This window comes from Brevibacillus sp. IT-7CA2, from assembly GCF_949767855.1.
GTDB lineage: Bacteria > Bacillota > Bacilli > Brevibacillales > Brevibacillaceae > Brevibacillus.
This window is the reverse complement of record NZ_CATKQT010000033.1, coordinates 576,370-634,040: the sequence shown is the minus strand read 5'-3', so window position 1 is coordinate 634,040 and position 57,671 is coordinate 576,370. Positions and strand designations below refer to the sequence as shown.

53 protein-coding genes (2 of these 53 only partly in view) are annotated in these 57,671 nt (G+C 47.8%); 20 read left to right on the top strand and 33 right to left on the bottom strand.

Features of this window, described 5'->3' with window-relative positions; genetic code table 11:
* The 3 genes from mqnC to ACM6JA_RS19590 form a co-directional block, all read right to left on the bottom strand.
* Positions 1 to 672: the 5' portion of a cyclic dehypoxanthinyl futalosine synthase gene (gene mqnC / locus ACM6JA_RS19600; RefSeq protein ID WP_048031917.1), read on the bottom strand. It extends 435 nt beyond the left edge of the window; 672 of the gene's 1,107 nt are visible here — the first part of the coding sequence; its start codon is at positions 670 to 672; its stop codon lies beyond the left edge, outside the window.
* A gap of 146 nt (positions 673 to 818) precedes the next feature.
* Positions 819 to 1,043: a hypothetical protein gene (locus ACM6JA_RS19595; protein ID WP_007728577.1), complete on the bottom strand. Its 225-nt coding sequence runs from the start codon at positions 1,041 to 1,043 to the stop codon at positions 819 to 821.
* A gap of 122 nt (positions 1,044 to 1,165) precedes the next feature.
* On the bottom strand, positions 1,166 to 1,597 hold the full coding sequence (locus tag ACM6JA_RS19590) for a hypothetical protein (RefSeq protein ID WP_414853679.1): 432 nt from the start codon (positions 1,595 to 1,597) through the stop codon (positions 1,166 to 1,168).
* 190 nt (positions 1,598 to 1,787) lie between these two features.
* Between ACM6JA_RS19590 and ACM6JA_RS19585 the strand changes: the two genes are divergently transcribed.
* Entirely contained in the window at positions 1,788 to 2,354 is a 567-nt protein-coding gene (locus tag ACM6JA_RS19585) for a YqaA family protein (protein ID WP_173619124.1), read from the top strand.
* A gap of 53 nt (positions 2,355 to 2,407) precedes the next feature.
* On the opposite strand, the gene ACM6JA_RS19580 is transcribed toward ACM6JA_RS19585, so the two are convergent.
* The 3 genes from ACM6JA_RS19580 to ACM6JA_RS19570 are packed head-to-tail and all read right to left on the bottom strand — an operon-like array spanning position 2,408 to position 6,200.
* Positions 2,408 to 4,219 carry an acyl-CoA dehydrogenase family protein gene (locus ACM6JA_RS19580; RefSeq protein ID WP_414853678.1) on the bottom strand — a complete coding sequence of 604 codons (1,812 nt, stop codon included), beginning with the start codon at positions 4,217 to 4,219 and terminating at the stop codon, positions 2,408 to 2,410.
* Positions 4,216 to 5,787 carry a class I adenylate-forming enzyme family protein gene (locus tag ACM6JA_RS19575; RefSeq protein ID WP_414853677.1) on the bottom strand — a complete coding sequence of 524 codons (1,572 nt, stop codon included), beginning with the start codon at positions 5,785 to 5,787 and terminating at the stop codon, positions 4,216 to 4,218. Before ACM6JA_RS19575 ends, ACM6JA_RS19580 begins: the two co-directional genes overlap by 4 nt.
* Positions 5,784 to 6,200: a MerR family transcriptional regulator gene (locus ACM6JA_RS19570; protein ID WP_007728588.1), complete on the bottom strand. Its 417-nt coding sequence runs from the start codon at positions 6,198 to 6,200 to the stop codon at positions 5,784 to 5,786. Before ACM6JA_RS19570 ends, ACM6JA_RS19575 begins: the two co-directional genes overlap by 4 nt.
* Before the next feature lie 168 nt (positions 6,201 to 6,368).
* Between ACM6JA_RS19570 and ACM6JA_RS19565 the strand changes: the two genes are divergently transcribed.
* The 3 genes from ACM6JA_RS19565 (at position 6,369) to ACM6JA_RS19555 (ending at position 7,720) form a co-directional block, all read left to right on the top strand.
* Complete coding sequence (locus ACM6JA_RS19565) at positions 6,369 to 6,791, top strand: cell wall hydrolase (RefSeq protein ID WP_414853676.1); 423 nt, start codon at positions 6,369 to 6,371, stop codon at positions 6,789 to 6,791.
* A 32-nt stretch (positions 6,792 to 6,823) separates the two neighbouring features.
* Positions 6,824 to 7,276 (top strand): spore coat protein GerQ, encoded by a 453-nt coding sequence (gene gerQ, locus ACM6JA_RS19560; protein WP_047070942.1) that lies wholly within the window; start codon positions 6,824 to 6,826, stop codon positions 7,274 to 7,276.
* Positions 7,277 to 7,402: 126 nt separating this feature from the next.
* Positions 7,403 to 7,720 (top strand): hypothetical protein, encoded by a 318-nt coding sequence (locus tag ACM6JA_RS19555; RefSeq protein ID WP_414853675.1) that lies wholly within the window; start codon positions 7,403 to 7,405, stop codon positions 7,718 to 7,720.
* Here the strand turns inward: ACM6JA_RS19555 and ACM6JA_RS19550 are convergent.
* The 14 genes from ACM6JA_RS19550 to ACM6JA_RS19485 all read right to left on the bottom strand — a co-directional run bounded on the left by ACM6JA_RS19550 (position 7,717) and on the right by ACM6JA_RS19485 (position 25,341).
* Positions 7,717 to 8,859 (bottom strand): DUF2087 domain-containing protein, encoded by a 1,143-nt coding sequence (locus ACM6JA_RS19550; protein WP_414853674.1) that lies wholly within the window; start codon positions 8,857 to 8,859, stop codon positions 7,717 to 7,719. The genes ACM6JA_RS19555 and ACM6JA_RS19550 overlap by 4 nt on opposite strands.
* A 116-nt stretch (positions 8,860 to 8,975) precedes the next feature.
* A complete protein-coding gene (locus ACM6JA_RS19545; protein WP_414853673.1) occupies positions 8,976 to 9,452 on the bottom strand; it encodes a PilZ domain-containing protein in 477 nt (158 codons plus the stop codon).
* A 77-nt stretch (positions 9,453 to 9,529) separates the two neighbouring features.
* The gene (locus tag ACM6JA_RS19540) at positions 9,530 to 9,703 is read right to left on the bottom strand and encodes a hypothetical protein (RefSeq protein ID WP_007728597.1); all 174 of its coding nucleotides are present in this window, start codon (positions 9,701 to 9,703) and stop codon (positions 9,530 to 9,532) included.
* A 90-nt stretch (positions 9,704 to 9,793) separates the two neighbouring features.
* Positions 9,794 to 11,044: an enhanced intracellular survival protein Eis gene (gene eis, locus ACM6JA_RS19535; RefSeq protein WP_414853672.1), complete on the bottom strand. Its 1,251-nt coding sequence runs from the start codon at positions 11,042 to 11,044 to the stop codon at positions 9,794 to 9,796.
* Between the two features lie 147 nt (positions 11,045 to 11,191).
* A complete protein-coding gene (locus ACM6JA_RS19530; RefSeq protein WP_414853671.1) occupies positions 11,192 to 12,628 on the bottom strand; it encodes an MDR family MFS transporter in 1,437 nt (478 codons plus the stop codon).
* A 143-nt stretch (positions 12,629 to 12,771) separates the two neighbouring features.
* Positions 12,772 to 13,401, bottom strand: coding sequence for an NUDIX hydrolase (locus ACM6JA_RS19525; RefSeq protein WP_414853696.1), 630 nt, complete (start codon positions 13,399 to 13,401; stop codon positions 12,772 to 12,774).
* A gap of 127 nt (positions 13,402 to 13,528) precedes the next feature.
* Entirely contained in the window at positions 13,529 to 15,103 is a 1,575-nt protein-coding gene (locus ACM6JA_RS19520; protein ID WP_414853670.1) for an ABC transporter substrate-binding protein, read from the bottom strand.
* Between the two features lie 685 nt (positions 15,104 to 15,788).
* Entirely contained in the window at positions 15,789 to 17,012 is a 1,224-nt protein-coding gene (locus ACM6JA_RS19515; RefSeq protein ID WP_414853669.1) for an amidohydrolase family protein, read from the bottom strand.
* Positions 17,013 to 17,048: 36 nt separating this feature from the next.
* Positions 17,049 to 18,620 (bottom strand): glutathione ABC transporter substrate-binding protein, encoded by a 1,572-nt coding sequence (locus ACM6JA_RS19510; RefSeq protein ID WP_414853668.1) that lies wholly within the window; start codon positions 18,618 to 18,620, stop codon positions 17,049 to 17,051.
* Positions 18,621 to 18,719: 99 nt separating this feature from the next.
* Positions 18,720 to 20,306 carry a glutathione ABC transporter substrate-binding protein gene (locus tag ACM6JA_RS19505; RefSeq protein WP_007728623.1) on the bottom strand — a complete coding sequence of 529 codons (1,587 nt, stop codon included), beginning with the start codon at positions 20,304 to 20,306 and terminating at the stop codon, positions 18,720 to 18,722.
* Positions 20,307 to 20,597: 291 nt separating this feature from the next.
* On the bottom strand, positions 20,598 to 22,202 hold the full coding sequence (locus tag ACM6JA_RS19500) for a glutathione ABC transporter substrate-binding protein (RefSeq protein ID WP_007728624.1): 1,605 nt from the start codon (positions 22,200 to 22,202) through the stop codon (positions 20,598 to 20,600).
* 524 nt (positions 22,203 to 22,726) lie between these two features.
* Entirely contained in the window at positions 22,727 to 23,359 is a 633-nt protein-coding gene (locus ACM6JA_RS19495) for a sterol desaturase family protein (protein WP_414853667.1), read from the bottom strand.
* Positions 23,360 to 23,384: 25 nt separating this feature from the next.
* On the bottom strand, positions 23,385 to 24,101 hold the full coding sequence (locus ACM6JA_RS19490; RefSeq protein WP_414853666.1) for a GntR family transcriptional regulator: 717 nt from the start codon (positions 24,099 to 24,101) through the stop codon (positions 23,385 to 23,387).
* A gap of 166 nt (positions 24,102 to 24,267) precedes the next feature.
* Positions 24,268 to 25,341 (bottom strand): branched-chain amino acid aminotransferase, encoded by a 1,074-nt coding sequence (locus ACM6JA_RS19485; RefSeq protein WP_414853665.1) that lies wholly within the window; start codon positions 25,339 to 25,341, stop codon positions 24,268 to 24,270.
* Between the two features lie 231 nt (positions 25,342 to 25,572).
* Here ACM6JA_RS19485 and ACM6JA_RS19480 point away from each other — a divergent pair, with 231 nt between their 5' ends.
* Positions 25,573 to 26,355, top strand: a complete 783-nt coding sequence (locus ACM6JA_RS19480) for an SDR family oxidoreductase (RefSeq protein WP_414853664.1) — start codon at positions 25,573 to 25,575, stop codon at positions 26,353 to 26,355.
* Positions 26,356 to 26,412: 57 nt separating this feature from the next.
* On the opposite strand, the gene ACM6JA_RS19475 is transcribed toward ACM6JA_RS19480, so the two are convergent.
* Positions 26,413 to 27,882 (bottom strand): amidohydrolase family protein, encoded by a 1,470-nt coding sequence (locus ACM6JA_RS19475; RefSeq protein ID WP_414853663.1) that lies wholly within the window; start codon positions 27,880 to 27,882, stop codon positions 26,413 to 26,415.
* A gap of 283 nt (positions 27,883 to 28,165) precedes the next feature.
* Between ACM6JA_RS19475 and ACM6JA_RS19470 the strand changes: the two genes are divergently transcribed.
* Entirely contained in the window at positions 28,166 to 29,407 is a 1,242-nt protein-coding gene (locus ACM6JA_RS19470; protein ID WP_414853662.1) for an amidohydrolase family protein, read from the top strand.
* Positions 29,408 to 29,461: 54 nt separating this feature from the next.
* On the opposite strand, the gene ACM6JA_RS19465 is transcribed toward ACM6JA_RS19470, so the two are convergent.
* Positions 29,462 to 30,238 carry a TerC family protein gene (locus ACM6JA_RS19465; RefSeq protein ID WP_414853661.1) on the bottom strand — a complete coding sequence of 259 codons (777 nt, stop codon included), beginning with the start codon at positions 30,236 to 30,238 and terminating at the stop codon, positions 29,462 to 29,464.
* A 121-nt stretch (positions 30,239 to 30,359) separates the two neighbouring features.
* Positions 30,360 to 31,739: a PLP-dependent aminotransferase family protein gene (locus ACM6JA_RS19460; RefSeq protein WP_414853695.1), complete on the bottom strand. Its 1,380-nt coding sequence runs from the start codon at positions 31,737 to 31,739 to the stop codon at positions 30,360 to 30,362.
* A 102-nt stretch (positions 31,740 to 31,841) separates the two neighbouring features.
* Here ACM6JA_RS19460 and ACM6JA_RS19455 point away from each other — a divergent pair, with 102 nt between their 5' ends.
* From ACM6JA_RS19455 to ACM6JA_RS19445, 3 genes are read left to right on the top strand one after another with little or no spacing between them, the layout of a single operon-like run.
* On the top strand, positions 31,842 to 32,465 hold the full coding sequence (locus ACM6JA_RS19455; RefSeq protein WP_007722355.1) for an FMN-binding negative transcriptional regulator: 624 nt from the start codon (positions 31,842 to 31,844) through the stop codon (positions 32,463 to 32,465).
* A gap of 33 nt (positions 32,466 to 32,498) precedes the next feature.
* Positions 32,499 to 33,137 carry a LysE family translocator gene (locus tag ACM6JA_RS19450; protein ID WP_414853660.1) on the top strand — a complete coding sequence of 213 codons (639 nt, stop codon included), beginning with the start codon at positions 32,499 to 32,501 and terminating at the stop codon, positions 33,135 to 33,137.
* Positions 33,138 to 33,188: 51 nt separating this feature from the next.
* Entirely contained in the window at positions 33,189 to 33,899 is a 711-nt protein-coding gene (locus ACM6JA_RS19445) for a B3/4 domain-containing protein (protein ID WP_414853659.1), read from the top strand.
* An 86-nt stretch (positions 33,900 to 33,985) separates the two neighbouring features.
* On the opposite strand, the gene ACM6JA_RS19440 is transcribed toward ACM6JA_RS19445, so the two are convergent.
* Positions 33,986 to 34,360 (bottom strand): nuclear transport factor 2 family protein, encoded by a 375-nt coding sequence (locus tag ACM6JA_RS19440; protein WP_414853658.1) that lies wholly within the window; start codon positions 34,358 to 34,360, stop codon positions 33,986 to 33,988.
* A gap of 233 nt (positions 34,361 to 34,593) precedes the next feature.
* Between ACM6JA_RS19440 and ACM6JA_RS19435 the strand changes: the two genes are divergently transcribed.
* Entirely contained in the window at positions 34,594 to 35,436 is an 843-nt protein-coding gene (locus tag ACM6JA_RS19435) for a DUF92 domain-containing protein (RefSeq protein ID WP_414853657.1), read from the top strand.
* 69 nt (positions 35,437 to 35,505) lie between these two features.
* On the opposite strand, the gene ACM6JA_RS19430 is transcribed toward ACM6JA_RS19435, so the two are convergent.
* Positions 35,506 to 36,708: an MFS transporter gene (locus ACM6JA_RS19430; protein WP_414853656.1), complete on the bottom strand. Its 1,203-nt coding sequence runs from the start codon at positions 36,706 to 36,708 to the stop codon at positions 35,506 to 35,508.
* A 133-nt stretch (positions 36,709 to 36,841) separates the two neighbouring features.
* Between ACM6JA_RS19430 and ACM6JA_RS19425 the strand changes: the two genes are divergently transcribed.
* On the top strand, positions 36,842 to 37,726 hold the full coding sequence (locus ACM6JA_RS19425) for a LysR family transcriptional regulator (protein WP_414853655.1): 885 nt from the start codon (positions 36,842 to 36,844) through the stop codon (positions 37,724 to 37,726).
* 12 nt (positions 37,727 to 37,738) lie between these two features.
* On the opposite strand, the gene ACM6JA_RS19420 is transcribed toward ACM6JA_RS19425, so the two are convergent.
* The gene (locus tag ACM6JA_RS19420; protein ID WP_414853654.1) at positions 37,739 to 39,121 is read right to left on the bottom strand and encodes an MFS transporter; all 1,383 of its coding nucleotides are present in this window, start codon (positions 39,119 to 39,121) and stop codon (positions 37,739 to 37,741) included.
* Positions 39,122 to 39,233: 112 nt separating this feature from the next.
* On the opposite strand from ACM6JA_RS19420, the gene ACM6JA_RS19415 reads away from it, so the two are divergent.
* A complete protein-coding gene (locus ACM6JA_RS19415; protein WP_414853653.1) occupies positions 39,234 to 40,121 on the top strand; it encodes a LysR family transcriptional regulator in 888 nt (295 codons plus the stop codon).
* Between the two features lie 333 nt (positions 40,122 to 40,454).
* Here ACM6JA_RS19415 and ACM6JA_RS19410 read toward each other — a convergent pair whose 3' ends face one another.
* The 7 genes from ACM6JA_RS19410 to ACM6JA_RS19380 all read right to left on the bottom strand — a co-directional run bounded on the left by ACM6JA_RS19410 (position 40,455) and on the right by ACM6JA_RS19380 (position 49,986).
* Positions 40,455 to 41,342, bottom strand: a complete 888-nt coding sequence (locus tag ACM6JA_RS19410; protein ID WP_414853652.1) for an ABC transporter ATP-binding protein — start codon at positions 41,340 to 41,342, stop codon at positions 40,455 to 40,457.
* Positions 41,343 to 41,346: 4 nt separating this feature from the next.
* Positions 41,347 to 44,229 carry an FtsX-like permease family protein gene (locus ACM6JA_RS19405; RefSeq protein ID WP_414853694.1) on the bottom strand — a complete coding sequence of 961 codons (2,883 nt, stop codon included), beginning with the start codon at positions 44,227 to 44,229 and terminating at the stop codon, positions 41,347 to 41,349.
* A gap of 18 nt (positions 44,230 to 44,247) precedes the next feature.
* On the bottom strand, positions 44,248 to 45,426 hold the full coding sequence (locus ACM6JA_RS19400; RefSeq protein WP_414853651.1) for an efflux RND transporter periplasmic adaptor subunit: 1,179 nt from the start codon (positions 45,424 to 45,426) through the stop codon (positions 44,248 to 44,250).
* A complete protein-coding gene (locus ACM6JA_RS19395) occupies positions 45,389 to 46,063 on the bottom strand; it encodes an ABC transporter ATP-binding protein (RefSeq protein ID WP_414853650.1) in 675 nt (224 codons plus the stop codon). The genes ACM6JA_RS19400 and ACM6JA_RS19395 overlap by 38 nt, the downstream gene beginning before the upstream one ends.
* 195 nt (positions 46,064 to 46,258) lie before the next feature.
* A complete protein-coding gene (locus ACM6JA_RS19390; RefSeq protein ID WP_414853649.1) occupies positions 46,259 to 47,476 on the bottom strand; it encodes an amidohydrolase family protein in 1,218 nt (405 codons plus the stop codon).
* A gap of 34 nt (positions 47,477 to 47,510) precedes the next feature.
* Positions 47,511 to 48,734, bottom strand: a complete 1,224-nt coding sequence (locus ACM6JA_RS19385) for an amidohydrolase (protein WP_414853648.1) — start codon at positions 48,732 to 48,734, stop codon at positions 47,511 to 47,513.
* Between the two features lie 16 nt (positions 48,735 to 48,750).
* On the bottom strand, positions 48,751 to 49,986 hold the full coding sequence (locus tag ACM6JA_RS19380) for an amidohydrolase (RefSeq protein WP_414853647.1): 1,236 nt from the start codon (positions 49,984 to 49,986) through the stop codon (positions 48,751 to 48,753).
* 180 nt (positions 49,987 to 50,166) lie between these two features.
* Here ACM6JA_RS19380 and nikC point away from each other — a divergent pair, with 180 nt between their 5' ends.
* The 8 genes from nikC to ACM6JA_RS19340 form a co-directional block, all read left to right on the top strand.
* Entirely contained in the window at positions 50,167 to 51,066 is a 900-nt protein-coding gene (nikC, locus tag ACM6JA_RS19375; protein WP_414853646.1) for a nickel transporter permease, read from the top strand.
* Positions 51,067 to 51,079: 13 nt separating this feature from the next.
* Positions 51,080 to 52,000 (top strand): nickel ABC transporter permease, encoded by a 921-nt coding sequence (nikB, locus tag ACM6JA_RS19370; protein WP_007716047.1) that lies wholly within the window; start codon positions 51,080 to 51,082, stop codon positions 51,998 to 52,000.
* Between the two features lie 12 nt (positions 52,001 to 52,012).
* Positions 52,013 to 53,035, top strand: a complete 1,023-nt coding sequence (locus ACM6JA_RS19365) for an ABC transporter ATP-binding protein (RefSeq protein WP_414853645.1) — start codon at positions 52,013 to 52,015, stop codon at positions 53,033 to 53,035.
* A gap of 2 nt (positions 53,036 to 53,037) precedes the next feature.
* A complete protein-coding gene (locus ACM6JA_RS19360) occupies positions 53,038 to 54,030 on the top strand; it encodes an ABC transporter ATP-binding protein (protein ID WP_414853644.1) in 993 nt (330 codons plus the stop codon).
* Positions 54,031 to 54,119: 89 nt separating this feature from the next.
* The gene (locus ACM6JA_RS19355; protein WP_409177877.1) at positions 54,120 to 54,908 is read left to right on the top strand and encodes a sensor histidine kinase; all 789 of its coding nucleotides are present in this window, start codon (positions 54,120 to 54,122) and stop codon (positions 54,906 to 54,908) included.
* A gap of 4 nt (positions 54,909 to 54,912) precedes the next feature.
* Positions 54,913 to 55,617 (top strand): response regulator transcription factor, encoded by a 705-nt coding sequence (locus tag ACM6JA_RS19350; protein ID WP_012685281.1) that lies wholly within the window; start codon positions 54,913 to 54,915, stop codon positions 55,615 to 55,617.
* Positions 55,614 to 56,942, top strand: coding sequence for a sodium:solute symporter family transporter (locus tag ACM6JA_RS19345; protein WP_414853643.1), 1,329 nt, complete (start codon positions 55,614 to 55,616; stop codon positions 56,940 to 56,942). Before ACM6JA_RS19350 ends, ACM6JA_RS19345 begins: the two co-directional genes overlap by 4 nt.
* 22 nt (positions 56,943 to 56,964) lie before the next feature.
* Positions 56,965 to 57,671, top strand: partial view of a DMT family transporter gene (locus tag ACM6JA_RS19340; RefSeq protein WP_414853642.1) — the 5' portion only. 187 nt of this gene lie beyond the right edge of the window; only the first 707 of its 894 coding nucleotides appear in the window; the start codon lies at positions 56,965 to 56,967; the stop codon falls past the right edge of the window.

The window sequence follows — 57,671 nt, the reverse complement described above, 5'->3', positions numbered from 1 at the left end:
ACGCTCTTCCATCTCTTCCCCAAAACCAATTACCATGGTAGCTGTACCAGGCAAGCCTGCACGGTGTGCGGCTTTTTGAGTATCAATCCATTCAGTCCAAGAACCCTTCAAGCGGGAAATCTTCCGACGTGTACGATCATCGAGGATTTCGCCACCCGCTCCCGGCAAGGAATCGAGACCCGCTGCCTTCAGCTCTTTCAGTACTTCCTCGACAGACATGTTGGAAACTTCCGCGATTTTCATCACTTCCGCTACAGATAGAGAGTGCATCGTAATCTGCGGGAAGCGCTGCTTGATCTCACGCAAGAGGTCAGTATAATAATCCAGTTTCAGATCCGGATTAGTACCGCCTTGCATCAAGATTTCTGTACCACCAACGTCCACGGTCTCCTGAATTTTTTGGAAAATCGTTTCTTTGGGGAGAACGTATCCTTCAGAAGAACCCGGACGACGGTAAAAGGCACAAAAACGGCAATACGTGTCACATACGTTCGTGTAATTGACGTTGCGACTGATGACAAAAGTCGCAATCGGTTCTGGATGATGCTTTTGCATGACCAGATTAGCGTAATGTCCGATCTTTTCGATTTCATTGCTCGCAAACAAAGCCAGACCGTCTTCGAGACCCAGTCGTTCACCTGCGAGAGCACGTTCCAATATAGAATCGATCATAAGGATCACTCCTTGTACCATACGTAAATTCCATCCCACATCATAACACAATACCGGGATATCGGCTATAGCCCGAGGTGCTGGCAGATTCGCTGCCATACGCGAAAAAACCCTGCAAGAGACAGGGCTTGGAATCGCAATTATTCTTATTGTTCTTCATATCCGATCTGTTCGTATACTTCTGGCTCCCAGTAAATCACAGTTTGCGCGAGTGGCAAATTCGTTTCGCGTGCTCCGTTTGGTTGGCCATTAAAATAGATGATTTCTGTTATGGATACCCGATCACCACGTACGTCAATTTCCCCTGACAATTGCAAGTTAGTCCCGTTTGGCGCATAGAAAACGACTTTTCCCGAACCCAATGTTTTCATTGGTTCCTCCCATGATGTTTGTCCTGTTTCCCTACATTTTAGTGGATAATCTTTCCTAGCGTCAATGAAAAAACAAGGACTTCACTACCAATATTCGGCCTAGGATAAGCTCATTGATCCACTTATTTTGAAACCGTCTGCGTAACTTGATTATTGTTCCCATGAAAATAGGCCTTCGATTGTTTGTTGTGGGTCACAATCAAAAGTAGGGTTACATACACGATTGCGATCAAGAAAGATCCATTACTTATATCCAGTAAAATCGCCAAACTTATGCAGACAATCGCCGACTTCAAAAACCTCATCTGTATGAAGATGAACAATAAAGTGGTGATGATCAGTGGAAGCATTAATCTTCCTTGCATTCTTCCTAACACGTAGCTTTGATCTAACATATCCTCTGGCATAGTCACCACGCTGAAAACCATTTTACTGGCCCAGTGACTCAAGTTCATCGGGTCTGCCTGTGAAACCACAAAATAGAGCCCCCCCAATACGATGACTTGCAACAGCATAAACCCTTGAATAACTTTGATAGATAATGGCATTTTCATTTTTAAAATTTCCCTTTCGTAATGACTTTCCGTACCCACTTATAATCGGGATATTTTGGAAACGGGTTGATGGGCCAAACGTCCCATTTTCCTTATTTTACCTCTCGACATCTAACTTCAGTTGTGGTCTTTCTTTGGACAAACTGGCATAGGATAGCTACAATAGAAAAAACCTTCTAAGGAGATGCTCATGCTCGAACATATCACACAGCTATTCATGCAATATGGGATGTGGGGACTTGTTGCCATGGCATTTTTGGACTCATTTATTAGTCCGATTCCTCCGTTTTTTATGCAAATTGCGATGAGTCTGCTCGATCCAGGCTCAGCGATTCAGTTTGCGACAGTAGCCTTTACTGCTTCCGTCCTCGGCGCCCCCATTGGATTTTTGTTGGGGAGATGGCTGGGAAAACCACTTTTGCACAAGATTCTCCCTGAAAAATGGGTTATTGTAGCGACGGAAAAATTCGCAAAAAACGGGGATGCTGCCGTACTGATCGGAGCTTTTACCCCCATTCCTTTCAAGGTTTTCACTGTGCTCTCTGGCGTATTCAATTACTCGCTGACCAAGCTCATGTTTTATGCGATCATCGGGCGGGGATTGAAGTTTTATTTGATTGGCACCTTGTTTTATTTGTACGGAAAACACGCAAAGGTTCTGATCGATGAATACTTTGAGATCACGCTGCTGGCAATCGCAACAGTGGTTGCTGCGATCTGGTTTATTTGGAGTATGCGCCGCAAGCGGTATGCGTAAAAATCAAAAGCGCCTTTGCCACCTCAACAAGTGGTCTAAAGGCGCTTTTTGATTTATCGGGTCTGAACAATAGCGGACTGTTGAGCCCAATCTTCAACGCTGACAAACTGATATTCCACCAGCTGGGTAAAGAACTGTACATCCAGCAAAGAATCGGCTTGAATCCCCCGCTTTTCTTGTGAATGGAAATGCTTTTCGGCATACAGCTTTGCCAAAATGTATTTGCGGGCATTTCCCTCACGCGTCACCTGATCTTCTGCTTCACTGACGATGCATGATAAGGTGTACAAATCTACCATATGGTCCGCGAGCGTTTTTAATTTGTACGTTACATAATCGTGGTTCTGTTGCATGAGATAGGCGATATTTTCCTCCAGAATGGCCAGTTCCGTCCGAATCAACTCGGCGTACGGCTGTGAAAAGGCATGCTTCCAGCCAGCTACGCGCTCCCGAAGCAATCTGCTAAACACTTCGTGGCTGTTTTCTTTTTGCATCACACGCAAAATATCGAGTGCGAGTATATTCGAGGTGCCTTCCCATACGGTCAATACTTGCGCATCACGCAACAGACGCGGCGTCACGTACTCCTCGATATAACCGTTACCGCCATGAATTTCAATTGCGGTATGAGTCGATTCGACAGCCTCTTCCCCTGTACGGTATTTCAGCAAAGGAATCAACAGGCGAGCAAGCGCGTTATCCTCTTTGCTAGCGGAATTAGACTGCAAGCGATCATAAACAGCAATCATATCAAACACCGCACCCGTGCTGACCTCCGTATCCAATAAGAGGCTCACCAGCATTTCTTTTACCATCGGGTACTGATCGATTGGCTTCCCGAATGCACGACGTTGCTCGGCATAATACCTCGCTTCGTAAAAAGCTCGACGCATGATCCCAATCGAAGCAATCGCGTTGCAAATGCGAGAGAGGTTCAGGGCTTCTGCCATGTACTTGAAGCCGTTCTGAGGCTCCCCGATCAAATAGCCCTCTGCTCCGTTCAACAATATCTCCGCAGATGGTACGGCGTTTACGCCCAGCTTATCTTTTAGGCGGCGGACCTGGATGTGATTGCGTTCGTTGTCAGGCTTTATCCAAGGCACCAAAAACAGTCCGAGCCCTTTTGTCCCCGGTTTCTCCTCATCGATTCTCGCCAAAACAGTCGCAACAAATGCTCCAGCATTGCTCGCAAAAAACTTTTCTCCTGTCAATCGGTACACACCAGGCCGACCTGCTACTGGCTTTGCTACAGTCAAATTCGCACCGACATCCGAACCGCCCTGTCTCTCCGTCAGCCAAGTAGCCCCCTCATACAAGCGAGTGTGATCACGAGAGGTCAGTCCTGTCAGGTACTGCTCCTTTTGTTCTTCGCTGCCATAGCGATCAATTAAATAAGCGGATGACATCGACAAGGTGACAGGGCAATAGAACCCCGGCTCAGACTGACTCACGAGATAGCCCATGAAAAAGGAATAGCTATACGGCGCTTTTCTCCCCAACTCAGGAATGTCTTGATACAAGTAGCTGACGATGCCTGCTCCGTAAACTTCTGCTACTGTTTCCTTGTAGCCTTCATTGGTAATGATCTCGGAAATATCCTCACCCAGCCGATTGTACTTGCGCAATCTCGGCTTTCCTTCCCTGTCTGTATAGGCAGCACGCTCATCGATGGGTCCTGCCACTTGCGCACCTAGCCAGCTCAACTGCTGTCTAGCCCATTCATGCATGGAAGCAGGGAGATAACGTTCCAGCAAATAATCGAGGTTGGGATCTGCTTTGAAAAAGTTTTGCGCCTGTGGCGTACGCGGGTGCGGGATGTTGTCGCTGTATGCTCGCTGATCGATGCTCGTTTGCAAATCACTCATCGTAGTTCCACTTCCTTTTGGGAACTGACATCACGCAATACATGCTTCAGGACTTTTCCGCTCGTGTTCCGCGGCAGTGCAGGAACGATATTCACTTGTCGCGGGAGCTTGTAATCAGCGAGATGACCACGCAAAGAGCCTTGGATTTCCTCTAGCCACTCTCGATTGGTATCGACTCCTGGTTTCAGTACCACATAAGCCGTAACTGTCTCGCCCCACTCAGGATGCGGCAAACCCACAACAGCTACCTCACCAATCGACGGATGACGCTCTAACAACTGCTCGATTTCCTTAGGGTAGACGTTTACCCCGCCCGTAATCATCACGTCTTTTTTACGATCAATCATCCACAGAAATCCATCCTCATCCACGCGTGCAATATCGCCAGTGTACACCCAACCATCGCGTATGGTTTCTGCTGTAGCCTCCGGATTGTTGTAGTATCCTTTCATTGTCCCTTCTCCGCGCAAGCGAATTTCGCCCGCTTCGCCACTGGCGCATCGCTCTCCTCGCTCGTTTACAACCTCCATTTCGGCGAACAATACACCACGATTACCTATACTGCCGATTTTGTCCGGATGCTCTCGGTGCAAGAGGCACATTCCGGTCGGCCCTGCCTCCGTCAAGCCGTAGACGCACGCCAGTTTATCGCGTCCATATGCTTCTTCCATGAGCGAAGCCATCTCTTTGGACAGCGGAGCCCCGCCATACATCCAATGTTCGATGGAAGACAAATCGTACGTCGCAAACTCGGGATGCTTCATCGTCAGTAAATACGCCACTGGCGATCCGAAGAAATGCGTAATCCGATGCTGCTGCACCAAATCCAAAAGAAGCTGCGGCGAGAAGGTCAGAGCCATTACCTGGGTGGCGCCAAGCATAAGCCCTGCAATGAAAAAGAGATGGAGGGGAGCCGAATGACTCAGTGGCATCAAATGCAAAATTCGTGAATGATGGGTCATCGTCAGTTCAATCGACATCATTTTCGCGACAGTCAATAAGCTTCTATGTGTATAAAGCACCCCTTTAGGGCGTCCAGTCGTACCAGAAGTATACAGAATGCTGACCTCGCTATCTTCGTTCATGTTCGCCAAATACGGTCGTGAAGAAAGCGCATTCATTTTATCAAAAGACACGTTATTGGCAGCCCAGCCAGCGATTCCATGCCAATTCCCTTGACTCACTCCTGTTTTGATTGCCACAAGCTGTGGCGTTTGAAGGACCCACTCATTCACGATAGGCACGAGGGCATCATGAACAAGAAGTACCTTTGCTCCGGCATGTTCACATATATGTCGTACTTCTTCTTGTGTTGAGCGTGCATTGATCGGTACGACGAGGGCACCACTGCGAATGACGGCGACGTAAAAAATGGCAAACTCCGGGCAATTGGGCATCAGCATCACAACCCGATCCCCTTGCTCGATGCCAAGCTCTTGCAAATGGCAAGCCCACTGAGTGGAGCGTGTATCCCACTGGGAAAAGCTGACCTCTACATCTCCTGCAATCAGCGCGGACTTGTCAGGGTATTTCCTTCCGTTTGCTGTGAGCAGAGCTGATACGTTCATCGTTTCTCCTCCTCATTTTCTTCAAGCAATTTTTGTTCAAAGTTTTGCTTGTAGACGAGAATGTCTTCTCTCAGTTGTCGGAGTTCCATGATTTTCTCGTCGATCTCAGCCAGCTTTTGGTTGCCGTACTCAATCGTTCGCATAAGCTGCGCACGACCTGTACGGTCCTCGTCGAACAGCTCAATCATCTCGCGAATCTGATCCAACGAAAATCCGAATCGCTTCCCTCGCAGAATGAGTCGCAGCCTGGCACGATCCTTGCGGTTATAGTGCCTGCTTCCCTTCTCTGTCCGACTGGGGAAAATCAAGCCGAGCTCCTCGTAGTACCGAATCGTTCTGGTGCTGACATCTAATTGTTGAGCAAGATCAGAGATGGTCCACGATTCTTCCTTCTGTATTCCTTCTCTGCTCATGTCCAGCGCCCCTTACTTACATTTATAAAATTCGAAATTTACCGAACAAAATGATTGTAACTGCGGTTTACGTAAACGTCAACTTGATGAAAAATTTATCGGGCCAATCACCAATCTATTATTCGCCCATATATTGTTATTGTGATTTTTGTGGAAGGAGGTGAAGCAATGGCCGTCATCAAAGCGAACTCCAGTGATGTCGATATGCTTGCCAGACTGATTCGGGCCGAGGCTGAGGGTGAAGGTGAGTTGGGCATGCTGATGGTTGGCAACGTTGGGGTAAATCGGATTTTAGGTAACTGCCTTGACTTCAAAAACATTCGCAGCATGCGTGACATGGTCTATCAATCTCCAGGAGGATTCGAAGCGATCCAGAAGCCGTATTTCTATCAACGGGCCAGGGAAAAAGACAAAAGACTGGCACAGCGCGCAGTCAATGGAGAGAAAACCCGCCCCGCGAGCAACGCATTGTGGTTCTACCGTCCTGCCGGAAACTGTCCTCCTACCTGGTGGGATCAACAAAACTCCGGTCGCTATAAGGCACACTGCTTCTTCATTCCAACACCAGCAGATTGTCCACGCGTCTATTAAAAAGATTAGATAGATAAAGGAGCGAGTTCATCATGAGTCAACAAATGCCTTACACTGGTTACCCTCAACAACAATACGGCTACGACATGTACCCATCCGCACAGTATCCATACGGCATACCTCAGCAACAGCAGCAGATGATTCAACAGCAGCAACCTCAACTGGTTCCGATGCAGCCAAGCGGATCCTTGATTCCTGGAATGCCCATTACTCCTGGGCAAGTAATGGAAGAATCGTACATCGAAAACATCCTTCGCCTGAATCGAGGCAAAGTCATTACGGTGTACCAAACGTTTGAAAACAACAGCCAATGGAACGCCAAAATTTTCCGTGGCGTCCTCGAAACAGCTGGCCGCGACCACATCATTATCAGCGATCCGCAAACCGGCAAACGCTATTTACTTCTCATGGTCAACACCGATTACATCACCGCGGACGAAGAGTTGAATTACGTCCCACCTCAGCTTCCAACAGGAGTTCGGTAAGCAACGAAGCACAAAAAGACAGTTTCCGTCGGCTATCCCCGGGGGAGAACTGTCTTTTTGACGTTTAAACCATTCCATGCTATTAATGAGTGAGAAACAAGACCGCTTTGCAGAGGATGAGGAAGAGTGGCATTTGGGATAACACGAGACGAACTGAACCGTTGGAAGCAAACCGTTAGTCGAGGCGAATTGGCATTTCTCACCCATTATTGGCTGGACCCCCGGTTTCCCGGAATCAAAACCGTTACAAAAGTAGGCTGTGCCAATTATTCGTTACTGACAGACTGGTGCCTTGCCAACGGACTCGATCCTGTCTACATTCATAACCGTGCACCCTTCCCACATTTTGATTTACTTGGCGAAAAACAAATCCAGATCTTGCAAAAGGAAGGTCTGTGGGATCACTTGGAGCGATTCCGCATGCTGGATGATGGACAAGACTAGGATGGATCTTTTTGCACGTGATAGCCTCGATCACCATATGGCGCCAGCTTTTTCATCCATTTATCTTCGAGTTTTTCCAGTGCATCCTTCCCATCAAAATACGGATGGTCTTTCTTCTCAACCTTTTCTAGTACTTCGATTTCAAAAGCGTCCGAACCGTATTTATCCCAGTCCTTTTGCAGCTCACGATTAGGGTGTGAGCCATGCTGAAGCATGAACTTTCTACCGTTGATCGTTTTTAGGTTATTCGTGCTGGCGATGAACACTTTGTCATTTTGCTTGTTCTTAATTTGATAAACGCCTGCATCTGTTTCTACTTCCTTGTACATTTGCTTGAGCTCTTGCTTGCGATTCATCTGTTGCGCCCCTCGTTCCTCTCCTTCATTTTCCACTGCGATCCGCCAATATTGACTGCCGTCCGCCTGTCTATCCATCAAACCGACATCGACTAAATATCTCCGCAAGGTCACATAATCGTCGTAGAGACCTTCCAGAATCTCATTCACTTCTCGCTCGGTGTAGAAACGGTCGAGCTCAAATTTTTTGGAAATCTCTTCGAGGAGGATGAGTTTATGCTTTTGTTTGCGCGGGAAGCGCTCTAATCGACCTGATAGTCCATTCGGCAAGAATCTCTTTACGATCGCGGCATACTCTGCGGCATCGTCATCTTTCGAGGTATTCTTTTGCTTGCTTGATTTGGCATCATTGGACGATTGATTTTTATCCGCTTCATGCAATAACTCCATCATGACCAGGAATACCTTGGCCTGACGTTCTTTTTCCTTGAGTGCAAAGCGGTGATTACGGATCGTCGATGCACTGCCAATCCCCATTTCATTTTGAACCTCGGCGTCTGTCTTGCCCTGGTAAAAGAGGCGAAGCAAATTAACCTGATGATCAGACAAGCCCGTCAATCGTTTATCCAACTGGCTCAGGTGAGTAAAGACAGAACCGTGCGAAACCTCGATATGATGACGCATAAAACGGGACGCTTCGTACAGGACACCCTGCACTGGATAAATAATTCCTTTCTCCACCTGTTCCCCACAGAGCAAACACATAAAATGTTCGTCTTGTTCGATGTAACCTTGCTTCCACTCTTGAAGGGAAGCGCTCCAAAACGCTTCATGAAGACTCATCTATAAACACAACCTTTATTCGTTTGATTTATTATAGATAACTTATCACTGCGTTTGTTTTGTGTCAAACAAAAAAGCCCTCTGTTGTGTATTCGTACAACAGAAAGCCTTTTTGTCTATGCTTCACTGGCTCGCATCGCAAGACTTGCTTGAGCCAACTCTTTTAAAAATGCCAGGCGATCACCTTTAAAGAAACGTCCTTCTGATGCTGACCGATTCTGCCGATAGCGGATCGCCAGTCGGTTTACCAAGCGATTAATCTCCAGATGTTGTTCCTCTTCCATAGTAAACCGTACAGCGTATTCGTAATAGTCCGTTTCCCACGGAATCGTGCGAACTACGTGACCGTACATTTTCAGAGCCTGTCCGCACAATTCCGTCGCAAACTGCAGAACGAGCTGATCATTTGCCGGCATTTTGAGATGAGAGAGAAAACGAAGTCCACCTGCCCCGATATCCTCGATCAATACCTGCGTGCTCCCAATCTCCATAGTTTTCCCTTTGACCAGCACAATGGTCATGTCTGCACAGAGGGAGTATTCTAGACGTAAGCGAAAAAATTCACGTTGATGCCCCTCTGATCTACCTGGCATTGTTTTCTCCTTCTTTCTCTTCTCATAGTGGGGAACACGCAAAAGAAAGAGCGCCTGTCACCTTGGCGCCTTTCTTTTTATTTTTTGGGCTTTCGATATTTGATCTCCTGCTCTTTCACCTGAAAGCGATTCCATAATTCTCTCTCATCATGTGTAATGGAATCATGCTTTTCCAGCCGGAAGAGGAGTCTAACGACCACCCAAACAATCAAAAGAAACGCAAAAAAGATAACCAGTGTAAGAAAGATCATAAAACCTGCCTCCTCCCATTTACTAACAACATATGGGAGGAAGCAAAATAAGATAACCAAATGTGTCAAAAACGTGACAAATCTTCTTTTCTAGAAGGTAGTCACACTTCGCGGCTTCTCAGGAACAGCGAACAGCCTATCCAAAATCGGAAGCTTTTCTGGAGCATCCAGCTCCAATTGGCCGTATTGATACAGTTTTCGGGCAGTTACTACCCCCATCACAAGCGAAGAAAAATCCGAAATATCTAGCTGTACCGAAACGCAAGGCTCCACTGCCTCTCCTAATTCCGGACGTCCATCGACAAACTTGATGAGCCATGTTCCTTCATTCTCAGGCAGGAACGAATCGCGGATCGTCAGCTTTACATTTACCGTTTCCGAACCAAAACGGTGGTGGGACAACTGACGGAAAAATCCCGGCACATCAATGATTCGATACATCAGACCGACTCCAGATACATGGCTCTCATGATAAATGCTCCACAATATCGAATCCGTTCCGTTGCCCGGATCAGATAGCAACAAGTGAAAATCTTCGTCCGGCGTCGTAAATTCGATCCGTTGAATCTGATCGGCCTGGCTACGCAGGAAAGAGAGCAGTTGTGCAAGTGCTTCGCGGTTCTCATACTGAAGCTCTCTTACTTCTATGTTGTTGAAGAGTTTGTTTTTTTCATGGGCGCTCTGGAACTGGAAAGCGAGATAGCCGCATAGCCTCCCTTCCTTTTTGTAGCCCACGGTAACCATTTCAGGACTATCGAGGATTCTGTCCCACTCTCGATCTGTACGCTTGATCATGCCATGTGTTTGACGGGCGATTCGGTGATAGCAAGCAGACAGTTCTTCTTTGTCCTCTTTTCCTATATAGACGATTTTGTCCTTGCCTACAAATGGTAGGCTGGACGGCTTGAACTTGTATTGATGAACCTTGGTCCCAATTCCAAAACCCATTTGCTTGTAAAAATCAACACGAAACGGATAGAGCGAGACCAGCGAGATTCCCCGCTCCCGATAACTGGAAAGAAAACCTTGTAGCATCGACATGGCCACTTTTTCCTTTTTATGCAAAAGGTCTACGGCGACCATCCCAATACCGCCAGTCAAAAGCGGTGTACCGTGAACATTCATAGGAAAATCGCACCATTTCATTATACCCGCTAGTCTTCCATCACGGTAGCATCCGTGGTAGCTGACATGTGGGTCGTTTTCGATCGTCTCCCTTACGCGTTCGGCAAATCGCTGTCTGCTCTCTGCACCCAGTAGATTGCTTCCAGGGTAGCTCATCGCTGCAATCCTAACGACCTCATCGATATCGTCAATTGAAACCGGTCGAATCTCCTCCATCGTCTCATGCACTCCTGTCAGCAAGAATTTGGGCATCTAGGAAAATAGTATCGATGAATGTAACAACTGGCAATATGAAGTTTGCATTTTTTGGAAAACTGTAACCAATTATTGAAAAAACGTCCGCACTCGGCGGACGTCTTCGAATTAGTGTGTCTGTTTGACTCGGCTTCCTTTTGCGATCACAAGCGCCAGAACAAAGCTGCCTATCCCAAGCACTAATGTGCCTGTAAAGACCACATGAACACCGCTAGCCAATAAGTCTCGGATCTGTGCCAGCTGTGCCACTGGAATCGATCCGTGTTCAAAGGAAGCTCCTAAATTCGTATGACCACTTGCTACAGTCACCATGTTGAACAACATTCCGAATACGGCTGCCCCGAAGGTTTGGCTAAATGTACCCGTGAATGTATTGAGGGCAACCGCTGTCCCCCTCTTATCGACTGCAACGGACGATTGAATTTTTACCATGATGATCGGAGAAATGAGCCCCATTCCCAAACCAATTAAGCCTACAGCCACATAAATGAGGTATCCCGCTGACTGAGCGGACAGGAAGCTCAACAATGTTGTCGCTACGGTCAGAACGGCTGTCCCTGCGATAAATAGCTGTTCAGCTCGCAGCTTGCCTAACAAGTTCCCGGCAAGGATAGAGCCGATCGTCCAGCAAACTGGCATCGGTGTCAGGACAAAGCCAGCCATTGTCGCACTTTCTCCCAAGACTCCCTGGCTCCAGATCGGCAAGTACACCACCATGCTGATTACAATTCCATTGGTCAAGAGTGTCAGCAGATTGGTCATGGCCACGTTTCGATTGGTAAAAAGCGAAAGCGGAATCAGCGGCTCAGGCGATTTCTTCTCCACCGATACAAACACCAGATAGGTCACCAAAGCAAATACGATCAAGGAAATCGTCACCGGACTGGTCCAGGATTGATTTTGGCTACCTGTTAACAAGGCATACAACAAGGCGATGGTCCCGAGCGAAAAAATAAGCGCGCCCGGATAATCGATATGGCGCTTTTCTTTGACGGCAAGCTTTTCCTTGTACAAAAAGACGAGCATGAAAAACGATACGAGGCCAAAAGGTAAGTTAAGAAAAAAGATATAACGCCACGTCAGTGTATCGACCAAAAATCCTCCGACCAGCGGACCTGCCACACCGGAAAGTCCCCATACAGCGCTAATCCAGCCCTGCGCTTTTGCTCTGGCAGTCTGCTCGGTGTACAAATCTCCGATGATGGTCATCGTAATCGGCATGACTGAACCTGCACCCAAGCCTTGAATGGCACGGAAAACAATGAGCTGCCACATCGACGTCGCCACTCCACAGAGCGTGGAACCTAACAAAAAGATACCGATCCCGATTAACAATACGTTTTTTCGGCCAAATAAATCAGCCAACTTGCCGTAAATGGGAGCAGATACGGCAGTGGCAAGCATGTAGATGGCGTATACCCAGCTCACCTGTTCAAAGCCTGCCAAATCACTCGTAATACGTGGTACAGCTGTACTCACAATCGTTCCTTCCATCGCAGCAAGGAATGTCGAGAGCATTAGGGCAATCATAATCTGTAGTCTCATCTCGATCTCCTCTCTCTATCTACGCATGATCGCGAGCAGCAAAAAGCATTGTCTAGTATATCACATTAGAGAACATTCTTTCTCAGCCAACGAAAAACCTCGTCTTGTCGATGACAAGCGAGGCATTGTTTTTCCGATCAGGGTTATCGATTAGCTGCGCGTAGCTTCACTGCTGCAAACACCTGCTGGTAATAATGCACTTCATGTGGAACAAAGTCAGCTTTGGCCACGATCATCGCTGTATCCTTTTGCTCACCATTTTCCGTTAACAAAAATCCATTCACCGTCATCTGCCCGATCTCGCCCGCAAACAACCGCTCTAGCTCATGCAGACTGACCCAAAACAGCCCCGTGACTTCTTCTTCCTGTACACGGTACTCGCGTAAGAGTTGATCGCATTCATACAAAAATGTATGGCACATTTCCTTATCAATGATGGAGGGGGCAAACATTACATCACGAATCACGCCTAGCTTGTCCAATTCCTCAAAGCTCACGGACAAGCCCAGCTCCTCCTCCAATTCCCGTACGCCGTCACATGGCTGTTCCGAAGCGAGAAGATGACCGGCAGAGGTAATATCGAGCAAGTTCGGACAAGTATCCTTTTGTGGATGTCTTTTTTGGAACAACAATTCGATCTGGTCATCTACTACGCGATAAATCCAGCAGTGAAAGGTTTGGTGCCACAGACCCAAACGGTGTACCTCGCTACGCGCTTCTACCCCAATGTGCTGTCCTGCTTCGTCAAAAATGTCTAGCTGCTCTTCCTGCATGTTTTCCACCCCATGACTTGTCTCTTGCGCATTTCTTTTCCCCAAGTTACATTCCCGGTGCAGATCGTGAATTCCTCTCTATTGACGAAAGAAGGGACAGCGACAAACGCCATCCCTTCTATCATCTTTAGTTGATCGATACTTCATCCAGCATCAAGTAGCCAACAGGGCTCAGCCAGAAGCCATTTACATTCTTGGATGTAACCGCCACATGGTCAATCGTGCGGATTGGAAGGATCGGTACTTCCTTCAGCTCGATTTCTTGCAGCTTTGCGTAAATTTCATTGCGTTTTTGTACATCTTTTTCGCGACGTCCTTCTTCAATCAGCTTGTCTACCTCTGGATTGTTGTAGAACGCCATGTTACCTGCGCTACCTTTCGAAGTGCTGTGGAAGACGTTGTACTGGTTGTAGTCGCCATCACCTGTAGCATTGCCCCAGCCCCCGATGAACATCGCATGCTCACCATTGTCTGTGTGCTCCAGATACGCACCGTATTCCATTACTTTGATCTCCAAATCAATGCCGATGCCTTTCAACTGTGACTGGATGACTTCTGCTACGTTCATGCGCTCTTTACGGTCGTCTGTCACGATGGATGTCTTGAAGCCGTTCGGGTAACCTGCTTCTGCGAGCAGTGCTTTTGCTGCATTGACATCATACGAGTAATCCTGGAGATTCGGGTTGTAGCCGATTACTTTTGGGGACATCGAGGAAACAGCTTGTGTTCCTACATTGTTGTATACCCCTTGTACAATGGCTTGCTTTTCGATAGCATGCGCGATAGCTTGACGTACGCGTACATCATCAAATGGCTTCTTTTGCACGTTAAAGCCGATATAATCCACACCCAAGCCTTCTGCACGCACCATGTTCATGCCAGGAGATGCCTGTGCACGCTCTACTTCCGTCACAGGAAGCTGATCGCCAATGTGCGCTTCGCCTGCTTCGATCATCGCTACGCGTGTCGTATCTTCTGGAACGACCTTGTACAATACTTCATCGACCTTTGGCTTTTCACCCCAGTAGGTATCATTTTTCGAGAGTTTCATATCTTGACCCGGTGCCCACGATGTAAATTTGAAAGGTCCGGTTCCTACAGGCTGCTTCGCCAATGTATCGGAATGCTCGGCGATTGCTTTCGGGCTGATGATGCTTCCTTCTGAGCTAGCCAAGATGGAGAGCAGCGGTGCAAAAGGATACTCCAGCACGAAATGTACAGTCTTGTCATCCACGATCTTGATTTCCTTGATCATGGAGAAGTTGGATGCACGCGGTGATGCCACCTTTGGATCGAGTACACGTTCGAACGTCTTTTTCACAGCTTCTGCTGTAAAGGGTGTACCATCGTGGAACGTAACGCCCTCACGAAGCTTAAACTCCCATGTCAAGTCGTCGAGCTGTTTCCATTCAGTAGCGAGTGTAGGCTTGTACTCGCCGTTTTTATCGCGAGAAACCAAGCTCTCATACACTTTTCCATACACATAGTTTGCCGAAGGAATATTAGAGATGAAATGCGGGTCTAGATTGTTGGCGTCTGCCTTGCGAGCTACAATCAGGGTTCCCCCTTCTTTCGGAGCTTCTGCAGCAGTTGTATTCGTTGAACCGGATTGCTCCGAGCTCGCGCCACCACATCCAGTCAGCGCAACACTAACCGTCAATGTCAGAGCCAACAAGGAACCGACCATGCGCGTTTTCTTCATTTGTGTCTACCCCCTGTAGAATACTGTCGAAAATTCTGAATGTATTTCTTATTTGCATTATACGGTAGATTTTCAACCGAACCTTTCAGCATCTTTACATCAATTTATAATATTTTTACTTTTATTTAATTTTGTACAGTTAGAAATATACATGGATTCGTAGCCTCGGTGACGTATTCGCACGTTGAAGCTAAAAACGCTCCCGTCATTCATCCCTCCGCTCGGTTGGGCTCCAGAGGCGCTATGACTGGAAACACGCTTCTTTGACGTTGCTTTTGCTGATTTTCCGATCTGTATATGAAAGCAACAAGAAAATGATTGAAGGTTCTTCATGATTGTCCTTTTTTATCATTCATAGTTAGTTAAGTAACCTTCTTGAATAGACTTCAAGTAATTAATCAAAGCTACGCCCGAAGAAGTGCATTTCCAGTCCAAGTGCCTCTGGAGCCCAACCCAGCGTAGGAATAAATGGCGGGGGTTTTAAGCTTCACTTATGAAACCCTTCCTCGAAACTTCTACGTTTGAAGCGCTCCCGCCATTTATTCCGAAGCGAGCAGTCAATCCTCCTTGCGGGGCGGAGGCCGAAGCGTAGACTGGAAATGCACTTCTTCCTTCACTACAGCTACTATCACTAACAAATGAAAAATCCGACCTCCCTAAGAAGATCGGATTGCGCTTACTATCTTTATGATTGTTTCTGCCAAACCATCTTGCCCGAGAAAACCACCGCTTCCTTCGGAGATAGTCTAGCAACAGCCTCGGCGGAGCATTTGGCACGGACGAAAACCGCATTTGCCTCATCTCCTACTTTCGGCCAAACCTGATTCCCAGCTTGGTCCAGTGGAGTCACGCCACCTGTAACGAATCCCAGTGCTCGCGATAGAGATCGCTCATCAATCCAACGGAACCGTTCAGCCAGACGATTTGCTTTTTGCAGCATATCTCCGGTTCCAAATGGGTCCCAGTGATCGGTGATGTTGTCATTGCCCAATCCAACATGGACGCCTTTGGCATGAAGCAATGGAATCGGGATGGTCGGCATATCAATGGGAACAGCTGACATGACAGCGATTTGCTGTTCGGCAAAAAGCTCCGCGACCTCTTCTGCCACAGCAGTCGGAACCTCTCCTAGCCCATAAGCGTGACTGACAGTGACTCGACCTTGCCACCCCGCATCCTTCGTCATAGCAGCCAGTTTTTTCATAATATAAACACCCAAATATCCAGGCTCGTGCAAGTGCAGGTCAACATCCGCATTCGCTTCCACCGCTATGTCCATCATCGTATCAAGAGATTTCTCGATATCATCGTCAAACGTGGCAGGATCGACCCCACCGACGAGGCCGGCTCCATGCTTCATCGCCTCACGGACGAGGGAAACGGAATCACTGCGCAGCAAACCATGTTGGGGAAACGCGACAATTTCCCAGGAAAGTTTTTCACGGTAAGTTGCCAATGCCTCCAATGTCGCTTCCAGATTTTTCAACCCGATGACCGGGTCAATGTTGCAATGGGTTCGCACGTGAGTAGCACCGTGTGATTGCACTAACTCCAGCAGCTTTTCTGCACGCTCACGAGCGACGGGAAGCTGGCGGGGCAGCAGTTCCTGCTCTTGTTCGATTCGAAAAAAACGATTGGGAGCAGGAAGAACGGCTTGCCACGGACCTCCATAAAATGTTTTGTCCAAATGAATGTGCATTTCCCGGAAAGAAGGAAGCATCAGTAGGCCTTGTGCATCCCACACAGATACCCCATCAGGTATATCAGAAGAAGCCGGTACGATTTTCTCCACGCAACCGTCCGTGAGCAAGACATGAAAACGCTCCGTCTTTGTTCCCGTCACGATGCCATTCGCCTCTTTATAACCACATTCCAGACTCGCATTTTTGATCCACAAGCTTTCTTTCATGCTCCGTCTCCATCCTTTTCTCTCTAAATGTTTGCGTTATTCAATCGTAATGCCATTGATCATCATGTACCCAGAAGGGCTGATCCAGAAGCCTTTGATGTTTTTCGCGACTGCAGCGACATGCTCAAGATTACGGATTGGGATGATTGGTGCTTCTTGCTTTTCAATCTCCAACGCCTTTGCATAGATTTGCTTGCGCTTTTCGGTATCCTGCTCGCGGCGCCCCTCTTCGATCAGCTTGTCTACTTCTTTATTCACGTAGAATGTTGTGTTTCCGCCTTTGCCCAAAGAGCTGGAGTGGAACAGATTGTACTGGTTGTAGTCAGCGTCACCAGTGGCGTTGCCCCAACCGCTGATGAACAGCTCTGTTTCACCGTTGTCTTCAGCATCTAAATAGGCTCCATACTCAAGCACTTTTACCTCTACTTCAATGCCGATTCCCTTTAACTGGGACTGGATTACTTCCGCTGCATTAATCCGTTCCTTGCGATCGCCTGTCCACAAGGTTGTCTTGAAGCCGTCCGGATAGCCTGCTTCTTTTAACAGGACCTTCGCCTTGTTCGGATCGAACTCGTATCCTTTTAACGCCTCATCGTATCCCAGAACCTTCGGACTCATTGCGGAATTCGCTTTTGTACCGACATCGTTGTACACACCTTTAATAATCGCATCGGTCTCAATCGCATAATTGATCGCCTGGCGAACACGGGCGTCGTCAAACGGTTTTTTCTTGGTATTGAACCCGATGAAATCTGTCCCCAAGCCCTCTGTACGGTACAAGCTCATATGAGGGGAATTACTGACGCGGTCAATTTCTGTCACCGGCAATGGTTCAGCGATGTGCGCCTCTCCCGTCTCTACCATGGCTACGCGTGTCGTATCCTCTGGTACGACTTTGAAGACAGCCTTCTTGAATTTTACCTTTTCTCCCCAGTAGTTGTCATTTTTCGCGAGTACGATCTCTTGGCCAGGTGTCCACGATTCGAATACGAATGGCCCTGTACCGACGGGATGTTTGCTCAGCTCCTTGCCGTATTGCTCAATTGCTTTTGGACTAATAATGCTACCTTCGTGGTTGGCGAGGATCGACAGTAATGGGGAATACGGGTAGGCTAGCTTGAAATGAACGGTGTAATCATCCACTACCTTGACTTCCGATAGCATCTTGAACTGAGACGCACGTGGAGAGGCGACCTTTTCATCGAGGACGCGTGCGAATGTTGCTTTCACCGCTTCGGCATTAAACGGCGTACCATCGTGGAAGTTGACTCCCTGACGCAGCTTGAACTCCCAGGTGACATCGTCCAACTGCTTCCATTCCGTGGCGAGCATCGGTTTGAACGCCATGTTATCATCTCGCTGGACGAGACCTTCGTACACTTTGTGATGGACCACACTCGCTGCATTGATCGCTGAAATAAAGTGCGGGTCTAGATTATTTGCGTCAGACTGCCGTGCAATCACCAGCGTCTGATCTGTTGCCGGAGCTTCCTTCGCTGCCGGAGTCCCTGCCGCATCTTGCTCTGTACCTGATGAACAGCCTGTAAGCACGAGGCCAACGCTCAGGATACCTGCCAGCATTGAACCTAGCATCTTTTGTTTTTTCATAGACTCGCCCCCATTTTATTCCTCTTTGTATAATTAATCAGCATAGCTCGTTCCCAATGGGCGAAGCTATGCTGATCATGAAGCACTTTTCGCTGAAAATTATGGCAATGTTACATCGTCGATCTCAATGTGTCCTGCTGGGCTGATCCAAACTCCTTCTACACCTTTTTGAATCGCTGCGAGGTTTTCTGAGAAGCGGTATGGTACCATTGCGGCTTCGTCCATTTCAATTTGCTGTGCTTTTTCGTAGATTTGCTTCCGTTTTTCTTCGTCTTTCTCTTTGCGGCCTTCATCGATCAGCTTGTCCACTTCCGGATTGCTGTAGAAAGCATGGTTGCCGGCTGCTCCTTGCGACTTCGTGTGGAACAGATTGTATTGGTTGTAGTCTGCATCGCCTGTGGCATTGCCCCAACCGCTGAGGAACAATTCTGTTTCGCCTTTGTTGGCTGCTTCAATATAAGCTCCGAACTCTAGCACTTTCACTTCCAAATCGATATTGATTTGTTTCAGCTGTTGCTGCAACACTTCTGCCAAGCTAACTCGTGCCTTGTTATCATTTAAGTAAATAGTTGCTTTGAAACCGTTCGCGTATCCAGCATCCGCCAACAGCTTTTTGGATTTTTCCAGATCGTAAGGCAAGTCTTTTACATTCGGGCTGTAACCAACCATGGACGGGGTAATGGAAGAATGAGCAACCGTCCCGACATCGTTGTAGACCCCTTGAATGATGGTTTTCTTATCGATCGCATGTGCAATCGCTTGACGAACGCGCACATCATCGAACGGCTTCTTCGAGTTGTTAATCCCGATATGATCGCTAGCGAAAGCAGGGTAACGACCAAGTGTCATACTCGGAGAATTTTTCACCCGATCGACTTCTGTCACTGGCAATTGCTCAGCTACATTCGCTTCTCCTGTCTCGACCATCGCGAGTCTGGTCGTATCCTCTGGAACGGTCTTGAAGACGACTTTGTCCAGATTCGGTTTGTCGCCCCAATAGCTATCGTTTTTCACCAGGACGACTTCTTGACCAGGTGTCCATGATTCGAATTTGTAAGGCCCTGTTCCCGTTGGATGCTTGGTCAAGTCTTTCCCATACTGTTCGATCGCTTTTGGTGACAAAATGCCACCCTCTGCACTGGCAAGTACGGACAGGAGTGGTGCGTATGGATAGTGCAGGATGAATTGAACCGTTGTATCATCCACGACCTTTACTTCTTTGATTGCTTCAAACAAATTGGCGCGGTTAGAGCCTACTGCCGGGTCTTGGACACGAGCAATCGTCTTTTTCACAGCTTCCGCATTGAATGGTGTGCCATCGTGGAACGTCACACCAGAGCGAAGCTTGAATTCCCATGTCACATCATCGAGCTGCTTCCATTCAGAAGCGAGTGAGCCTACATATTTGCTTTCTTTGTCCATCCGAACAAGACCCTCGTATACCTTGTGATGAATGATGGCAGCGGAATTGATTTGCGTTAGAAAATGTGGGTCAAGGTTGTTCGCATCAGACAAACGGGCGATGACGAGTGTCCCGCCTTCTTTGCCGGCTGGTGCAGAAGCATTGGTTTGCCCAGATGAATTGGTACTCCCTCCTGCTTCAGGTGCTTGTGAGCAGCCTGCCAACGCTGTAGACACCGCAACGGTCATGGCAAGCAGCGTCTGGAAAAAGCGCGTCTTTTTCATGTAGTTATCCCCCTGTTTTGTGAAAAACGTCTCGACGTTTTTCATAAATGTTGATGTGACCGCTTGCGGTCAAAAAAACGGTCGTGACCGTTTTTTGCGCCAGATGCACTTGAATATTTCGACCATTCGCGCATATTTCATTTTACCCACTATTCTGGCATTGTATTTTCACTCTCTTTACTTGTATTTTCACTTTCTTTACTCTTTTTTTTCAGTATTTCTACTTTTATACGAACAATGCGTGTTCAAAAAAAGACCCCTCCATTTGTTGGAGAAGGTCTCATGCGCCTGCTATTGAATCGTCACTTGGCTCACGTCAATGTACCCGGATGGACTGATGTACACACCCTGTACATTTTTTGCAATGGCTGCGAGGTTTTCACTGCTGCGGAATGGCAGCAACGGCACCTCCTCCATCTCGATTTGCTGTGCCTCTGCGTAGATTTCCTTGCGCTTCTCTGGATCTTTCTCCTTACGACCCGCTTCAATCAGCGCATCGACTTTCGGATTATTATAGAAGGAATGGTTGCCTGGCACACCTGCTGACGTGCTGTGGAAAAGGTTGTACTGGTTGTAATCTGCATCCCCGGTCGCATTGCCCCAACCACTAATGAACATTTGCGCTTCACCTTTTGCCGCCAATTCCAGATACGCGCCGAACTCCATCACTTGAATCTGCAAGTCGATGCCGATTCCCTTCAGCTGGGATTGCAGCACTTCTGCCACATTGATCCGTGCCTTGTTGTCATTGAGATAGATGGTTGCCTTGAATCCGTTGGCGTAGCCTGCTTCGGTGAGCAATTGCTTCGCTTTGTTCAAATCGTATTCCGGCGTTTTAATACTCGGGCTGTAGCCGATGACTTTTGGCCCTAATGACGAGATGGCTACTTTTCCGACATTGTTGTAAACCCCTTTAATAATCGCTTCCTTATCAATCGCATGGGCGATGGCCTGACGAACGCGAACATCGTCAAAAGGCTTCTGCTTGACGTTCATCCCGATATGGTCAACTGCAAATGATTCGAATCGTCCCAAAGACATGCTCTGCGAATTCTGTACCCTTTCCAGTTCAGTGACTGGAAGCTGTTCTGCGACATGGGCTTCACCTGTCTCCACCATGGCTACGCGTGTCGCATCCTCAGGAATAGTCTTGAAAACGACTTTTTCCAGCTTCGGTTGGGTGCCCCAATACTTCTCATTTTTCACCATGACGATTTCTTGTCCAGGCGTCCATGATTCAAAGATGAACGGCCCCGTCCCAACTGGTTTCTTGGACAACTCTTTGCCAAATTCCTTAATCGCCTTTGGACTGATAATGCCACCCTCGGCACTCGCCAGTACAGACAATAGCCCTGCGAACGGATAATGTAAAATAATTTCTACCTTCAGTGGGTCAATGACCTTCACTTCTTTAATCATGCCAAACATGTTTGCTTTGGGAGTCGGATTGTCTTTGTCCAGGATACGGTCGATTGTCTTCTTCACAGCCTCAGCATTGAAGGGTTCCCCGTCATGGAAGGTAACACCGTCACGCAGTGTAAATTCCCAGGTAACATCGTCTTTTTGCTTCCATTCCTTTGCCAAAAGAGGTTTGTACTCGCTATTCCGATCCATCATGACCAGACCTTCATAGAGCTTGTGCTGCGTCACTGCCATGGAATTAATCTGGGTACTGAAATGCGGGTCCAGATTATTCGCATCGGACAAGCGCGCAATAATCAAGGTACCGCCTCCACCCGCTGCGGCCGATGAAGACGCGGGGCTAGTCGAAGCTTGATTGGAGTTGGACGCGGAATTCGTCCCACTGGATGTCTGACTGCCACCACAGCCTGCCAAGACTGTAGAAAGCAAGACGGACAGGGCGAGGATGGATCCTAGCATGTGCTTCTTCTTCACTGTGAATGCCCCCTTATTCTGGATGATAGAATGAAAAGAATATGACATGACTAAATATTACTAATTTTCTTACTATTAATCTTTTCAATATCTTTACCTTTCTTTTCATTTTCTTTACCATGTGGTTTTTGAATGTTCAAAATAACTCTATTGAAGCTACCTACCATAGTGGAGGAGAAGAAAAAGCACAGGTCTCTTCGACTCTGACACGCCAGCAGGGGGGATTCACTGGACGTCTCCACTTAAAAAAGGGGACCGTCGAGCCAAAGCCACCCTACGGGCGGATGTTTCTCAAGGAAGAAGTGTTCGACAAGCGTGGTCCCCTTTTTGAAGTTCCGACTGGGTAGGCGTTGTCAAGGTCTACGAGCCCTGTGCTTTTTCTTCTCACTAGCTTTATTGGTTCATCGGTACCTTTTACAACGTAAAGAAGATAAAAAACCATCCCTAAAAAAGGGATGGCCGTGCAAAAGATGTTGAAATATGTTCTTTTATACGGGTACAAATGACGGGGGGCTAAAGACCATTTACAGTTCAACATCTTTGTCCCATCGTCTTTCCAGATCCCTCACTTTCGAGCTTTTCTCGACATCCTGTTCATTCTTGTAAGTTCCCAGCATGACGTCAAATACAGGGCTGGTAACACCGTACCAATAATGTTCATTTTTGAAGTGATGCCATAGATGGAGCTTTTTCATCCAGCGCCCCCATGGAGATATGGGTTGAACCGGACGATGGGCGATATAATGCGTCCATTCATAAAATAGCAGAAATCCTATCACGCCTGTAACAAAGGCATTGGTCACAATCACGTCGGAAGTAAGCAGATAACAAATGGCGCCGGTTCCTGCAATGAGCGGCAAGCTGTACCACACGGGCAAGAACAACAGGTGCAAGTTGTTCGGATCGGCGTGATGATCGTAATGTAAGCGTTTTAACAAATGGAGAAAAAATGGATTTCGAGGCGGTTTAAGGTGAAAGAGAAATCGATGAATCAAGTATTCGCTTGCCGCATATCCAATCATCCCCGCCACGAGTGCCACCCAGGTTTCCAACACGTACCATTCAGAAATAGTGAAAGACAAGCTAATCAGAAGTAGAATGCTCATGATGAGGATATCCGGAAACGTAAAGAATTCCTTCAGAAACTTTGCCTTCAACAGAACGCCCTCCTCTCGTGTTCCTTCACTTGTCTTGTTCCAACACGGTTCGGTTTCTCCACAGCTCCAAACTTTTTTCCATTGCCTTTCTGGCTACACGCTCTGCTTCGATGAAATCTCCCTGTAAAGAGACGTTCAACAGTTCATGGTAATAGTGCCAAGATGCCTCGCGGTGTTCCGGGATGGAAAAATACCTCCGCGCCATTTTTAGGTAAAAGGAATCAAAACTGTTTACAATCAGTAAATAGATAGGATTTGGAGAAAGCCTCGTCAGATTTTTCTGCAGCTCCCAGTCAAACGCTGCATAAGAATCAGCATCAGGTTTCAGTTGATCGAGATTGGCAAGCAATGCGACTACCTTCGGCCGATGAGCAGCAACCGCATTACGAATGTAAACAGGCGCCAACGATATCCGCAGTTCCAGCAAGTACGAAATAAACTCATCCGTAACATCGTCGTGGTTTTGAATGATATGGACAAGGGTCATTACATTGCCTTGATGCCAATAATCGTTGACAATTGCCGGATGCCCTTTCCGCACAGTGATCCAGCCATCTCTTTCCAAGCGTTGCAGTGCTTCTCTAACGGTTGGCCGACCTACCCCGTAGTACTCTGCCAACTCCCGTTCCGGTCGCAGCGTACTTCCTGTAGGATACTCTTTGGTCAAAATTGCCTTGATTAGTTTCATCTCAATTTGATCTGACGCCCGTTCTTTCTTTCCCCCTTTTTTCTCCAATGTCATGATCGCCTCCCTGTGCCGCTGGTCCTATAACAAATTTTTGTGGTATTACCACAAATGGTAGTATTTTACACATCCTCCTGTCAAGATGAACTTTCCTACACGATCAAAAAAGGCATAGCCCTCTTTCGAAAAAGAGAAGGCTATGCCTCTTGTGTTACTGGCGTGATTATTCTGTCACTTCTACCGACCAGCCAAACTTGTCTTCACGCTCACCGTATTGGATTCCTGTCATCTCGTCGTACAGTCTCGTTGTCAATTCCCCTGTTTTTTCACCGTTGATGATCATCTGATGTCCGTTCCAGTTCAGATCACCGACCGGGGAAATAACAGCCGCTGTTCCGGTACCGAATGCTTCTTCCAGCTCGCCGTTGACGTAAGCGGTATGCAGGTCTTCCATCGAGATCCGCTTCTCTACGACTGGAATTCCCCAGTCCTTGAGCAATTGGATGGTCGAATCTCTCGTGATACCCTCCAGGATGCTGCCGTTCAATGATGGGGTCCACACTTCCCCTTTTACCTTGAAGAACACGTTCATACTGCCTACTTCTTCAATATATTTGTTCTCTACGCCATCGAGCCACAGCACTTGCTCATAGCCTTTTTCTTTTGCTTCCACTTGTGCTTTCAGACCGCCTGCGTAGTTACCTGCCACTTTTGCGTTTCCTGTTCCGCCTCTTACCGCACGAACATAATTGTTTTCTACGTAAATTTTCACGGGCTTCATGCCACCCGCATAGTACGCTCCAACTGGAGAGAGCACGATCACCAATTTGTACGTATACGAAGCGCGCACACCAAAGCATGGCTCTGTCGCAATTACGAAGGGACGAATGTAGAGAGACTGTCCGTCTTCTGTTGGAATCCATTCTTTATCTACTGCCACCAGCTGTTTCAATGCCTCGACCATGAATTCCTCGTCGATCAACGGCATGCTCATACGCTCCAATGAACGGTTCATACGCTTGAAATTTTGATCAGGACGGAACAAGCGAACCTTGCCCTCTTGATTCCGATAAGCTTTCAAGCCCTCAAAGATAGCTTGCCCGTAATGGAACACCATTGCTGCCGGGTCCAATGTCAGCGGAGAGTAAGGAACAATTTGTGGATCATGCCATCCTTTACCTTCTGTATAATCCATGGTGAACATATGATCGGTAAAATGAACACCGAACCCCAGCTTGTCAGAAGCTGGTTTTTCTTTTTTCTGTTCTGTCCGGGTAATTGTTAACTGACACTCCATCTTCTACATCTCCCTTAGTATTAAATCCACTATTTGAACAACTTCCTATATATACAAAATAGCAACAATTTTGCATGATTTCCAGCGTAAGTTTCTCCTACCCCTACAATTTATGGTTATTTAGCGAAAACTTCGCAAAGTTTTCGTGATCGTTTTTTTACTTCGTATGCAGGATGAAAGGAATAGGTATCCCGAAAAGAATGTATAGGGACAGAATGAGGAGGGATTTGTATGACCACACACCTTCGCTTGCACGGAAAAATTGCCATAGTAACAGGAGCCAGCCGTCTTCAAGGAATTGGGGCTGCTATCTGTAAAATGCTAGCCTCACACGGCGCCGATATATTCCATACGTATTGGACCGCCTATGACCAATCCATGACGCATGGGATTCAAACGGATGAACCCGCAATCTTGCAGGACGAGATCAGACGCTACGGAGTTAAATGTGCCGGGATCGAGATCGACCTGTCACAGCCTGATGCCTACAAAGAGGTGATCGACGCAGCTACAGCACAACTGGGCGAACCAATCATCCTCGTCAACAACGCTTGCTACTCGACAAATGACGGCTACGAGGCACTGGATATTGCCAGTTTGGACGCACATTATGCCATCAATGTGCGAGCAACCACAATGCTCAGTGTGGAATTTGCACGTCGCTTCTCTCAACAACGCGGAGGCCGAATTATCAACATGACATCTGGTCAGTCCAAAGGCCCGATGGTCAGCGAGATCGCGTATGCGGCAACAAAAGGAGCCGTGGATGCCCTGACGACGACACTGGCTGCCGAAGTAGCCACGCGAGGGATTACGGTCAACGCTGTAAATCCTGGGCCCACCGACTCAGGCTGGATGAACGAAGAAATCAGGCAAAACATTTTGCAGCGATTTCCTTTGGGACGGATTGGACAGCCCGAAGATGCAGCGCGTCTTGTCGCCTTTTTGGCAAGTGACGAAGCGGAGTGGATTACCGGACAGATTATGCATTCCGAAGGCGGGTTCATCCGGTAAGTGAAAAAAGCACAATCCGCCGTTTCTAGCAGATTGTGCTTCTTCTATTTATTCAGGCTATGGTTTGCTCACGATTGGGAAAGAAGGCTTGAACAGCTCTTTTTCGCCCAGCTGTTGATAGTCGCGCTCGACGTAGCCCAGACGCATTTTGTCAAAGTAACACTGTCCCTTTGCTTTGATCTCTTCCAGATCAACTCCTGGCATAAGGCGGTCTTTCATTACGGTGCGTCCAGCGATGATTGAGAGCTTCACATCACGACCTGAGCCACATGTGATGATCGTACGGATTGGATCATCAACCGCACCCATGTGGAAACCGTCCAGATCGATGGCAATGATATCTGCTTTAGCCCCCGGCGCCAATCGTCCCAGATCATCTCTGCCAAGGAAACGTGCGCCACCTAATGTTGCTGCGCGGTAAATATCCGCGTAGCTGGAGTCAGCACAATCGCCTTCCACCAAACGAGACAGCATGCTGGCTGTGCGAATGTTTTGGATGAAATCAGGCGGGAACGTATCGGTTCCAATCGCGATGTTGACGCCGCGACGTTTGTAACGGGCAAACGATTCGAGTGCCTCGCCATGGCGACCGACTACGAGCGGGCAGTGAATCACGGTCGTGCCTGTCTCTTGGAGGATCGCCAAATCGTCTCCCTCTCCGAATTTCGCTTTACTAAACCCTGGAATGAAATGTGCGTGCGGAATTGCCGTTTTCTTTCCGAGGAAGCCGATCTCATTCAGGAACTGAATCGGTGATTTGTTGTGTCGACGATGGATTTCCGTATATTCATAGAGACCTTGTGCAGCATGCAGACGGATAGGACATCCGAGCTCTTCGCTGTAGCGCTTTGTGTTGATCAGGTTCTCTACAGACTGTGACTCGATTCGTTCTGGCGCCAGCATTCCACGGATGAGTCCGTTGTGAGCCCCATCGAAATCTTTGACGAATTGTACGGCCCGCTCCAGACCTGCTTGTCCTTCCGCTTCGTTCCACAGTACTTCAATCTCTCCATTTGCCTTCACGACGCGCATACCGGATTGATAGCTCGGCCCCATGTACATACGCAATCCCAAGCGTCCTGCATGATCGGCTGCGGCTGCCAGCTCCTCATACGTTTCCGCCCAGCGCTTGTAGAAGACGGATGTAATCGGCATCGCTGTCGTTACCCCATTTAGAATCAGTTGACTGTAAGCGAAAAGGGATTTAAACGCCTCTTCCTCAGGGGTCATTACCTCATGGTAGCCTTTGCGATAGTAATCTTCCGACCAGAGCATGTTTTTGTTTCTAGCAGAAGCTTGCTCCAGATGTACGATGTCGTGATCAATATCACCCAACGCATTCAGGTCAATGAAGCCCGGGCTGACTACTGCATTGCCAGCATCGATCACTTCATCTACCTCGCCATCAAAATGGTGCCCCACATACACAATGGTGTCATTCTCGTAAACGACTTCCCCATCCTTGATAATCACATGATCTTCGCCGTCAAAACCGATGACATATTTTGCGGTTATTTTCTTTTTCATGATGATCCTCCCTACTCTTTCTCGTTCCGGCCTCTCCACTCCATTGTATCCTTTGTTATTATAGGAAATATTCTGTAAAATTTGTTTCAAAACCTTTACATGTATTTGCACAATCTTTACTCCTTTTCGAAAACACGCAAGATTCCAAGCAATACGTAAAGATCATGCAAAAACTAGTAAAAAAGATGAAAAAACTTATTCGAAATATTCACTACAATTAACTTAGACAGCTAGACTGGACTCTCATCCACTAAATGCAAGATAGAGAAAGGGCTGATTTCTAGTGATGCAAGCTTTTTGGTTAACCAACGTTCGTCTCGATAAAGGATTTGAAACAGGAGAAGACGGCGTCTTTCACACACTCTCAGAAATCTGTCATTTGAAAATCGAAGACGGCAAAATCGCAGAGATCGTATCGGCGAACGAAAAACTCGACACCACTTTACCGCAAGAAGATGCAAAAGGTTTATTGGCCCTCCCCTCTTTTGTTGAAAAGCATAATCACCTGGACAAAACGTATGCAGGCGCAACCTGGAAGTCTTGCCTTCCTCCGAAAAAACTGATCGATCGCTTGGAGTTCGAAGCAAAAGAAATGCCGCTGATAACTGGGACGACCAAGGAGCGCGCACAAGCGATGCTCCAGTTGCATATCAAAGGCGGTGCCACACATGTGCGCACACATGTCAACATCGATCCATACATCGGGCTGAAAAACCTGGAGGGTGTGCGTGCAGCCCTGGAAGAGTACAGCGATCGCCTGACGTATGAAATCGTTGCTTTCCCGCAGCAGGGGCTCCTGCGCACACAAGCAAGCTCCTTGATGAGACAAGCGATGAAGGAAGGCGCTACACTGGTTGGGGGCTTGGACCCGGCTGGGATTGATAATGAATTGGAAGGCTCCTTGCGTGAAATGATGGACATTGCGGTGGAAGCAGATGCGGATGTCGATATTCACCTGCATGATCCGGGGACACTCGGCTTTTATACGATCAAAAGACTGCTCGATCTGACTGAAGAAGCTGGTTGGCAAAACCGTATGGCGATCAGTCATGCCTTTGCGCTCGGAGATGTGTCTATGGAGGAAAGCTCGGACATGGCAGATCGATTGTCCCAGCTGGGAACGATGATCATGACGACCGTTCCGATTAATCGGGCGATGCCACCTGTTCCGATGCTTCATGCCAAAGGCGTACAAGTCGCACTTGGTTACGATGGATTCTACGATTCGTGGTCGCCATATGGTACAGGCGATATGCTGGATAAGCTAAACCGTCTGGTCGAGCGCTACCGTTGGGTCGATGAGAAATCATTGGTGCAATCCTTGTACTTCATCACCGGAGGAAAAACAACGCTCGATAAAGATGGCAACCGTGCATGGCCAAATGTTGGCGACGAGGCAAGCATTGTGTTTGCAGAAAGCTCCTGCTCTGCGGAAGCGATTGCGAGAAAATCTCGTCGGGCTGCTGTTATGTTTAAAGGGAAGATTGTGCATGGTGCTTTGGAGAGATTGGAAGCGGGCAGATAATAGATGGAAAGGCTTCGCTGATTTGGGCGAAGCCTCTTTATGTCTTGTCTGATATTAAGCCACAGGATGATTGGAGGAAGATTCCTTCTCTTTAGATAAGAACCAGCCCAGTACAGCGATCAAGAGAAGAACGGTCCAGAACGTTGCCTTCCACGCGACCGACTTTGGAAAATCAGCTGCCAAATATCCTAGCTCAGGGTGCGACAGTGTGTATACGGCCAACTTGACGCCAACCCAGCCGACGATCAAAAATGCGGCTGTCTCTATTCCAGGCTTGCGTTGCAGCAACCCGACAAAGTAAGAAGCGGCAAATCGCATAATGACTAAACCGATGATCCCACCTGCTAGAATGACACCAAACTGCCCACCATCCAATCCACCTACTTTTGGTAATGACGTCTCCGGGAGTGTCACCGCAAAAGCAACAGCAGCAAGGATAGCGTCAACAGCAAAGGCAAGGTCCGCTAATTCCACTTTCAGTACCGTCATCCATAATCCAGAGCCTTGCTTCTCGGTGCCAGTCTCCTTATTGTGATCTTTGCGCAATATAAATTTCTTCACGATATGGTGGATGGCTATAAACAGGAGGTAAGCTGCCCCGATTGCCTGGACTTGCCATACGTCCACGAGGTAAGAAATGATAAATAACGAACCGAAACGGAACAGAAAGGCTCCAGCAAGCCCATAAAATAAAGCTTTCTTCCTCTCTTTCTCCGGAAGATGCTTCACCATAATTGCGATCACCAAAGCATTGTCTGCCGCCAAGATCCCTTCTAGGCCAATCAGGACAAATAGCACCCATCCATACTCCAATATCATAGCCCAATCCATTCCAGTCCCCCCTTATGTAAGTCCTATCCCTCTTTGTGGTAAATCCATCCTTTCTCTTTTTCTAGTATACTGTATTCCTGTTTGTTATAAGCATATAAACATACACTTATGTCAATGAATTTTAAAACCAAGCCTTTTTTAAGAGCTTCACACCAAGTTGGATTTCATCACTTGATAAATTATTGAAACCAAGTTTCAACATTGGTTGATCGGTTTTGTTTTTAATGAAGAAGAGTGAAGTAGGATAGACTTTAACTCCCTGAATGGCCGCTTGTTGAATGAGCCATTCTTCTGAACGCTCCACGTGTACTTTGACTAATAAGTACAAACCAGACTGCTCCCCAATGATAGAAATATGCTGTTTGAAATGCTTCCTTAATTCACAAGCGAAGTGCTGCATTTTTCGTTTATAAACAAGACGCATGCGTTTAATATGGCGATTCCACTCCCCTTCTTCCATAAATTTCGCCATTGCGAATTGGCTAAGTAGTGAAGTGGTGCTCTCGAAATGTGCGAATTGATTTTTATAACAGTTGATAAGCGGCTGCGGCAACACCATATAACTTAATCGAATTCCTGGCAGAAAGCACTTCGAGAAATTTCCGAGATAAATAACTCTCGTTGAATCGATGGAAGCGAGAGCCGGAAATGGTTGTTGGGTATAGCGATATTCACTATCATAATCGTCTTCGATAATATATCCTTGCCTATTTTTAGCCCAATGGATGAGTGTATGCCTTTGTTGAATGGGCATGCTTACCCCATATGGACTGTGATGGGACGGAGCCACATAAATTAATCGTGATTTCATATGTTCCAAGTGTGAAAAATCAGCACCTGTCTCATAAACGGGTAATGTTTCCAGTGTAAATCCATTTAATTGAAAAGCTTTCCTAGCGCCATCATAACCAGGATCCTCCACAATCATGCTAGAAAAATCATGTTTCAGAACAAGACCGAGATACACAAGCATTTGTTGGGTACTACTCCCGATAATGATGGCATCTGGTTCTGTTCTCACTCCACGAGACTGGAGTAAATATGCTGCGATTTGCTCACGTAGGCTCCATTCACCAAAAGGCTCCCCGTACCGAAAGCTCTCCTTTGCCGTTAATACTTGATTCGAGATCCTCCGCCACGTTTTTAAAGGGAAATGCGCTTGATCGACGACATCTGCGCGAAAATCAATGCGAACAGATGGTACCGGCTCTGTTTGCTTGTGAGTAGAAGAGTTGCGAGCCTCTTGAAATAAAACGGGCTCTAACTCATTTACAAAATAACCTTTTCGGCCTTCTCCACGAATATACCCTTCAGCAACAAGTTGTTCATACGCCATTAAGGTTGTATTACGGCTTACATGTAAGGAATCTGCGAGTTGACGAATAGAGGGCAATGGCTCATCCGCCTTAATGTCGCCTTGTTCAATAAATGATTTAAATTTCTCGTAAATTTGTTTGTATTTAGGAGAATTATCTTTGAAGGTAAAAATGGTATTTTTCATTTGCACCCCTACTGACATGTATATTTATTTATTATTGTATCTTTTTTTATGTCAGTTTGTATCATATTCTTGGTTCAAGTACAAGTTGAAAGGGTGGTTACTGTGTACATTCCTAAGCAATATCGGATGGAACATGATGAGGCGGTTCAAATGATGAAGTCTAATCCGTTTGCCCTATTGATCACGGTTGATGAACATCGCCCGTTGGCTACGCATATTCCGTTGGAAATTCGTGAAGAGGAAGGGAAAATCTATGCAACTGGGCACATCGCATACGGAAACATGCAGAAGAAAACGTTGGATAATAATAGAGATGTTTTGCTTATTTTTCAAGGACCACACGCTTACATTTCATCAAGCTGGTATGAGTCTGAACAGGTTCCCACATGGGACTATCTCGCTGTACATGCGTATGGGACAGCACGTATCCTCACAAAGGATGAACTGAAGTCGGCTTTGGATTCTATGCTTACACACTATGAATCTGACCGAGAAAATGGTCGGCTCTGGGAGACCTTCAATCCTGAGTTGCTTGAGAGAGAAATGAAAGGAATCGTTGGTTTTGAGATTGAAATCACCTCTATTCAAGGGGCAGCCAAAATGAGCCAAAATCGCAACAACACCGATTATCAATCGATTGTGGCAGAGCTTGAAAAATCAAATGATCAGGGGGAAATTCAGGTTTCTCAGTGGATGCGTGAGCAACGGAAAGAGTTATTTAAATGATCAGCCTATAGATACAACAAGGAGTTGCTTCTTATGGAGTTTTCAACTATTTGGCTATTTGTCATTACCGCTTCTACATTGTTAATCATACCTGGACCAGCTGTGTTCTATATTATGGCAAGAAGTATCGATCAAGGGAAGAAAGCGGGCCTGGTATCAGTCCTTGGCGTGTCTCTTGGTGGTTCTGTTCACGTTTTAGCTGGAGCAATCGGAGTTTCTGCGATTCTTATGACATCAGCAACAGCCTTTCATATCGTGAAATACTTGGGTGCTGCTTATCTTATCTATTTGGGGTGTAAGACTTTATTTTCTACAGCTGATAGAACGGCTTCCGAAATTCCAAAAGCCCCTCGCAAAAAATTACGAAAGATTTTTTACGAATCAGCGCTTGTCGAGGTAATGAATCCTAAGACAGCACTCTTCTTTTTAGCCTTCTTTCCGCAATTCATATCACCTACTGCTGGGTCAGTCACCGTTCAATTTTTGCTTTTGGGAACGATATTTATTATCCTCGCTTTTGTTAGCGATGGTCTGTATGCCGTTCTCGCAGCAAGTATGAGAAAGCGGATTGTGGGTAGTACGGCGAGTTCAAAGGTAGTGAATCGGATAACTGGTTATTTATATATTGCTCTAGGGATTTTCTCAGCCTTTGCGAGCCCCTCCAAAACATAGACGTGCGTGATGAAATATACAAATAAGGAAAATGAAACGGAGAGATAGGTTATGACTAGATTTATCATTGAAGATGATTTTTGGTCGTTATTTCCGCATGCAAAAATAGGCATCGTGATTTGCCAAGGAATTGATAATTCAATTAGGGACGTTGAAAAATACGAGAAGCTGCTGCAGGAGGCAGAGAAAGAAGCGCATAAATTCTTACGTCTAGAGGAATTCAGTAGTAATCCTGTCATTTCCGTTTGGCGAGAAGCTTTTCAGAAATTCAAGACTAAGAAAGGAGCAAGGTGTTCCATTGAAGCTTTATTAAAAAGAGTGAAAAATGGCAATCCGATCGGAACAATAAACCCGCTTGTTGACATCTATAATTCCATTTCATTACGTTATGGGCTTCCGTGTGGTGGAGAAGATATCGATACTTTTGTAGGCGATATTCGGCTAACACAAGCAAATGGCAATGAACCGTTTATCCCATTGGGACAGGATGAAAATGCTTCGCCATATGAAGGGGAAATTGTTTATAAAGATGATGACGGTGCCATCTGCAGATGCTGGAATTGGCGTGAAGCTCAGAGGACGATGCTAACAGAAAATACGAAAAATGCATTCCTCTGTATTGAATTAATAGATGAAACAAGAAGCAATGAATTCCATATGGCGCTAAAAGAATTGTCTGGTTTAGTGCCACATCATCTTGGTGGTATGGTGAAGATCGAAGTGTTAGATATCAATCATAAGGAAATGAACATCTTTGGTTAAACAACCGGCAGCCAAATGCACTGGCTGCCGTTGTTTGTGTTTATGAAACGATCGATGCCCGTTCGCTCAACAACCATATCCTGACGTTAGAACATGCCATTCTCATTGGGAGAATCAGCCGGTATGGGTTGGCCTACATCCCACAATTCGACGATTTGGTCGTTATGGAAACGGAAGATATGGACCACAGCTCCCCCAAGATCCTCTTGGTTTTGCTTCACATGGGAATGAACCGCAACGATCTCCCCCTCTTCGATGGCACGTTTCACTTCGAGAATCTTATGAGGATTCTTTGCGGCGTTCTCTTCCATTGCGAGCATAAGAGAATGAGCATCGCCACGAAAAAAGGGATTATGGTGGCGGAGATTCGGACCAGCGTATCTTTGGTATGCTTCTCGCACATTCCCCGACGCTACCAGTTGCAAAAACGACACCGCATTCTCTTTGAGAGAAGTCTTCATTACAAATCATCCTTTCTTTAATAAGATACCCGTTCGTACAACACGTCTATCTATGCCCAACTTTTTGCACTTTTTAACTCTCTTCGTCACTTGCTATGCTTTCAATCTTGCCATTCGTATTTACTATTTCTTCTGTGTACCCAATTAACCTTTTTCCCATATCCGTTATTCAACCGCTCATCTTGCCTGCTGCGTTGAGGTATAATAGTTCAAAGCAAAGGGGGCGGAAAACTGTGGAGTGGTTAATCGGTCTGGCATGCAGCGCAGGGATTGCGGGGGCGGCTTATGTAAAACGGTCGCTGTCTGGTTCCGGCTTTTTGGCGGCGGTGATACTCGGCACCGTGATGTACGCACTCGGAAGCCCTATCTGGTTCGGCTCCCTCATCGCTTTTTTTGTCTCGTCCACCTTATTGTCCAAGTGGAAAAAGCATAAAAAGCAAGAGGCCGAGAGCGGTTATGAGAAAACGGGGAGACGCGATGCTGGCCAGGTGTTCGCAAACGGAGGGCTCGGACTCCTGTTATGTATAACAAATTGGGTGTGGCCGCATCCGCTTTGGTGGTACGCGTTCCTCGGCGTGATGGCGGCGGTCACAGCCGATACATGGGCGACAGAAATCGGCGGCTTGAGCCGGAAGCCTCCGCGATCGATCAAGACAGGGCAACGTGTTGCGCCTGGTACTTCTGGCGGTGTTTCTAGTCTGGGCATGGGTGCTTCGCTTGCCGGTGGACTATTTATCGGCGGCGTAGCGTGGTTGCTGCTTGCGGTCCCCGGTCAACCCGCGCCGGATGTGATCACACCTGCTCTTAGACTGGCAGCTTGGATCGGCATAGCAGGACTCGCGGGCCTGGTAGGGTCACTGGTTGATTCATGGATCGGTGCGACATGGCAGCAAATGTACCGTTGCGGCGCTTGTGGTCGTGAAATCGAGCAGGCTCTTCACTGTGGCAAGCCAGCCGTACGAATCCGCGGTCGTGCTGGTTGGAACAACGATGCCGTCAATGTCGCTGGCTCGCTTGCAGGTGGTGCTTTCGCCGTCTTATTGGCGCTAGCAATCGGCTTATCGTTTGACCTATAAAGAAACGGAAAGACTTCGTATCACCAAACGATACTGAGTTTTTCCGTTTCTTTATTTTGGGGCACAAGTCTAGGCTATTTTCGTCACTTTCTTCGTGTTCTGTACCATTTTTGAGACGCACGCCCAAAGTATGAGGCCAATTAGGAGAAAGCCGACATTCATGCTGATGACGCCTCCCCATCCATATGCGGACCAAAACAATCCTCCAAGTGTTCCTCCTACACTTGAACCCGTATAGTAGAAAAACAAGTACAAAGAAGAGGCCTGTGCTTTGTTCTGTAAAGCAAGCTGTCCTACCCAACTGCTTGCTACGGCATGCGCTCCAAAAAATCCAAAAGTAAAAAATCCAAGTCCTGCTATCTTCATCATGAGATTCGATTCCCACGTCAAACAGACACCGATCAATGCAAGGAATAAGCTTGTGAATAACAGCCTTTGCTTACCGTGACGATCTATTAATTTTCCGGTCCAGACAGAGCTGAACATTCCGATGATCATAATTAAAAATGTCCAACTTATATATGTTGGGCTGAGCGAATAGGGCTTTTCGAGCAATACATAAGCGATGTAATTGAACAACGCTACATTACTTCCTAAAAGTATAAAACCGATGACAAATAAACAAATAAGACTTGGAGCCTTTAGATGGTCCATTAAAGACAGACCTAACTTTCTCATTACGAATGGGCGTGCTTTGAAATGTTGTGATGGTGGTAAGGTGTTCCAAAAAATCAGTGTGGCAGCCAAACTGATGAGACCAATCCCCCCTATTGCCATCTGCCAGCCGAAGTAGTCACTCATCATTCCAGAGAAAACCCTGCCAAACACAGCACCAATTGAATTGCCGCATATATAGAGACCCATAGCCGCTCCCAGACTTTTGGATTCGATTTCTTCTCCAAGATAGGCCATTGCGATGGAGGGTAAACCCGCCAATGAAATTCCTTCAATCGTTCGCAATACCAGGAGAACATGAAAATTCGAACTGAATGCTGTGAGAATACAAAACACAGACGAAGCGAGCATGGAAAAGATCATGATTGGCTTGCGTCCCCATACTTCAGACAACGAACCAAAAATGAGCATACTGATGGCAAGCACCATCGTTGTAATGGAGAGGGAAAAGCTTGCTGTCGTTGGACTAACCGAAAATTCTCTTGAAAATTCTGGCATCAATGGCTGTACGCAGTAAAGAATAGCAAACGTATTGAAACCAGCAGCAAAAAAAGCAAAGCTGGTTTTGCGGAAGAGTGGCGTGCCTTGTTGTATCATGTGATCACCATATCATTTCAGGATGATTATGGTTTCATGGTATCACCATTTATCTATGATGTATAATTCATTATAATCATGTTTTTCATGCATTTATGTAATGAAAAATCCGAACAGAAGGTGGTGCTTTCGAATGGAATGGCAACAGTTCGAATATTTTCAAACCCTGGCAAGAATCCAACACGTGACACATGCTGCCGAAGCTCTCTCGATTTCCCAGTCTGCCCTTAGTCGTTCGATTGCCCGATTTGAGGATGAAATAGGCGTGCCCTTGTTTGACCGTCAAGGACGTTCGATTCGGCTCAATAAATATGGTCATCTCTTTTTAACGCGAGTCGAAAATATGATGAAGGAATTTCATGAAGGAAAACAAGAAATCATGGATTTACTTGATCCAGATAAGGGCGAAGTGTCTCTTGGGTTTCTGCACACGTTAAGTACCAGTCGTATCCCTGATTTACTCGCTTCTTTTCGCTCCCACTACCCAAACATTCATTTTCGACTCGGACAAGGTCCCTCCCATACGCTTATGAATCAGTTGCAAGGAGGAGAATTTGATCTTTGTCTACTTGCTCCTATGGATATGAAATCTCCCTTTGTATGGAAGCCGCTTTGGAATGAAGAACTTTTTGTGATTGTCCCCAAAGAACACAAGTATGCAAATCGCACCTCGATTACTTTGGAAGAGATTGCAGATGAATCATTTATCCATTTAAAACAAGGGTACTCCCTTCGCATCACCGTTGAGCAATTGTTTCAAGTAGCGGGAATTAAACCTCCCATTACATTTGAAGGAGAGGAAGCAGATACCGTTGCAGGACTGGTCGCTGCTGGACTGGGAATCTCCCTTTTGCCCAATTTAAAGGGAACGGACCAGAGTAAGATCACACAAATCCCTGTCAAAAGTCCGAAGTGCCAACGAACCATTGGAATTGCTTGGGTAGAAGGGAGATATTTATCACCTGCCACTGAAAAATTTAAACAATTTGTGATGAACCATGCCTGCGATTTTGAATAGACATGGGTGAAACTACGACTCCCCCGCTTGCCTTGATTCCCGTCGCCAACTCATGAGTACCAAAGACAACGCGATTGTCGTGAGGATAATGCCAAGCACTCGCAAACCCTCGGCGCTAAACTTATCTCCCATTACAATGCCGATCAATAATGAGGAGAGAATGGTTCCCAGGTATCTGGATGTTTGAAATAATCCGGATGCTACGCCGATGATTTCTTTTGGAGAGCTTTTGAACAAGGCTGCTTGCATTCCGACATTGTTTAAACCGTTGCTAATGCCGAATGCCGCTAACGCCACACAAACACTGACGACCTGTGAATCTTGATTGAACATCACGAGCCACAATGACCCGAATGTCATCAGTATGGCGGATGCGAACAAAGCCGGTCGGGGCCCTGAGTGATCAATCCATCGTCCCGCTAGTGGAGACACAATGAGTGAGCATAAACCTAAGCTGAGCATGAGCATTCCAGTATGAAACTCGCTGACATGACGAACCATTTGCAAGTAGGACGGAAGCCCGAAAAAAAGCGAGTAAAAAAGGACGTTCACGAGCATGAATTCGACATTGACCCACGTCATCACAGGATACTTGGCGAATGTCCGTAGAGGAATAAATGGAGAAGTCGTTTTTAACTCATGTCGTACGAAAACCCCTAGTGTAACGAGGCCGATCCCTCCAACCATGATAGGCCACCATGTGACATGCCCCGATGATTTTGCTGACAGTAATCCCACGAGCAGTGCAACCAGACCCACTGCGAAGAGCACGATCCCTGTTGCATCTATCAAATCCAACCATTTTCGAAAGGACATGTTATGTGCAACAGATGCTGTCAATTCATCCTTTGGAATCATCCTCCAGGCTAACAGCAAGTTCGCCACCACGAACGGAATATTAATGAGAAAGATAGCAGACCAATCCCAATAGTGAATCAAGACCCCGCCAATAAAAGGTCCAATCGCTGCTGCTCCGGATAGGAATATGGACAGTACGGAAAGCGCAGTTGCTTGTTTCTCCGTAATATGAATTCGTACAATAGCCATTCCAACCGCAACCATCATGCTTGTGCCGATCGATTGCACAATTCGGAACACAATGAGCCACCCAAAGCTTGGTGATAATGGAGCCAATAAGGAAGCAACGAAAGATACGACAAGCCCGGTAAGAAATATCTTCCTGCGACCGAACAAATCACTTGCCTTTCCCATGACAGGTTGAGTGATCGCACTCGCAATGTAGAACGAGAAAATAATCCACGAAACAACCGTGAAATCAAGACTGTACACACTTTGCAGCCTTGCAATCGCAACAGAAATCATCGAAGAATTTAATGGGTTCAACAATATCCCTAGTCCAACGGAAATCATCAACCACCTGTTGTGAGCCCCCATTTCCAGCCCTCCTTTAAGCGTTTTGATGATATCGTACTGGAAATCAAACATTTACTCCAACGCATTTCATGTTATGATTTCATTGATTGAAAGGAATGAATGGAGGAGCTAAATGGAACTTCTTCAACTGCAATACTTTCTTACCGTAGCTCGTATGGAGCATGTGACCGAAGCTGCACGAAGTCTGCATGTGACCCAATCGTCCCTAAGCAAAACGATTCAACGATTGGAGGAGGATCTCGGAGTCCCGCTATTTGATCGAAAAGGGAGAAAGCTACGTCTGAATGAGTTCGGAAGCAAATTCCTCTGCCGGGTGGAAAGAGCTTTGTTTGAATTAGAACAAGGGAAGCTGGAGCTTAGCCATTTGTCCAACCCGGAGCATGGCACACTTGAATTGGCGGTGACTACTGCAAGCACGCTACCCAATATCCTTCGAGAGTTTCGGAAAAAGCGGCCCGATATCCAATTTCATGTACAAATGCTCACCACGCAGGAAATGGTTACGCTTCTTCATAGAGGAGAGGTCGATTTTTGCTTGTCCTCCCCTCCTATACAAGACGATGACATTGAATGCCAAATCGTCTTCATTGACCCTATCCTCGTAGCTATTCCAAGGGGACATCGACTGGCAGACCGAAGTATCGTATCTTTGACAGAGCTGAAGGATGAATCGTTTGTCGGTGTAAAGAAAGGGTACGGTACACGCGATTTCGTAGACGCTATATGCAAGTCAGCTGGATTCGCACCTACATATGTGTATGAGGGAGATGAACCTGCAAGGCTAATCCAGCTGGTGGAAGCAGAAATTGGCATAGCCTTCATACCAAGCACAGCAAGAGATTCTCGTGAACAAATCAAGTATCTCCAAGTAGAAAATCACGAATTGGTACGGGAAATCGCTTTATTATGGCACAAGAGTCGGTACATTTCGCGAGCTGCCCAAGAATTCCGTGAGGTTGTTGTCGATTATTTTGGGGATGTATGCAAACTTGAGAGGTGATGAATCATGAAACTTCACGATTGTCCTACGTGTAATACCAACAGTCAAGAATGTATGATCGTCACCGAGAATTCATTGCACCCTACAGCTGAGAGATTAAAGTGCCGTATATGTTCCTGGAGTGGAAAGTGGTCGGACATGAAAGTGCGCGAGATCCCAGACGAACCAATCCCGGGCGTCGAACCGATTACCGACTATGGTGTGCTACATTCAGATCAAATTCGACTTCGCTATACAGGAGGTTGTTGCCCTCATTGTGGGGGAGATGATCCTTTATGCTGGTGCCATGCATTTTAGTGCAGGCAAATGAACAAAAAAACAGACACGTCACATTCACGTGTCTGTTTTGATAGAGGATACAGGCGTCGTCAGGATGATGCGATCTTTTTCCAGTTCGATTCGGAGCTTGCCGTCCGCCTGAATCGCCTGGAGGTACTCCATTGGGATCTGCAGCCTCCCCACTTGATCAAGCACCGCCAATTCCTCATGAGTGTCCTCGTTAGCTGACTCATCCGAAGACTCGGAAGTGTTTTCTTCCATTCCTTTTCGCCGCAACAACTCGCTGGACGTTTTCCCATCCCTAATTGCTACGACGCGATCCACTTTGCGCGCCAGCTCCAAGTCATGAGTGACGATGACGACCGTTAGCCCGAACGAACGGTTCAGCTCTTGAAACAAATCGAGAATGATAGCTGCTGTTCGAGTGTCTACACTGCCAGTCGGCTCATCTGCCAAAAGAAGCTTGGGCTCGTTCGCCAACGCGATCGCGATGGCTACCCGCTGTTGCTCCCCGCCGGAAAGTTCGCTCAGCTTGTTCTTTTTTCGGTGGCCCAGCCCCACCAGTTCCAACAACTCGTGGGCCCGCTCCCTTTTTCGCTTGCCCCGCAAAAGCATTGGCATCTCCACATTTTGCAGAGCAGATAGATAAGGGATCAGATTGCGGGCGTTGTTCTGCCAGACAAAGCCTACGGTCTGCAAACGATACTGAACCAGCTCGGAAGCTGTCAAACGAAATAAATCAGCTCCCGCGACGGAAAGTTTTCCTGCCGAGGGACGGTCCAGCCCTCCCAGCATGTTCAGAAGTGTTGATTTGCCGCTGCCGCTATTCCCGATGATCCCCATCAGCTCTCCAGCCTCTACACGCAAATCCAACCCTTGCAGCGCCACCACTTCCAGATCATTTGCCTTGTAGATTTTCACCAAATTTTCGCATACGATCATCTGATTAGTCCTCCCCCAGCTTTACAGCTTGATGGATCTGCATCCGTGACAGCAGAATACCGACGACCCCGATTCCGATAACGAGTGTCGCAGCAATGAACGTATAAATGATTTGTTCATCTTGCGGCATCGAAATGACGGTAAAGGGAGGAACTTGCTTATCCGCATGCAAATAGAGACTGAGTGCAGGCAAAAACAGGCTATTTGCCAGCTTGCCTGCTGTCATTCCCATCGCAAAAGCGACGCCAAACGTCAAGAGCTGCTCCCACGCGAGGATGGCAAGAAGCTGTTTGAATGACATTCCCATCGCACGGAACACGCCGTATTGCAATTTTCTGGCCCCCAGTGTAAGCACCCAGTACATCACGTAGCCGATAAAGGTGACTAGCATGGAAAGCAGGAATCCGAGCGTCAGCGATCCGTTCAGTCCCAAATAAAATGCGTTGTTTTTCATCTGGATGACTTGCTGTTTGGCATTATTCAGCATGGCGAGCTTGACTCCCTCTTGTGACAGACCCTTGTAAAGCGATTCAGAAGACGATTCCTCTTTCATTTTGATCCAAACCTCATACGGCTCCAGGCGAATCTTGTCTTGCACGAACGGGAGATTGGCTACTGCCAAATACTGTTCTTCCATTCTGCTTCCGTATGAGCTTTTTACAGGCGTAGGATTCCATCCCGGCCAGTAATCCACGATGGCATACACAATCATTTCAACCCTGCGAGAATCCCCCCAACCAAGCAGGATGGTTTGTCCCTCCACCACTTGCAGCTTGTCTGCGAGGCTGCGAGACAGCAATAGGGCACGCGGTTCTTTTGCTATCAAATTCAAATAATCGTGGAAGTGATGCGGCAGCAAGTCAGACTTCATCCAAGCGGTCTTTGCAAACTCTTTGGGGTCGATCCCCATCAAGGTGATGTCCTTCACAGGATCGCCCTGAAAAGAAGCCTCCGCCAGGCCGTTCACAAAGACTTTTGTTGCATGCTCAACCTCAGGCAGTCGACTGTACACTTCGAAATTCGGCTCTACATACTGAACGGGAGGAGCTGCAGGCGCTTGTTCCACTTCTGCACCCTCACCTTCTTCCGCATTCTTTTCTCCCCGATAGACCGTTACTTCCGGTTTGTCGCTCTGCCACTCTGCCTTCAACCGAATATCCGCGCCGATTTGGTAACGGATTCTCTCCTCTGCATTTTGATTGATCGTCCGTGCCATGCTTGCACTGAACATTCCTACGGCGACCGTAATCGTCACAAACAGCATGAGAAAATGATACTGCCGTGGAGCTCTCCCTACCTGAACCAGCGTCGTATGCAGAGAAAGCGGGAAGAAGGAGCGTCCTGCCCAAGACATCAGACGCAGGAGCCACGGGTACAAACGGAGAAGCAGCAGGCCAAGACCGAGCGAAAACAGAACGGGCACAAAAAAGAGAAGGAAATCGATCGAGATGGCCGAAGCCCCTTCGCTCGTTTTTGCTGCGGTTTCAGCGGCGTTTTGATAGGAATACCATCCATACCACGAGACCGCAAGCAGCAATACGTCGAAAAACAGCCGGTGCCAAATGGCAGGTCCACTCATTCTCGCCATGTTTTGCTTGTGCGTGACGATATTTTGCCTGGTTGCCAGAAATACAGAAATCAAAACGAGTGTGATACAGGCAAGCACCATCCACGCAGCATATACGAAAACCTCGCGACTAATGGTGACATCCAAACCTTTGCGATCGACGAATTCGAGAAATCCATTCGAGACGCCGAGTATCTTGCTAAGCTGTATCCCCACAAATGGACCGATCAGAAAAGCGCATAACCCCAAAATGGCGATCTCCATGAAATAAATAGAAAAAATCTGCATTCTGCTGGCTCCCCTGCTGCCCAGCACAGCGATTTCCGTTCGTTGCCTTTCCACAATTAATCCCGAAACCATCACGAGATAAATGCCCAGCATAATGAAAATAGGGATGTAGAGCGACCAGAGAATGGTTTTGAATTGCTTCTCTTGCTCATTGTACTTGCCCACGAGACTAGCCGCCGGAAACTGAACGTTGATCTCCGCTTTTTTCAATCCATGCTGTTGCAGCTTCCCTTCGATTCCGGCCACCAATGAATTCAGCTTCTCTGTATCGCTGATCCGAAATGATTGGTAATGAAGGGCCGTATACATTTGGGTTGAAATGACCAGATTTTTCTCTTCCAAAAACACACTCCGAAAAAGCCGTTCATCCAATACGAAGCCACTGGAGTATTCACTGGTCGAAGCAAACCAATAAGGATCGTTCCCCTCTTTTTCCTTGAAAACACCAACCGGCTTGATTCGCACCTTGAGTCCTTCTACCTGGTTCGTGGTCAGCTCATACAAGCTGCCTAGCACCATCCGGCGGTCCTTTAACGCTTTTTCCGTTACCAGTGCTTCGTACACGCCATCAACGGGGGTTGCAGCAGGCAGGCGACCGTCAACAAGCGTCATATGCTGCTCCAGTCCACTCAGCGAATAGATCCGCGAACTGTCGGAACTGAGCGGGCTCTTCGGTTGTATGTTTTCCTGAATGGCATTAAACGGAATGGTCCGCAAAACTGTCACTTCTGCATACACCGGGACATCCAGTTGAGCGATTACTTCGTTTTGCAAATGAGCGGTCATTTCGTCTACAAGAACCGCCCCATTCTTTCCCAGTTTGTTTTGATTGACTGCGATCAGCAAGCCACCGGGGAAGCGCTTCACATTCTTCTGGTATTCCTCCATATCCTTGGTCAACATCCGTTGGAGTACCCCTGACGTGAAAGCAGGTATACTCGATACCAATCCGACAGCGACGATCAGCCCGATCAACAGACTGCCGACCAGCCAGCGGTTATTCATCATTTTCCGCAAGATCATTTGCAGCATCGCCACGAAATTGTCCCCCTATTCCAAAATAACCAGTTGGCCTGCCGAAAGACCTTTGCGAATCTCAACCTCCCTCTGGGTCATGATCCCAGTCTCCACGTCCACTTCCTTCTTGCTATTCCCGTCGAGCACCCGAACGTACTTCCTACCTGATAAATCATGAAGTGCTTTTCTCGGTATAAAAAGCGTCTGATCCTGCTTGTCCACAATCACTTCAATACTGACTCCTGTCCCGATCTCCAAGCCCTTTGGAGGAATTTTCGGTGTAATGAGTAGACTTCTCTGATACAGCTTCGTCAAATCCTCTGGTAAATTGGAAGGGACATGCAGGGGCGTCTGAACAACTGTCCCCTCGCCTTTTTCGCCGTCTTTGCCCGAGAGAATCACTTTCATCCCTTCCCTAACATCTTGCAGCGCCTCTTTCTCGTGAGCGGTATACACCACGAACAGCTTGTTCGGATCGCCTATCGTTACCAACTTTTGATGCGCTTCCACCTCATCTCCCACCTGCTCGTTGCTTGTAAAAAGCACGATGCCGTCAAAGGGCGAGATCAGCTTGGTCTCGTTCCAACGCTGTTTCAGGTTCTTCAGGTCCATCTCTTTTTGCTTCACGTTTAGCCTGGCACGCTCCACCACGTACTGCCGCTTCTTGGGATCCTGCAATTTCGCCAAGTCTAGCTGAGTCTTTTCCAATTCGATCTTGGCTAGCTTGGTCTCGTTTACCTTGGCGTACATCTCTGCCTTCAAAACGTCCAGCTTGGCGGATTCGACTTCGTAGTGATTATCCTGCTGGGCTTCAAGCAGCTCCAGTTTTGCCTTCTCCACTTCATACTGAGCCAACTCGATCTCCCTCTCCATTTCAGCCGCATCCAGTTCAGCAAGTACCTGTCCTTTTTTCACCTTATCGCCGCCTTGGACAGAGAACGACTTCAGCCGCAGTCCCTTCGGCTCTGGGAAAGAGAGCTCCGCCGTTTTCACGGTCGTGAAGGAGGCGTTTCCTTTCACACTATTTACTATCGTCCCTTGTAAAACTTCTGCCACCTCGTATTTGATAGGCGACGGCTCCACTAATGGCGGAGCCAGAACCTCCTCTTCCTTAGGGAATAGGGAACAGCCTGTCAACAAAAGGAAAACGCTCAAGTACGCCCATTTTATTTTGCTATTCCTTGATACGACCGTCCTCCAATTCATAGACATCGTCCGCCACCTCCATTACACCAGGATCATGTGTCGTCATGACAATGCTCATAGCACCTTCATCGACCAGTTGGCGAAACAAACGGCTAATTTGCAGACCCGTTTTACTATCCAGCTCAGCTGTCGGCTCATCCGCCAATAGTAGTGTCGGCCTGTTCGCAACAGCTCTGGCAATCGCACAGCGTTGCTGTTCTCCACCGGACATCTCAAACGGCCGATGATGCGCCCGTTTAGACAGCCCAACGATATCGAGCGATTCGCGAACACGCTCCCTCCATTCGACAGCAGGGACCCCTGACAGCCGGAGTCCAAACTCGACGTTTTCAGCGGCTGACATCAGCGGAAGCAAGCCAAACGACTGGAAAATAAAGCCCATGTTCTTTCGCCTGATCCTCGTTCGCTCATGATCCGATAGCTGGCCGATTTCTCGACCCTGAAAGTACACGCTTCCTATTGTCGGACGATCGAGACCACCCAAAAGGTTTAATAGAGTCGTTTTTCCTGATCCTGATCTGCCTTTTAGTACGAGCAATCGTCCTGATTCTACGCGTATTTTTACGCCCGCAAGCGCCCTGACGGCAGTTGCCCCTCTACCAAACGTGCGTTCCACGTTTTTTGTCTCTGCAATGAACGACAAAATGACACCCCCAAAAATATGTCTGAAAAATGCAAGTTTTGTTAATAGTAACTCAAACAAAAACTATTGTTTAGTAAAATTGGAATAAACTAATATAAACGAAAATAAATACCTCGTTTTGGCCACTATTGCCACTTACAAAAAGAAAAAGGCAAAACCCTGTGGTTCTGCCTTTTTATTCTTTCCTTTTCGATTTTACAAAGCCCCAGAAACGACATTCCCGCGGAACATCACTGCTTGACGCTTCGCACGGCGTGCAACTGCTTCTGCTGCCGAGGATGCATGAACGAACACGATATCTGCCTCTTCGCCAACATTCGGCCACAGGCGGTTGCCCTCTTTATCCAGCGGCGTCTTCCCGCCTGTAATGAAGCCGAGTGCTTGGGACAGGGAACGCTCATCCTGCATGCGGAAGCGCTCTGCCAAGCGACCTGCTTTTTCCAAGCTATCGCCTTGTCCAAATGGCGACCAGTGATCGGTAATACTGTCGTCTCCGAGAGAAACCGACACGCCTTTTTCATGCAACAATGGAATGGGAATCGTCCCTCTATTCACCGGTACAGTGGAAGTGATTGAAATGCCCAAGCCAGCGAGCATTTCAGCTACTTCGCCTGCTTCTTCCAGGCTGATGTCAGCAAGGGAGTTGGCATGGCTGATGGTAACGCGACCTTGCCACCCTGCTTCTTCGGTCATTTTAGCCAGACGCTTGAATGTAAACACACCGAGATGATCCGGGTCATGCAAGTGAACGTCGATTGGTGCATTCGCTTCGACTGCCAGCTCAAAAATCGTAGCGAGCGATTTCTCGATGTTTTGATCCACTGTCGCCGGGTCTACACCACCAACGTAGGTCGCGCCCATTTTCAAGGCTTGGCGGATGTTCTCCACTTGGTTGCTTCGCAGAAGACCTTGCTGCGGGAAGGCAACGACCTCGCACTGCAATCTGCCGCTAAAGGTTTCCAGTGCAGCCATGGTCGCTTCCAGATTCTTGAGTCCGATGTACGGATCGATATTACAATGGGAACGAATATGGGTGGAGCCTGCGGACAGCAGCAATTCCAGCATTTTTTCTGCGCGCTCTTGTGCTGTTGGCAACAGCTTCGGCATGAGCTGACTCTCTTCTTCCAGTCGACCCAAGATGTTTTTCACTGGTGTCACGGCTTTCCAAGGGCCGCCATAGTACGTTTTATCGATATGGATGTGCATATCCCTAAATGACGGCAGTGCCAACAGACCGCTGGCATCCTTCGTTGGCAGCTCAGTTTGTGGAGCAGCTCCACTCACGATCTGTGCAATTCGTCCGTCTTCTATTAATAGATGCGCCACTTCAGTATCTGTAGCAACCACCTTGTCATTTTCTTTGCGGTATCCGCTCTCCAAGCGGACGTTGGTAATCCAATAGGCTGTAGACATCTATCCATGACATCCTTTCTATTTAAAAGTAGTACTACCACTCACCCGCTACCCGGTTGCCTTGGAAAAGAATGACCTTGCGCTTCGCACGTCTCGCAACAGCTTCTGCTGAACTTGTCGCTTCGACCGCCATCAGGCTCGCCTCATCTCCAGCCAATGGCCACAGGCGATTCCCGGTTTCATCGAGGGTAATCCGCCCTTCTGTCACGAAGCCGAGTGCTACGCCTAACGATCTTTCATCCGTCAAGCGGAAGCGTTCAGCCAGTCGTCCTGCTTTTTCCAACAAGTCTCCGCTGCCAAAGGGTGTCCAATTGTCTGTCAAGCTATCGTTGCCAAGCATGACGGCAACCCCTTCTTGATGCAGCAACGGAATCGGAATGGTCGGGCGATTGATCGGCACTGTCGATGCAATGGAGATACCAAGGGAGGCGAGTTGTTGCGCCATCTCTCTGGCTTCTTCCTCCGAAACATCGCCTAATCCCATCGCGTGACTAATCGTGACACGTCCTTGCCAGCCCGCTTCTTCAGTCAGAGCAGCGAGACGCTTCATCGTAAATACTCCGAGATGCCCCGGATCATGCAAATGCATGTCAATGTCGGCATCTGCTTCGACTGCCAGCTCTAGCATCGTTTGCAAGGAACGCTCGATGTCTCCGTCTACCCCACCCGGATCGACGCCGCCTACATGAGTGGCGCCTTGACGCAGTGCCTCACGTACCATGTCACGCGCTTGTGTACGTAGCATGCCATAATGCGGGAAAGCAACGATTTCGTGGGAGACACGGTCTGCATACGTCTCAAACGCACCCTTCATTCCTTCCAAAAACCCAAGACCAACCTGTGGGTCCACATGACAATGCGTTCTTACATGCGTAACCCCTGTTTCCACCAGCAGGGAGAGAATATTTTCTGCTCCTGTCTGAGCCTGCTTGAGATACATCGGCAGCAGCCCTCTGTCCTCAGCGTGGCGTTCGAACAAGTTTTTTACGGGAGTTGTTGCCTTCCATGGGCTGCCGTAATACGTTTTTTCCAGATGAATGTGCTTCTCGGCCATAGACGGTAAGATCAGTAAACCCTTCGCGTCCTTTTTAGGCAGCCCATCCTCTAAAATTTCACTAGAAGGGACAATGCGTGTGATTTTTCCATGCTCAATGAGCAAATCGCACAGCTCTGTCCGCGTTCCACTGATCACGCCTTCTTCCCACTCATACCCGCTTTCCAATCGAGCGTTGACGATCCAATAAGGAGAAGATTTCACCGGCTTTTCACCCCTTTTAAACGTTCACTTCTTCCACTTGACCGGAAGCCAGGTTGCCTTTGAAGAATACAGCGTGTCGATCTGCACGGCGCGCGATCGCTTCTGCCGAGCAGGTCGCATCCACGAGGATCATGCTAGCGTCTTCGCCTTGTGCAGGCCACAGCTGTGTTCCGTTGGCATCCAGCGTCGTTTTGCCACCTGTGATAAAACGCAGCGATTGAGATAGGGACAGCTCGTCCAGCCAACGATTGCGTTCTGCCAGTCGCCAGAGGCGCTCCAATACATCGCCATTTCCATATGGTTGCCACGTGTCAAAAATGTTGTCGCAGCCGACCGCAACGTCTACGCCATTTTGGTGCAACAGCTGCACAGGTGGAATGACGCGACTAAATGGTACGCTGGTGATGATCGTGATGCCCGCTTCCCGCAGGATCGTCGCCATCTCCTCTGCTTCTGGCACAGGAATGTCTCCGAGCGCAAACGCATGGCTGATTGCTACGCGGCCTTGCCAGCCAGCGTCTACGGTCATTGCTGCCAGTCGCTTCATTGTGTAGGTTCCCAAATGTCCTGGGTCATGCAAATGCAAGTCCACACCTGCGTTTGCTTCTACCGCCAGCTCCATCATCTGGTGCAAGGATTCTTCTATATCGCCATCCACATTAGCTGGGTCTACGCCCCCGACATGAGTCGCACCTTGGCGTAATGCCTCACGCAAGAGTGCTTTTGCATCTGTGCGCAACAAGCCATGCTGTGGGAATGCCACAATCTCGTGAGTGACTCGATCCGCGTAGGTTGCTAATGCTGCTTTTACTGATTCCAAATTGGAGATTCCCACTTCCGGGTAAATGTCCACATGTGTACGCACGTGTGTCGAGCCATAGGACAAGAGGATCTCCAACAGATTCTCCGCACGCTCTTGTGTAGTTGTCGGCAATCCCGGCAGTGTGCGCTTTTCAATTTCGCAGCGTTCAATGATATTGGACACAGGAATGACGGCCCGCCATGGTTCTCCCTGAAGCGTTTTGTCCAAATGAACATGCTTCTCTACGAAAGATGGAAGTGCCAATAACCCTTTTGCATCCTTTTGCAAAATACCGTCTGTAAGCTTCTCTGTCGCTGGTACAATACGCGCGAATTTTCCGTCTTTTACTAAAATGTGAAACAAGGATGCCTCTGTCCCCGTGACGACACCGTTTTCCCGACGGTAGCCCGTCTCCAAACGAACATTGGTCAACCAATAGGTAACGCCCATCCATTATCCACCCTCTCTTTGTCTCTCTCCATTCCTTTCTCCCCCATTATCTAGGAAGCCGGAAGACTTGATTTGCACAATCTTTACGTCTATTTTCACTATTTTTACGACTTGTTCAAATTGCCTTTACTTCGTACATTTTTCTGATAACTTTGACGTAAGCAAAGGAGGGGTTACACCATGAAGGTTGAGATCGCACCAACCAATCAAGCTCTTCCGCCGAAAGTAGCGGCTGCACGCCCTAGCAGATGGCGGACTTTTTACAGGAAACTACGAAAAAACAAACTCGCCATGGTAGGCGGCTGTATCGTGATTTTTTACATCGCGATTGCCCTGTTGGCACCATTCATCGCTCCCTACGATCCCTATGAGATTGACTTGGTTAACAAATTGAAGCCACCATCTGCTGAACACTGGATGGGTACCGATGACAAAGGTCGGGATGTAATGAGCCGTCTTTTATACGGAACGCAGCTCTCGATGTCCGTCGGATTCGTCGCCGTCTTTATTGGTGCATTTTTCGGAATTATTCTCGGCTTATTATCTGGTTACTACGGAGGCTGGGTAGATACGGTCATCTCCCGTATCATCGATGTCCTTCTCGCCTTCCCGGGAATCCTGCTATCTCTGGCCATTGTCAGTGCCTTAGGGCCAAGTCTCTTTAACGTTATGATCGCCGTTGGTATCTTCTCGATTCCTGTATTTGCACGGATCGTCCGCGGCTCTACTTTAACCGTGAAAAAACTGGAGTACATCGATGCGATCCGCTCACTCGGTGCCAATGACTTCACGATTATCTTTAGACACATTTTTCCAAACATTTTGTCTCCTATTATTGTACAGGCAACGATGCGTCTAGCTACCGCGATTCTTTCCGCCGCTGGCCTTTCGTTCCTCGGTTTGGGAGCACAGCCTCCTCTGCCGGAATGGGGCGCCATGCTCAGTAACGGACGCGACTTCTTGTTTACCGCTCCACACCTGGCGATGTTCCCTGGTATCGCCATCGCTACTCTTGTTCTCGGCTTCAACATCTTTGGGGACGGCCTCAGGGACGCTCTCGATCCACGAATGAAAACATAGGAGGGAATGCTACATGTTTGTTTACATTATCCGTCGCCTGCTGCAGATGATTCCCGTCCTGCTCGGTGTCATTCTGGTCGTCTTTTTGATCATGCAAATGGTTCCTGGCGACCCTGCGGTATTGCTCGCTGGTGAAGGCGCTTCTGAAGAAACGATTGCGAATATGCGTACACAGCTCGGCTTGGATCAACCGATCATGGTTCAATACGCGCAATATGTGATGAACGTGTTCCAGGGTGATCTAGGTACATCACTTCGCTCCAATCTACCTGTATGGGATGAAATCATGGCGCGCTTGCCTGCTACAATCGAGCTCGCTGTTGCCAGTATTTTTGTAACAGTTGTACTCGGAATGATTGCAGGTATCATTTCTGCTACCAAGCAATACTCTGCTGCTGATATTACGATCATGGTCATTGCCTTGCTCGGTGTATCCCTGCCTAGCTTTTGGCTCGGCTTGAGCTTGATGTACGCCTTCTCAGTCAAACTGCAAATCTTCCCGGTTGCAGGCTGGGGCACATGGAAGCACATGATTTTGCCAGCGATCACACTCGGTACCGCTGGGGCTGCCATCGTTGCTCGTATGACTCGCTCCAGTATGCTCGACGTCGTACGTCAAGACTACATCCGCACTGCGAAAGCAAAAGGCTTGCGTGAAACAGTCATCATTTACAAGCATGCTTTGAAAAATGCGTTGATTCCGATTATTACCGTCGTTGGCTTGCAGTTCGGTTTCCTTTTGGGTGGTACGGTTCTCGTAGAATCTGTATTTGCTATCAACGGCTTGGGTCGTCTGATCGTCGATGCGATCCGCATGCGTGATTTGCCTGTCGTACAAGGCGGCGTACTGATTGCTTCCATTATATTCGTGTTCGTGAACCTACTCGTCGATGTATTGTATCGCTACTTTAATAAACGAATTGATCTGAACTAAGGAGGGATCACCATGCCGGAACAACAAGATATCATCCTGGACGTTCGCAATCTGCAAACGCATTTTTTCACAGACGATGGCGTCAGTAAAGCAGTGGACGGCGTTGATTTCTCTCTTAATAGAGGAGAGACACTAGGTCTGGTAGGAGAATCGGGCTGTGGAAAAAGTATCACTTCCCTCTCGATCCTGCGTTTGATTGCCAGCCCTCCGGGAAAAATTGTAGGAGGAGAAATCCTTTTCAAAGGGCAAGACCTGACGAAGAAATCCGAGTCAGACATGCGCTCGATCCGCGGCAACGAGATTTCGATGATTTTCCAAGAGCCAATGACCTCGCTTAATCCGGTTTATTCGGTTGGGGAACAAATCGCAGAGGTATTGCGTCTGCACCAAAACATGGGACGTAAAGAAGCGTGGGACAAAGCAGTCGACATGCTGCGTCTGGTCGGTATTCCTTCCCCGGAAAAACGCGCGACTCAAGAGCCGCATGAATTGTCTGGTGGTATGCGCCAACGCGTCATGATCGCGATGGCTCTCGCCTGCCGCCCGGAAATTTTGATCGCGGATGAACCGACGACAGCTTTGGATGTTACCATTCAGGCTCAGATTCTCGAGCTGATGAAAAAGCTGCAAGTCGAAATGGGCATGAGCATTATTATGATTACCCACGATCTTGGCGTTGTTGCTGAAACATGCGATCGCGTTGCAGTCATGTACGCAGGAAAAGTCGTGGAGTACACGACTGCACAAAACCTGTTCGCGAATCCACGCCATCCCTATACAGTAGGGCTGATGAACTCCCTCCCCCGTCTTGATGAGGACGTGGAAGAGCTGCAAGCGATTAAAGGGAATGTACCAAGTCCGTTCAACATGCCAGTTGGATGCCGATTCGCTCCACGTTGCCCGCATGCAACAGAACTGTGCAATACGAAGCTTCCTGAGCTCTTGGAGTATGCAGACGGAAGCAAAGTACGCTGCTGGATGTATACGTCTGAGTGGGACGGCGACACCAAGACTGCTACGGAAGTGGGGGTATGACCATGATGACGACACAAGCGAATCCAACGAAAAAACCACTGCTCGAAGTAAAAAATCTCAAGCAGCACTTCCCGATCAAAGGCGGCATTTTAGGCCGTACCGTCAACCATGTAAAAGCCGTGGATGACATTAGCTTCACGATCTATGAAGGTGAAACACTGAGTATTGTAGGCGAATCCGGTTGTGGCAAATCCACTACCGGTCGTGCCATCCTCCGTCTGGATGAACCGACGAGCGGAACGGTACTATTCGAGGGACAAGATCTGCTGGCGATGTCCAAGAAGCAAATGCGCGACATGCGCAAGCATTTGCAGGTCATTTTCCAGGACCCATTTGCTTCGCTCAACCCGCGCCAATCTGTATCCGCTATTCTCGGGGAAGCGTTGGCGATCCAAAATATCGTACCTGCGCATCAACGCCGCGAGCGCATTATCGAGCTGCTCGGCTATGTAGGTTTGCGTCCGGATCAAATTGACCGTTTCCCGCATGAGTTCAGCGGTGGACAACGCCAACGAATCGGGATTGCCCGTGCCCTCGCGATGCAACCAAAGCTGATCATTTGTGACGAAGCCGTATCGGCACTCGACGTATCCATTCAGGCGCAAGTGTTGAATCTCCTGAAATCGTTGCAAAGGCAGTTCAAGCTGACGTATTTGTTTATCTCCCATGACCTCGGCGTCGTTCGTCACATCTCGGATCGCGTCATGGTGATGTACCTCGGTAAAGTGGTAGAGATCGCGGATAAAAAGTCGCTGTTCGACAACCCGCAGCATCCTTACACACAGGCACTCTTGTCTGCGATCCCGGTGCCGGACGTTAACAAAAAGCAGGAGCGAATCATTCTGCGTGGAGATGTACCTTCTCCGATCAATCCTCCACAGGGCTGCCGCTTCCATACGCGTTGCCCGTATGCGATTGATCGCTGCAAAACAGAAATGCCCGGACTTACAAGCCTGCACGATACACATCACGTAGCCTGCCACTTGGTACAATAGAGAGATTAAAATTTTCTAAAAACGCAAGAGATCACGAAACAGCATGATATGATGATAACTGCAAAATCTATCCATACAGAAGGGATCTCATGATAAGCTTCGAAGGTTTCACATTGCTCATTCTGCTGTTTATTTTGGCTCCTATCATAGGAGCTATTGCTTTATTGTTTCTGTTCATTTTCGAGAAGCGGATTGATCTGTTAGAAAACAAGAATCTGAAGATCGAGCTGGAAAAAGAGTTGCAGCAAGCGCTTTACAATCAGTTAAATCAACAAATCCAGCCGCACTTCTTGTTTAATACGCTAAATGTCATTCTGAGTCTGGCGCGATTGAACCGAACGAAGGAACTGGTGAGAGCGCTCGAAGTCCTCTCCCAGTTTCTCAAATTCAAATATAAATCCACAGAGCCGTTGATTTCATTGGCGCGGGAGATTACGTACACGGAACAATATTTGGAGATTCAAAAGCTGCGTTTCGGCGATCGGCTCCGTATTCAGCTAGATTGTGCAGATGATCTCTTGCAAGCATCCATTCCGCCATTCGTCTTGCAGACGCTTGTGGAAAACGCATTTAAGCATGGATTGGAACGAAAAATGGGCGAAGCTATCTTAGACATCCGCATAAGCCGAAAAGATGACGATGTCCTGCTTACGGTCATCGACAACGGTTCTTCCGGACTCACAGCATTCCAGAATGAAAGTGAGATCGAAACTGAACAGCCACATGAGGAGAGCGGTCACGGGTTAGACAACATCCGCAGGCGGCTCCACCTTTGTTTTGGTGATCATGCACATCTGGAGCTTGCTCCGATATCTGAGGGAGGAACTCTTGTGTCTGTCAGGTGGCCCTGTACGTATGAACAAATCGATCTGAGGTGAGAAGATGAACGTACTACTCGTGGATGACGAACCGTTGGAGCTGGACCAACTCGAATATTTGATTCAGCCCATGTTCCCCTTGTGGAAATTCTACAAGGCCGCAGATGGCAGCAGGGCCATGGCGATCAGCCAGAAGGTTCCTCTTCATCTCGCCTTTCTGGACATTAATCTTCCGGGGAAATCCGGGCTGGTGCTTGGCGAAGAGCTGAGAGCGCAGCACAAAGACATCGAGCTCATCATTGTAACGGCTTATCAAGATTTTCATTATGCCAAGCAATCGATCCGCCTCGGTGTCGTGGATTACATCACGAAGCCCGTCATTGAGAGCGAGCTGGTCGACATTCTGAAAAAATATCAGAAGAGCCCTGCCCTCTCCGCTTACACCCGAATTATTTCTGATGCGATGAATATCATTCATCAAAAATTCGCGGAGAAGCTGAATTTGGCTGATCTTGCCGCAGAGGTCCATATCAATCCGACGTATTTGAGCCGCCGTTTTCATGAAGAAGTAGGCGTCTCATTTTCCGAGTATTTAATGCAGTACCGCATTCAAATGTCGAAGAAGTTCCTGATCGCTCATCCTGATTGGAGCATATCGACGGTTGCTGAGCGGACTGGCTTCAACAGCCAACACTATTTCAGCACCATTTTTCGCAAGGTAGTGGGGAAAACCCCGAAAGAATACCGGGACAAGGGGAATGCATCTTGACCTACTTATCGTTTCGCGAATACGTGGTAGGTGCAGCAAAGATCGGCATTGGGCTTGGGGTCGTCTCGATCCTCGCCCGCTGGGTGACCGGAAACACAATATTCGGTTCACCGGAAGCACTCGTCAAATACGGGATATTTGGCGGGATCGGCTTCGCTTTGATGGGAGCATTTGCCCTCAGTATGTTTGGACTGCTTGGACGTAAGGTCCGCTGTGAGTTGTCAGAAGGAATGACCATCGGGGATTACATGCGGGACAAGCTACATCCGTTTGGTTACTGGCTGATGATCATCATCCTTTTGATTACCACGATTGAAGCGATGTTCGTCCAGGGAATGGCTGGTGGCGTATTGCTGAACATCTTGTTTGGTTTACCGATCCCGCTCGGCTTGCTCTGCTTTTTTGGATTTTGTGTGCTGTTTGCAGGCATCGGAGGAATCCACTCGATCCATCGTTTTGCCATCGTGCAAATTGTCATTACGTTTGCGGCCATCATCCTGATTCCCGTCTACTTTTTCGTCGGAAAAGGTGTCGAGCACGTCTATAACGGACTGCGCCTTTACCATCCTTACCTTCTGGTGCTCAACAACAACGAGGGTCTTTTTTTTATCATTACCGGGCTGTTGATTGGGTTTGGTCAAGTGTTTGTCGATCAGGCATCGTGGCAGCGGCTCTATATGATGGAAGAGAAAAAGATCGTCCCTACCTTTCTGGTGTCCGGACTAATTTTTGCCACCGTTCCACTGGCGTTTTCCTCGCTGATCATCATCGTTCTTTTTACGGGCGGCTTTGATGATATTTACTCGCTGTTGTTTGATCTCGTACGCAAGATTGACACGATGATATTGCTTGTATTATTTGTCCTCTGTGCCTTTGGTGCGATCATGTCCGCTTTTGGTGCAGGTCTTCATTCCATGATCAGTCTGATGGTCAACAATGTCTATCAGCTGTTCCGCCCAGACGCTTCTGAACGGCAAAAAATCCGTTTAGGCTACATCCTTGCCATTGCCATCGGCGCGCTTTCGTATGGTTTGACGATCTACTTCCAGCCGACCTTGCTGGATTTGCTGTTCTTCTTTGGCATTATTTATGCCTCGCTGTTTTTGCCTGTCGTCGTCATCGTGTTGACGAAGGGGAAGGCACCTACTTTCATTTTGATCAGCGCAGTATTGGGATTCGTCGCAGGCTATAGCAGCCGGATGTACGTCGATCCGATGATGGCAATCTGGATTGCCTCCTTATGTACAGCTCTGGTCTTAACGGCCTACTTGTTCATGACCTGGCTATGGAAACGGTACATCCGAACGCCGGATCACACTCGCTGACCCACAGGAAGGAACGAATCCTATGCTACGCTCCTACTTGCTGCTCATTTTTTGCGTAACCGCTTGGGGCAGCAATTTCGTCTTCGGTAAAATGCTCGTCGCCGAGTTTTCTCCGCTCTTTTTGTCTGCTATGCGTCTCTTGTTTATCGTGTTGTTTCTACTCATCTGGTCCAGAGGACGTCTGAAAATGCCAAAGCTCTCTCGTACGGACTGGATCTTGCTCGCGGTACTGGGAGTTGTCGGCGTATTCATCAACCAGTGGTCCTTCTATAAAGGGCTCGTTACAGCTGATCCGACCACCTCTGCCCTGATCCTGGCGCTAACGCCGATTACAACGGCTCTCTTGGCTGCCTTGTTCTTGAAAGAATCGCTGACTGGCCGCATGGCAATCGGTTCGGTGATCGGAACATCAGGCGTTTTATTCGTCATTTATACAGGGGCAGAGCTGCATTTTGATGTCGGTATCCTCTGGATTGTATTGACGATGCTGACGTTCGCTACCTCGATCATACTCGTCAGGTTGTTAGGACATCGACTCCCTCCACTCGTGACGACACTCGTATCCAATTTGATCGGCTTCGGATCGATGCTGCCTTTTGTCCTGATCAGCATCCCTACGGCCACGGTAAGCACCAGCCTCTCATCCTGGCTTCTCTTGTTTGTTACCGCTGTCGTCATGCACGGCATTGTAAGCTTAATCTGGAACTGTCAACTACAGAAGGTGGGCGC

Coding starts and splice junctions, on each gene's coding strand:
- ACM6JA_RS19595 (WP_007728577.1), bottom strand. CDS start 1,043: ATGAAAACATTGGGTTCGGGAAAAGTCGTTTTCTATGCGCCAAACGGG.
- ACM6JA_RS19590 (WP_414853679.1), bottom strand. CDS start 1,597: ATGAAAATGCCATTATCTATCAAAGTTATTCAAGGGTTTATGCTGTTG.
- ACM6JA_RS19585 (WP_173619124.1), top strand. CDS start 1,788: ATGCTCGAACATATCACACAGCTATTCATGCAATATGGGATGTGGGGA.
- ACM6JA_RS19580 (WP_414853678.1), bottom strand. CDS start 4,219: ATGAGTGATTTGCAAACGAGCATCGATCAGCGAGCATACAGCGACAAC.
- ACM6JA_RS19575 (WP_414853677.1), bottom strand. CDS start 5,787: ATGAACGTATCAGCTCTGCTCACAGCAAACGGAAGGAAATACCCTGAC.
- ACM6JA_RS19570 (WP_007728588.1), bottom strand. CDS start 6,200: ATGAGCAGAGAAGGAATACAGAAGGAAGAATCGTGGACCATCTCTGAT.
- ACM6JA_RS19565 (WP_414853676.1), top strand. CDS start 6,369: ATGGCCGTCATCAAAGCGAACTCCAGTGATGTCGATATGCTTGCCAGA.
- gerQ (WP_047070942.1), top strand. CDS start 6,824: ATGAGTCAACAAATGCCTTACACTGGTTACCCTCAACAACAATACGGC.
- ACM6JA_RS19550 (WP_414853674.1), bottom strand. CDS start 8,859: ATGAGTCTTCATGAAGCGTTTTGGAGCGCTTCCCTTCAAGAGTGGAAG.
- ACM6JA_RS19545 (WP_414853673.1), bottom strand. CDS start 9,452: ATGCCAGGTAGATCAGAGGGGCATCAACGTGAATTTTTTCGCTTACGT.
- ACM6JA_RS19540 (WP_007728597.1), bottom strand. CDS start 9,703: ATGATCTTTCTTACACTGGTTATCTTTTTTGCGTTTCTTTTGATTGTT.
- eis (WP_414853672.1), bottom strand. CDS start 11,044: ATGGAGGAGATTCGACCGGTTTCAATTGACGATATCGATGAGGTCGTT.
- ACM6JA_RS19530 (WP_414853671.1), bottom strand. CDS start 12,628: ATGAGACTACAGATTATGATTGCCCTAATGCTCTCGACATTCCTTGCT.
- ACM6JA_RS19525 (WP_414853696.1), bottom strand. CDS start 13,401: ATGCAGGAAGAGCAGCTAGACATTTTTGACGAAGCAGGACAGCACATT.
- ACM6JA_RS19520 (WP_414853670.1), bottom strand. CDS start 15,103: ATGAAGAAAACGCGCATGGTCGGTTCCTTGTTGGCTCTGACATTGACG.
- ACM6JA_RS19515 (WP_414853669.1), bottom strand. CDS start 17,012: ATGAAAGAAAGCTTGTGGATCAAAAATGCGAGTCTGGAATGTGGTTAT.
- ACM6JA_RS19510 (WP_414853668.1), bottom strand. CDS start 18,620: ATGAAAAAACAAAAGATGCTAGGTTCAATGCTGGCAGGTATCCTGAGC.
- ACM6JA_RS19505 (WP_007728623.1), bottom strand. CDS start 20,306: ATGAAAAAGACGCGCTTTTTCCAGACGCTGCTTGCCATGACCGTTGCG.
- ACM6JA_RS19490 (WP_414853666.1), bottom strand. CDS start 24,101: ATGACATTGGAGAAAAAAGGGGGAAAGAAAGAACGGGCGTCAGATCAA.
- ACM6JA_RS19485 (WP_414853665.1), bottom strand. CDS start 25,341: ATGGAGTGTCAGTTAACAATTACCCGGACAGAACAGAAAAAAGAAAAA.
- ACM6JA_RS19480 (WP_414853664.1), top strand. CDS start 25,573: ATGACCACACACCTTCGCTTGCACGGAAAAATTGCCATAGTAACAGGA.
- ACM6JA_RS19475 (WP_414853663.1), bottom strand. CDS start 27,882: ATGAAAAAGAAAATAACCGCAAAATATGTCATCGGTTTTGACGGCGAA.
- ACM6JA_RS19465 (WP_414853661.1), bottom strand. CDS start 30,238: ATGGATTGGGCTATGATATTGGAGTATGGATGGGTGCTATTTGTCCTG.
- ACM6JA_RS19460 (WP_414853695.1), bottom strand. CDS start 31,739: ATGAAAAATACCATTTTTACCTTCAAAGATAATTCTCCTAAATACAAA.
- ACM6JA_RS19450 (WP_414853660.1), top strand. CDS start 32,499: ATGGAGTTTTCAACTATTTGGCTATTTGTCATTACCGCTTCTACATTG.
- ACM6JA_RS19445 (WP_414853659.1), top strand. CDS start 33,189: ATGACTAGATTTATCATTGAAGATGATTTTTGGTCGTTATTTCCGCAT.
- ACM6JA_RS19440 (WP_414853658.1), bottom strand. CDS start 34,360: ATGAAGACTTCTCTCAAAGAGAATGCGGTGTCGTTTTTGCAACTGGTA.
- ACM6JA_RS19430 (WP_414853656.1), bottom strand. CDS start 36,708: ATGATACAACAAGGCACGCCACTCTTCCGCAAAACCAGCTTTGCTTTT.
- ACM6JA_RS19425 (WP_414853655.1), top strand. CDS start 36,842: ATGGAATGGCAACAGTTCGAATATTTTCAAACCCTGGCAAGAATCCAA.
- ACM6JA_RS19420 (WP_414853654.1), bottom strand. CDS start 39,121: ATGGGGGCTCACAACAGGTGGTTGATGATTTCCGTTGGACTAGGGATA.
- ACM6JA_RS19415 (WP_414853653.1), top strand. CDS start 39,234: ATGGAACTTCTTCAACTGCAATACTTTCTTACCGTAGCTCGTATGGAG.
- ACM6JA_RS19410 (WP_414853652.1), bottom strand. CDS start 41,342: ATGATCGTATGCGAAAATTTGGTGAAAATCTACAAGGCAAATGATCTG.
- ACM6JA_RS19405 (WP_414853694.1), bottom strand. CDS start 44,229: ATGCTGCAAATGATCTTGCGGAAAATGATGAATAACCGCTGGCTGGTC.
- ACM6JA_RS19400 (WP_414853651.1), bottom strand. CDS start 45,426: ATGTCTATGAATTGGAGGACGGTCGTATCAAGGAATAGCAAAATAAAA.
- ACM6JA_RS19390 (WP_414853649.1), bottom strand. CDS start 47,476: ATGTCTACAGCCTATTGGATTACCAACGTCCGCTTGGAGAGCGGATAC.
- ACM6JA_RS19380 (WP_414853647.1), bottom strand. CDS start 49,986: ATGGGCGTTACCTATTGGTTGACCAATGTTCGTTTGGAGACGGGCTAC.
- nikC (WP_414853646.1), top strand. CDS start 50,167: ATGAAGGTTGAGATCGCACCAACCAATCAAGCTCTTCCGCCGAAAGTA.
- nikB (WP_007716047.1), top strand. CDS start 51,080: ATGTTTGTTTACATTATCCGTCGCCTGCTGCAGATGATTCCCGTCCTG.
- ACM6JA_RS19365 (WP_414853645.1), top strand. CDS start 52,013: ATGCCGGAACAACAAGATATCATCCTGGACGTTCGCAATCTGCAAACG.
- ACM6JA_RS19360 (WP_414853644.1), top strand. CDS start 53,038: ATGATGACGACACAAGCGAATCCAACGAAAAAACCACTGCTCGAAGTA.
- ACM6JA_RS19355 (WP_409177877.1), top strand. CDS start 54,120: ATGATAAGCTTCGAAGGTTTCACATTGCTCATTCTGCTGTTTATTTTG.
- ACM6JA_RS19350 (WP_012685281.1), top strand. CDS start 54,913: ATGAACGTACTACTCGTGGATGACGAACCGTTGGAGCTGGACCAACTC.